Here is a 57,671-nt window from a genome sequence, read left to right as displayed (position 1 = left end):
TCTAGTTATTGATAAAGCAGATTTACTTATTGAAGAAGGTCAATGTAATAAAATAATTGCAGAACTAATCAAATTCATTGATAAGAATAACAATAAAATTATTATAGTTTTATCAGGTAATAAGGCGAAAATGAGAAAATTAGTATTATCCAATCAATCTTTAAATTATAGATTCCCAACATGGGTTGATTTTGAGAATTATGATGAAAGAGGGTTATTTAATATTGCATTAAGCACCTTAAATAGAAAAGGGTACACCTTAGATGAAGAGGGAGAAAAAGCATTAAATAGTGCAATTATTGATATGAAGAAAAGTTTACATTTAGTTCTTAAGAATGGATTAATGATAAAACAGTACCTAGATAATATTATAAGAGTTCAAAGTATTAGAGTTTATGACGAGAGACTAACTCAAAGTAATATTAATTTTATAAATGCTGAGGATATATTAATTAGTAAGGAAGAATTTTTCAATAAAAATACAGTTAATTAGTAAGAATAAACCGATGATACAAAGGTATCATCGGTTTATATTAAATAAATGATGTATTTTAAGTAAATGTTGATAAGGACTTGATATTATAATGGTTTAACAATAGACTAAAACATAAGTCAAATAAAATAGTGTTGACAAGCAATACATTAACATGGTAACATTTATTAAAATATACAACTTAGGAGAATTAAAATGAGTAAAGAAATTAACTTTCAATTATTAAAAGTTAATAATGCATATTATCTTAACTATTATAGATAGGCTTTGTATTTATAAAATAATTATAGATGCAAGCCAGCAACAACTTTGGTTTGTATCTGTGATGGTTAGGTAACTTTGCTATACTCAAAACTTTAGCAATTGAGCCACATAGGTATATCTATGTGGTTTTTATATTTTTAAGATCTTTTGATTTTAAACCACATAGTATTAATCTATGTGGTTTTATTTATTTTAATGAACTTAAGAAAATAATGGAGGATTGTAGGATATGAAGGAAAGAGAAAATTTCACAAGTAGGACAGGATTTATTATATCTTGTATAGGAGCAGCAGTAGGACTTGGGAACATATGGATGTTTCCATATAGATTAGGACAAAATGGGGGTTCAGTATTTTTAATACCATATTTTATTTTTGTACTTATTTTAGGGTCAACAGGATTAATAACTGAGTTCACCTTTGGTAGATCAGCACAAGGTGGAGCTTTAACTGCAATTAAGAAAGGCTTTAAAAGCAAAGGATTAAAAGGTGGAGCACTAGTTGGATGTATACCGGCAATAGGACTTGCAGGAGTATTCATGTTTTATAATGTAGTAGTAGGCTGGATAATTAAGTACTTAACTTTAAGTATAAATGGAGATATTAATAAAATAGACACTGCAAACTACTTTGATAGCTTTGCAGGAAGCTCTCAAACAATATTTTGGAACATATTAGCTATAGCATTAGCAATAATAATTGTGTGTATAGGAGTTTCTAAAGGTATAGAAAAAATAAATAAAATTATAATGCCATTACTTTTTGGAATATTTATATTACTAGCAATTAGATCATTAACATTACCAGGAGCAATGGATGGAGTTAAATATTTATTAACACCACAATGGGAATACTTATTTAAAGTAAACACTTGGGTAATGGCACTTGGGCAAGCTTTTTTCACAGTATCATTAAATGGATGTGGAATGGTTGTTTATGGTAGCTACATTAAAAAAGATATAGATATACCGAAATCGGCAGTGAGCACAGCTCTCTTTGATACTGGAGCATCATTACTTGCATCATTTGTTATAATGCCAGCAGTGTTCGCTTTTGGGTTAGATCCAGCAGCAGGTCCACCACTATTATTTATAACAATACCAACTATATTTAAAGCAATACCAGGTGGACAAATACTCATGATACTATTCTTTGTAAGTATGTTATGTGCAGCAATAAGCTCATCAATAAATATGTTGGAGGGACCTGTAGAATCATTTATGGCACAAACAAAAATGAACAGAAAAAAATCTACTATATTAATAGGGATAGTGACAGCTGTACTTTCAATACCAATAAATCTAAATATGAATTTATTTAATGGATTTGCAGATTTTATTACAATTGTAGTATCACCAGCAGCAGCATTAATTGTGTTTATAGTATTCTACTACATGTATGATAAAAATAAAGTATTAGAAGAAATAAATATGGGATCAAAGATTAAACTGGGAAATAGATTTTTTCTATTCGCCAAGTATGGATTTACAATCATAACTATTTTAGTCATAGTGCTAGGAATAGTGTATGGTGGAATATAAACAGAATTCTAACCTTCAAGTGGAGTTTTGATTCCATATGAAGGTTAGAAATTGTATCTAGGGGTGTATCTAACATTTTAATAATTACAATGTTCGATTAATCCACAAGCCAATTTAGCACCAGAATTTCCTGCTGGTTGAGTAGTAAAATCATCGGGACCTTCATGAAGTATAAATGATTTACCTATAACGTCTTCTAGATAGAAGTTACTTGTAAAAACACACATTACTGCCACACCATTTGCAGATAATAGAGGGGGAAGATCGCCAGCGTGGAAAGGGTGAGGGCAGTTTGTTGGGTTCCAATGGCCTCCAGCTGATGAAAATGGATTATTTGAATCATCTATTATACATTTTCCAAATTCATGAATGTGAAATCCATGGAAAGCGCTAGGGTTACCATCAGATGTAACGTTAGGAATTCCAGATACATAAACTCTGATATAAACTCCATCTGTTAATTGATATAATAAAGCTTCGCCTTTAATATCAGGTGCTAATGGACCACCTTTGATTATTGCACATGCATCAGCCTTTTCATAATCAAAGGTAGAAAAAACTTCCTTAATATTATGTTTAGGATATATCATACTCATTTTAAAAACTCCTTTTATAGTGTGATAACACATTTGATATACATAATACTATATGATTCATGTATATCAAATGTGTTATTACTTGGAATAAATTCTATTATTAACAATCCTTGCAATGGAATTTAGTTTAGCAGTAGTAACACTTTATGCTGTATTTCAAAGGATGTTCGGTATAAACCTATATAGCTCAATTGAACAATCAAAGGAAATATCTTTCCATGATAAAATCATTTTTGATTTCATCCATTCTTTCCATAGCCATATTATATCCATGGTTATAGGCATGTTTAATCTTATTAAGATCTTTTTCAAAGCTATCTATACCATCTTCTTCAGTAGGTCTTAAAATTATAGCTTTACCATCTCTTTCAAGTTGTTCACAGTATTTAACTCTATCATTGTAAAGCTCGTGACGAGTAAGAAGAGATTTCACTAAATTAGGATATTTCTTTTTTAGAATTTTAGCAGCAAAAATATTGCCCTTGCCTAACTCTTTAACATAACCCTTAGGTCTAGTAAGAATAATTAGATGCTTTTCATTTCCATCTTCTATGGCTTTTAATATAGGAATGGGATCGCATATTCCTCCATCAAAATACTCATTACCATTAATTATAGCTGGAGGAAAGAACAGGGGTATAGCACAGCTAGCCCTTAATATGCTACATTTTTCATCTAAGTCTTTACCATTTAAATATTCAGTAGCTCCAGTTTTAGCATTGGTTACACCAACTAAAATTTTGCCTTGATAACTTTGAAAGGTATCCATATCAAAGGGATAAACCTTATTAGGTAATTCATCAAAGGCAAAATCTAAACCAAATAAACTTTTACATTTTAAAAAGTTTCTAAAGCCTATGTATCTTTTATCGTGTCTATGGTTTATTAGAATATCATAGTTTCTTTTCTTTTGTCTTGATATATATGAAAATCCATTGGTAATACCAGCAGAAACACCAATACAATAAGGAAACATAATATCATTATCTAAAAGGGCATCCATTATACCGGCGCTAAAAATAGGTCTAAAGGTCCCACCTTCAAGAATTAAACTACTCATGATTCCAACTCCTTAAAAATAATTTTGTAAATTTACTATTATCATATATACCAATTAGTAAGGCCAATATAGTTAAAATTCCTTAGAATAAACTCCACTTTTTATTATAGCTATATCACCATAAAAAGTTAAGTCATCATTCTCTATTACTATACCTTGTCCATCTTCTAATAGTATCTAGGTTTATTTCAGATGTTAATTTACTATATAGAACTAAATTCATGTTAATACAGTTCCTTTATTTTAAATTATACATTTAATACATATTATATCATGTTTTAAAATATACATGATATAATATAGAGATTTAACATGTTTCAATAAAACATATTTTAAATTTATATAAGATTAACAAATAGCATTTAAAATGGTATAATTTGCTTAGAGATTATATGTTAAATTTCACTTTAAGGATGGGGGGAAAAGAATGAAAAAATTTAGTTTTTTCCAAGTTTTTGAGAAGAGTATTTTTGAATTAAAAAATCTTCCTAAGAAGGTTTGGATAGTAGGACTAATAATTGCACTACTTTCAGGGTCATTATTTTCAATTAACTTCACAGAGAATTTTGGAGATGATTATATGAACTATAGCCAGGAAGATGGCTATAACGCGCAAGATGAAACTTTTTGGGGTGATAATGAACTTGCATCATTTGACAAGTATATAGATGATTTGGAATATGGTGGTTCTATTATACCTTTTATAGCCATGGGAATTGGTATCATATTGATAGCATCGGTTATATTAGCAGTAGTTGGTTTTTTTGCTGCTGTAATATATGGAACATTAAATTATTATTTGTATTACAGTGCTTATGAAAGTGTATTATCAGAAGAGCAAGTTATAAGAAGGCCTATGGGTACTATAGTTAAAGCAAATGCATTAGTTATGTTAAGAGTATTTTTAGGTTTAATATGCTTTATTATTCCAGGAATAGTAATTGGAATTAAGTATTCTCCATTAACTTATGTTTTATGTAAGTATCCTGAACTGTCAGTTGATGAAGCTTTAGCCAAAACTAGAGAAGTTAGTAAGAATTTTAGATGGACTATTTTTGGATATGTTTTATTAGTGGGTGCTATATCTGGTTTTGTAACTTCTATGGTAAGTATAAAACATTTACCATTTGAATTATTAACTAGCTCTTCACTATTAGTAATCCTTGCAATGGCAATTAGTTTAGCGGTAGTAACACTTTCCGCTGTGTTTCAAGTGGTGTTCGGCATAAACCTATATAGCTCAATTGAACAATCAAAGGAATAATGAAATAATTTAAATAACATTTATAACCCAATGGATAATTTCGTTGGGTTATCTTATTTTTTATATAATAGTATTCTGAAGGTTACTCAGATTATATGAGTGGTAGCTTTAAAGAATTTAAAGAAGAATATTTTTAATAAATAAAGCAATGAAGAACAATATATTCTACTGGGGCATACCTAAAATATTTCAATATGGAAAAAATGTTTCTGCTATGGGGTGTGAAGGTGTTAATGAAAAAAAGAAAGCACAAATTGAAAAAGAGGTTTCTGCTATGTCTAGAAAAATCTTGAGGTACGACTTAATGTAGGGTTTGTTCAAGGTAAAGTAGATTATAAAATATAAATTAAAATAAGTGAGCAAAAGGTAAATAAAAATATGAAAATAGATAGATTAGTCTCAATTATAATGATATTGAATAATAAAGATAGGGTAACAGCTAAGGAACTTAGTGAAAAGTTTGAGGTTTCAACTAAAACTATTCAACGAGATATAGAGATAATAGAAAGAGCGGGAATCCCGATAGTTTCTTACAAAGGGCATGATGGAGGATATGGCATTATTGATGGTTATAAGGTTAATAAGTCTTTTATGACAAGTGAAGAAGTTATTTTACTTAAAAAGCTTTTAACTGGAATTAATAAATCGTATGAAAATAAAGAAGCTGAAGCTTTAATTAATAAGCTAGATGTTATAAAGGCAGAAAAACATAGTAGCTTAAATGATAGATTAGTCATTGATTTCTCAAGGTGGGGAAACCGGGAAGCGTTGAATAATAAAATAAGTATCATAGATGAATCAATTATAAATAGTAATCTAGTAGAATTTACCTATACAAATGGAAGTGGAGAAAATACGTCTAGAATAGTAGAGCCTTACAAAATTCTTTTTAAATCATTAACCTGGTATGTATATGGTTTTTGCACTCTGAAAAATGAAATGAGGATTTTTAAAGTTAATAGAATGGAAAATATTCAGGTTAAGGAAGAAAAGTTTATTTACAGAGAAAATATAATAGAAGAATTATTTGTGGAAAAAGAAGTTGAGAAAAATGATATTACAATTAAGTTATCAAGTAAAGTTAAAGAAATAATAAGAGATAGCTTTGAGGAGTATGATGTAATAGAAGAGGATGAAAATTTTATAATAGCTAATATAAGGATACCCTATAGTAATTGGGTTGAAGGAATGATTTTAAGCTTCGGAGAGAGCATTGAAGTTTTGAGTCCAGCATTCTTAAGAGAAAATATTAAAGATAAAATAAACAATATGAGCAATTTATACAAATAGACAACAGTATGATTGTATATACAATAGCAGTAGAAACTATTCAATACTTTACAGCTATAAATATTACAAATGTGGATGATATAAATTTTTTATAAAAAGGATTGTTTTCATAGGGAAGTGTAAAATAAAGGTGTCTTAAATAGGCATCTTTATTTTTATTTAAATAGAATCCTTTAAGTTTAAAGTTAATGTAGGTGATGAAGATAAGGTGTATCTTATTTTAAATGGAGTAGATATCACTTGTTTGAGCAGTGCACCTATTTATGTTATGAATGCTAAAAAGTCTATAATTTCTGTAGCTGATGGTACTGAAAATAATATAACAGATGGAAAAAATTATGTATTTGAAGATACATGTACAGATGAACCTAATGCAGCAATTTTTAGTAAAGGCGATCTTATCTTTATAGATAATGGTTTACTTACTGTGAATGCAAACTACAATAATGGTATTATTAGTAAGGATGATTTGAAAAAATGTGAGTGGGTTTATTTTAATAAAGAAGTATCAATCTAAATAAAAGGTTGAAAAATTAGTTGTGATGATGTATGATTTAAAGATATAATAGTTGATGCGTAAAATTTTAAATATAAAAATTCTATGAAAAGAAGAGTACTTATTTATTAATATCTAACAGCGAGTAGGGGTAGAGTGGAAGCCTTATAAGATATAAAATGAGGAAGAGGGACTTTGAGAAACTGCCTGAGCATTGTAAGGGCATGTCGTTAACTGCGTTAAAGTTTCGAGTGACTAATTTTTTTTAGTTAAATTGAGTGGTACCGTGGAAATACTCCGCCTCTTTGCATGATAAGAGGCGGATTTTTTTATATAAATTTATAGGAGGTAAGGTTATGAAAATATTTATTGATGAAATAAGTGATTTAGTTAAAAGCATTTTTGAAGAGTGTGGATACGATAGAGAAACTGGTAAGGTAAATGTATCAAATAGACCTGATTTATGTCAGTATCAATGTAATGGGGCTTTAGCTAATGCAAAAAAATATAAGAAGGCACCAATGATAATAGCTACGGAGGTTGTTGAAAAATTAAAGGATAATAAGATATTTTCAAAGTTACAAGCTGTAGCACCTGGATTTATTAATATGAACATTAATGATGAGTTCTTAATAGACTATGTTAATAAGGTGAATAAGGATGAGAACTTTGGATTATCAAAGGCTACAGAAGTTAAAAAGATAATTGTTGATTATGGTGGAGCTAATGTTGCTAAACCACTGCATATAGGACATTTAAGATCAGCAATAATTGGAGAAAGTATAAAAAGAATAGCTAAATTTATAGGTCATGATGTAATTGGAGATGTTCATTTAGGAGATTGGGGTCTTCAAATGGGAATGGTTATATCAGAGGTTGAGAGAAGAAATCCTTCTTTACCATATTTTGATGAAAACTTCACAGGAGAATATCCATTGGAAGCTCCATTTACAATAGATGAGTTAGAAGAAATATATCCATATGCAAGTAGTCTTGCTAAAAGTGATGAAAAAGTTATGGAGGCAGCAAAACAAGCTACAGTTGAACTTCAACAAGGTAGAAAAGGATATTTTGCTCTTTGGAATCATATTTTAAATGTATCTGTTAAAGACTTAAAGAAAAACTATGGTGCATTAGATGTTGACTTTGAATTATGGAATGGTGAAAGTGATGCACAGAAGTTTATTTCACCAATGATTGAATCCTTAAAAGAAGGCGGATATGCAAAAGAAAGTGAAGGAGCTTTAGTTTTTGATGTAAGCGAAGAAACAGATAAGAGTCCAATTCCACCACTTTTATTATTAAAATCAGATGGAGCATCTTTATATGGAACTACTGACTTAGCTACAGTAGTAGAGAGAGTAAGAGATTTAAAGGCTGATGAGATAATATATTTAGCTGATAAAAGACAAGGACTTCACTATGAGCAATTCTTTAGAGCTGCTAAAAAATCAGGAATTGCAAGCGAAAATGTATCATTAGACTTTGTAGGCTTTGGTACAATGAATGGTAAGGATGGAAAACCATTTAAAACTCGTGAAGGTGGAGTGATGAGACTAGCAGATTTAATTAATATAATTAAAGAAGTAGGTAAAGAAAAGCTTAAAGATAATAAAAATATAGGGGCTGAAGATGTTGAAGAGATTTCTTCAAAGGTTGGTTTAGCTGCATTAAAGTATGGGGATTTGTCAAACCAAGCTTCCAAGGATTATATGTTTGATATAGATAGATTTGCATCTTTTGAAGGAAATACAGGTCCTTATATTCTATATACTATAGTAAGAATTAAATCAATTCTAAAGAAAGCTAATAATGTAAATAAAGATGTTAATATATTAGTACCGAAAAGTGATGCTGAAAGAGATTTAATGTTACAATTAGCTAAATTTAATGAAGTCATTGAACTAAGCTTTAGAGACAGAGCACCACACAAGGTTTGTGAATTTATTTATGAATTATCTAATAACTTTAACAAATTCTATAATGATACAAAAATCTTATCAGAAGAAGATGAAAGTAAAAAACAATCTTGGTTAACCCTAATTAATCTTGTGAAAGATGTATTAGAGCAAGGATTAGATTTATTGGGTATGGAAAGTGTTGAAAGAATGTAATATGGGAATTTAATTGCTACCATTATCTTTTTAATGAGATTTGAGATGGGGTAGTATCAATAATACTCCATTCTATTGATGGGAACCAAAATTAAAAGATTAAGTATAAGCCAATGATATTAAAAGTGTCATTGTATTAGAAATGCAAATAAAAGAATAGTCTTTGCATATGAAGTATATTAGGACATTTACACAATATGTATGTTATCAGTCTGTGGGAGTATCTATAAAGGATACTCCTTTCTCTTTTATATTGAGAACATAGGGATAGAGGCATTATATTTTAGAATAGGCAACAATCAAAAGAGAATAAATTAGATGTAGTGCACGTTAGAAATAGAGTGTTTGGAAATATATCTTAGGTGATATATAACTTAATGAAAATATGCAACCCGTGGATAAAACTTGAAAAGAATCTAATAATAGACGAACATGGTGCTATTGTAAAAATATTGTTTATATTGTATAATTAAGTAAACGTTTGTTAAGTAAGAGGGTAATATAATGTATTCAAAAATGAAAGAAAAATCAATAGAACTATTCTTTAAAAAGGGATATGCAGCTACATCTGTAAGAGATATCACAAATTCATTAAACATCACGCCAGCAGCATTATATGCACATTTTTCTTCAAAAGCAGATTTGTTTCTTCAGGTTTTAGAAGACGGTTGGGATGATGTTGCTAAAGGGTTAGAGGAGGTTATTGAAGGGTGCAATAACAATCTTTTAGAAAATCCATTATATGATATATATAAATATTATTTAAACTTTTATATGAATGAGAGTTCTAGGACTATATTTTTAATACGTAGCGTAATGTTTCCTCCAGATGAATTAAGGGATAAGGTATTTAATATCCTTGAAAGTAAAACTAATGAATTGAATAAGAAAATAGAAGAGATTCTTTTGAAACTCATCAGAGAAAATATAATAAAAGATCTTCCAACTAAGGAGCATTTAAGCATTTTCTATAGACTTATAAATAGCTTTATATTTGAAATTACGGCTTTGAATAGGAAAATTAAAATAGTTGAAATGGATCATCAGTGGGAAAGATACTGGTCAAGCATAGCTAAATAGTTAAATTAATGCAAAGTAAGTTGAAAACTGTGCTGAAGGTAGTTATTTAACGAAGGTTTTAATGGCTATACGAAAAAATAAATTATCAATTAAACACTTATGATAAAACAATTTTAATATGGAGGAATACAAATGATTGCAAGAAATGTAAGGTTAAATTTAAAGAACAAGATACTAGTTATTAACATCTCATTACTATTATTTCTAAGCATAACGGTACTATCTGTTGTTTTTTATAAAACAACAAAAACTATTGATAATAGCATATACAGCCAATTAAATTCTAATATTAATTTAGGATATAGTATGCTTGATAAAAAATACCCTGGTGAATGGAAAGTTGATGGTGATAAACTTTTTAAAGGTGATAAGCTCATAAATGGAGATATTGAATTTGTTGATGAATTTAAATCTGCAACTAACTCACCTGCTACTATTTTTATGAAGGATACAAGAGTAGCTACAAACGTATTAAAAGATGGAGACCGTGCTACTGGAACAAAAGTCTCAAGTGAGGTTGGTGATGTAGTAATAAATCAAGGAAAAGATTTTGTTGGTGAAGCTATTGTTGTTAATAAAAAATATATGGCAAAGTATATACCCATTAAAGATATAAGTGGACAGGTTATAGGTATGTGGTTTACAGGGGTAGAAAAAGATAGCGCCAATTCTAAGATAAAGAATTTAATGTATATAACCGCTGCAATAACAGTTGCAACTATTATAATAGCCATTATCATATCCTTTATTTTTGCAAGTACTATAAACAAAAATATAAAGAAGATACTAGAAACATTAAAGTCAGTGTCTTTAGGCGATTTAAGTAAAGAATGTTATGTAACCTCTAAAGATGAAATAAAAGAAATTGCAGATAATATAAACGAAATGACGTCTAGTATGAGAAATCTTATCCAGGATATGAAGAATAAATCTGAACAATTACATAATAGTTCTATAAATCTGGCTTCTGTTTCTAAGGAGATGTCAACTTCTTCTGAAAGTGTTGCAAGTGCAATACAAGATGTTGCTAGTGGGACAAGCATACAAGCAGAAGATTTGTCAGATATTTTAGGAATATTAAATGATTTTGGAAAGCAATTAGATGATATTGTGAGTTCAATAGAGGATATAGATAAAAACTCTAATAGTATAAGCAGTATGGCTACTGAAAACAATAGTAATATGGAGAGTCTAATAATGTCTGTTAATGAGATGAAAAATTCTTTTGATAGCTTTAAGTCAAAAATTCATAATCTTGGAGAGAACATAAATCAAATTAGCGAAATAACTACTGTTATAAATAGCGTTGCAGATCAAACAAATCTACTAGCACTTAATGCAGCTATTGAGGCAGCAAGAGCAGGAGAAGCAGGCAGAGGGTTTTCAGTTGTAGCTGATGAGATTCGAAAACTTGCTGAGCAATCAAGAGTTTCTTCTGGGACTATAAGCACTTTAATAGGGAATATTTCACAAGAAACTACCATAATGGTAGATAGTTCTGAAACTATGAGTAGTAAGCTTAGTAATCAACTTGACAATATTAATACAGCAATAAACTCATTTAAAAAGATTATTATTTCTGTCGATGAGATAATACCACAGATACAAAGCGCAAGCGCAACATCAAGAAGTGTGAATGACCAAAAGAACATAATTTTAGAAAAAATAGAAACTGCATCATCAGTATCTCAGGAAGTTTCAGCTTCCACGGAGGAGATATCAGCATCAACGGAGGAAATGAGCGCTTCATCACAAGAGGTTGCTGCAACTGCAGATGAATTAAGCAATATGACAATTGATATGCTTAATCAAACAAATAAATTTAAGCTTTAATTGAAGTTAAATAAAAAATAGGAAAGAGTACTTGTATTGATATAGGTAGGTGTGCTCTTTCCTATTTGTATATTAAATATTATTGAAAATTAACATACATTAAAGTACAAAGCAATAAAAGATAAAATAATATAATTAAGACATAATTAATAAAAAAACATTAGTAGTTTATACAAATAGGACAGGATGATGTCCTATTTGTTTTGTTATATTATAGAAAAGTAAGAAATAGAGGTGTTTAATAATGGTAAAAACAAAATTAGATTTAAAGAAGGAACAAAAGGAAATATTTAATGTAAAGCAGCATCAATATAAAAAGGTAACTTGCCCAAAATCCTATTATATTGCAATAGATGGTAAAGGAAATCCTAATGGTAATGAGGAATATATGAATAAGATAGGAGCACTATACAAGGTTGCATATGGATTGAAAATGAAATATAAGAAGTATGATTTAGACTTTGTAGTAATGCCTTTAAGTGGATTATGGTGGACTGAAAATATGAAAAACTTTGAGAATGAGCCTAAGGAAAATTGGCTTTGGACAATGATGATTCAGATACCTAAATATCTTGAAAAAGATGAATTTAATAAGATGAAAATTTCTCTTAAAGATGAAGAAATGTATAAATATGTAAGCAAAATTTATTTTGCTGAGTTTGAGGAAGAGGAAGCTTTTGAAACCTTATATATTGGTGCTTACAAAGATGAAGGTAGCACAATTAAGAAGTTACATGAGACTATATTAGAAGAAGGCTATAAACTTTGTGGTAAACACCATGAAATATATCTTAGTGATCCAAGAAAAGTAGAGGAAAGTAAGTTAAAGACTATAATAAGACAGTCAGCCGCAAGGATTTAGATATTAAAATTTTAAATTGATAAAATATAATTGCAATTAAGCAAAGCTGTGGGAGGGTATATGAATATATTTAAGGCAACAAGTAATAATGTTAATTGTGTAAGTGAACTTGCACTTAGGTTATGGGAGAATAATACCATTAAAGATTTAGAAGAAGAGTTTGGAGAGATACTAAGTAACTCTAGAGCAGCTATCTTTATATGTGAGGATAATAATGAGGCTGTTGGTTTTGCACAGTTTTCTTTAAGAACTGATTACGTGGAGGGAACTGATAATAGTCCTGTTGGATATTTAGAAGGAATATATTTAAAGCCTAAATGTAGAGGCAAGGGGTTTGCAAAGGAACTTATATTAGTCGGAGAGCAATGGAGTAGTGAAATGGGTTGTACTCAGATTGCATCTGACTGTGAACTTACAAATACTGAAAGCTTAAATTTTCATTTGAAGTCTGGGTTTAGTGAAGCTAATAGAATTATATGTTTTGTGAAGAATATAGAGGGTGTTAAGTAAGGTGTTAAGATGGAATATATAAAAGCAAAAAAGTTAATATCTCAATATGCTTATGATAACTCTTGGTTTGATATTAATTATAACATGAACATTTATAAGGGGTGTTGTCATGGATGCATCTATTGTGACTCTAGAAGTGAGTGTTATCAAATAGAAGATTTTGATAGAGTTAGAGCAAAAGAAAATGCAATTGAGTCAATAGGAAAAGAATTAAAGGGCAAGCGAAGAAAGGGCGTTATAGGCACAGGGGCTATGAGTGATCCCTATAACCCTTTAGAAAAGGATTATAAGTTAACTAGGGGAGCTTTAGAAGAAGTTAATAAATATAACTTTGGGATTTCTATTGCTACAAAAAGTCCTCTTATTACAAGAGATATTGACATATTAAAAAAAATAAGTTGTCATTCACCGGTGCTAATAAAAATGACTATAACTACCTTTGATGATGATTTATGCAAGAGAATAGAACCTAATGTGCCATGCTCTAGTGAAAGGTTTAAAGCTATAAAACAACTTGCGGATAATGGGATATATACAGGGATATTACTTATGCCTATACTTCCTTTTATCAATGACACAGAGGAGAATATAAGAAATATAGTTAGGGAAGCTCATAAGGTTGGAGCAAAGTTTATTTTTGCCTATGGAATGGGACTTACCCTTAGAGGAAATCAAAGAGTATATTATTATGATAAGGTAAGAAGATTATTTCCTAAAGAAAATTTGGTTAATAAGTATATTGAGAACTATGGGGATAGATATGAATATGAATCTCTTAATTCTAAAAAATTATGGGTATTATTTAAAGCTGAATGTGAAAAGTATGGTATCAAATATCTTATGAAAGATATTATCGAGGAGTATAGAAGTCCATATAAAGAAGAACAAATTAGCTTATTTTAAGTGAGAATCTAAATCTATGATTTAGCTCTTCGAACTTACTCCTTAGAGTAAATACGATAAGGAGTTTCCAAAAATGAAAAAAATTAATATAAATGAGGGGATGAAAGATATGTATTTTGATGAGAAATCAAAACAATGGGATACAGATTATAGAGCACAAAGAGCAAAGAAAGTAGGAATTGAAATAGAAAGTTACATAGGAAAAGACAAGAAGTTAAGGGCTTTAGAGTTTGGGTGTGGAACAGGTCTTGTATCTTCAAATTTAACTCATAGGTTTTCAGAGATACTAATGATGGATTTATCTGAAGGTATGATAGAACAGCTGAAAATAAAGATACAAGAAAACCATATAGATAATATGAAAACTTGGTGTGGTGATGTATTTAACTTTAATGATGAAGAGAAGTTTGATGTAATATATACATCTATGGCACTACATCATATAACTGAGGTATCAGGAGTAGTGAAGAAACTATATACCTTGCTAAAAAATAATGGAAAGTTAGTAGTTGTTGATTTATGTCCAGATGGAGGAAGTTTTCATGATGAAGTATCAGACTTTCATGGTCATAATGGATTTGAACTTAGTTATATGGAAGAATTACTAAGGGAAGCAGAGTTCGAAAAAATATCTTCAAATGTATTTTATACAGGTAATAAGATAGTTGAGGATAAACCACATCCATATCAGTTATTTAGCATGTGTGGAATTAAAAAATAATAAGGCATCTTCAAAAAATAAATAAGTCAATCTCCTAGACTATTTTGAGTGATACGTCGTCAGCAGAACCCTTAGATAGTTCTACTATCTGCGGAACCTACTTCCTTGTCTAACTCAAAATATCCTTCGCATCTTTGACTTATTATTTATTTTCAGATGCCTAAAATGCAAGAAGTCTCAAATTTGCAATAGTTAGTTTGTGGAAAAACTTACAAATAAGAGACTTCTTATAATTGCATAGTAATCTTATACTGTGTAATTACAGGATTTTATTGATAGGTACAAGAGATTGATGGAATAAAAGCATCCGGCAGTTTAAAAATCTCAGTTACTTCTTTTTCTTCAAAATTATATTTATATAAAGCATTAGTATGAGTTGATATTCCAGAGAAAGTTATCTCTTTAGTATCTGCAGGAACAGCTACAAAATAAATATTCTTTTCATCACTACTAAGACAACCTTTATATGGCTGAGAAAAATTATTTATTTTACTATCTTTTTTTAGTTCTTCCTCAGTTAGTAAAGGATTTATATTTTTTTCTTGTAAATTGAATTTATAAAATCCAACTTCATTATTTATTAGACCTTTTCCTCCTAAAATCATATCATCTCCTGAAGCAGAAAAAGAAATTGAATGTAAATTAATAGCATGTATACTTAATAATTCATTGACGTTTTCTCCATTTTCATCCATTTCTATAATAGAATATTTGATTTTTGAAGAATTATCTTGTTCTTTAAATCGTTTTGTTATAAATTTGCTATAAGAAAATTTTATTGCAACAATCTTATTATTGCCCACATCAAAATCTTGTATAGCTACATCAGTATCAGGAATAAGAAATTCTCCTTCATTTTTAGTAATATCTATTTTTGCAATTTGGGGATTAGGTGAAGATTTACCTCCACTTTTAGCAAAAATTATATTCCCTTTTTCATCACCAAAATGTAAATTAAATTGACCTAAGTAATCATTAGTAATTTGAGCGGTTTCTTTAGTTTTTATATCAAGTTTAAATACATCCCATGGATTGGTTCCAATAGCATCAGAGTAAATTAATGTATCACCTGTTGAATTAACCACGCCACTTACTAAAACATCTTTTTTATCTAATAACTTTTCTTTTGATTCTGTATAAGTATTTATTAACCATAGATCACTTTTATCATTAGTAACAGTAACTGTAATCCATTCTCCCTTGTTTGTAGAAAAACAATTTGCAGATTTTTCACTTTCTATTTTATAAAAAGTAAACATAGTGGTTGTAATAATTAATGTTAATAAGAGATATAAAACAATTTTATTTTTGAGTTTATCCAATAACAAAATTTAACACATCCAATCTGTAGTTTTGTAGTTTCAATTTATTTTATATTATCTCCTAAAGATAATTAATTTATTTTTAACCTCTTCGAATTAAATTTTTTCATATTTATGGAAATAAGTATTGACATGATTAATTGTAAGTTGTATTATTGTATTAAGGAGTTAATACAATAATACAACGGAGGTGATTAAATGGCATGGGAATTTAAGGATCAAAGGCCTATATATATTCAATTAATAGAGCAGATAAAACTGAAAATAATATCAGGAGAATACAAGCCAGGCCAAAAGTTTCCAACTGTAAGAGAGTTGGCAGAAGAGGCATCGGTAAACCCTAATACTATACAAAAAGCTTTAGCAGAGTTAGAACGGATAGGTTTTGTTTATAGTCAAAGAACTAGTGGAAGATTTATTACGGAGGATGTAGATATGATAAAAGATATTAAGCTAGACATAGCTAAAGAGCAAGCGGTAAATTTTCTTGAAAGTATGAAAAGTTTAGGACTTAGCAGTGGGGAAATCATGGAGTTTGTAGAAAAAATGGCAAAGGAGATGGAGTAATGAGTGAACCTATTTTAGAATGTAAGGGACTAGTAAAAAAGTATGGCAATAAGGAAGCACTTAAAGGTATTGATTTAACTTTAGAAAAGGGTAAAATAATTGGACTTTTAGGCCCTAATGGTAGTGGGAAAACAACTTTAATAAAGCTAGCGAATGGGTTATTGAAGCCAACAGCTGGAGAAGTAAAAATTGCAGGCTTTACACAAGGTATAGAAACTCAAAAAATAGTTTCCTATCTTCCAGAAAGAACTTATCTTAATGAATGGATGAAGGTATCTGATATTATAGCTTTTTTCAAAGATTTCTATGAGGATTTTGATGAAAAGAGAGCCTATGATATGTTAAATAAATTAAACATTGAATCAGATGTTAAACTTAAGACATTATCTAAAGGAACTAAAGAGAAGGTTCAACTTATTTTAGTTATGAGTAGGCAAGCACAACTATACTTATTAGATGAGCCTATTGCAGGAGTAGATCCAGCAGCAAGGGATTATATTTTAAACACTATAATAAGCAATTATAATGAAAATGCAACTGTAATAATTTCAACTCATCTAATAGCAGATATAGAGAAAATTTTAGACGATGTTATCTTTATATCTAATGGAGAAATAATGCTACAAAAAAGTGTAGATGAAATAAGGGAAAGTAGCGGAAAGACAGTGGATGAGCTATTTAGGGAGGTATTTAAATGCTAAGAAAATTAATGAAATATGAATTTAAGGCTACAGGCAGAATAATGCTACCTCTTTATGCAGCATTACTAGGCTTTACAATTATTAATAAACTATTTATTGGAACTAACTTAGATAAAGTCAATATGGATTTCTTAGGGGGAATTCCTGCTATTATAACAATGCTAGGATATACTGCAACTATGATAGCAATTTTTGTAGGAACACTTTTTATAACTGTACAAAGATTTTATAAAAACCTATTTGGAGATGAAGGATATTTAATGAATACCATCCCAGTAAAAAGTTCACAAAATATAGTTAATAAATTGATAGTATCTATAGTATGGACTATAATAAGTGCCATTGTAGCAGCAATTTCTATATTTATAATGGCATATGATCCAGATGTACTTAAACAAATAATTAGAGAACTTAGAAATGTTTATTCTGAAATTGGATCAAATATCATTGGTATTATAGAATTTATAATCCTTGGAATTGTATCTTTAGCTCATCAAATTATGATGCTTTATGCAGCTCTGTCTATAGGCCAGTTGTTTAAATCAAAAAAATTATTAGGAGCATTTGCTGGATTTATGATAATAAGTATTGTTCAACAAGCAATAGTAGGGATAGGTGCAACTATATTATTTTCAAACGCGAATTATGTTAATATATCTCCACAATATGCATTACTTTGTGTGATAATTGCTTCGTTATTTTTCTTCACAATTTTATTTTATATAACTAATTACATTTTAAAGAACAAACTTAATTTAGAATAACAATGAAAAATTTTAAGCTCCAGTTTTAGTAATAAACTTAAACTGGAGCTTATTTTTTTGTTAAACTATATATTAGACTTATGTAAATTAAAACTATCCTTTACAAATAATTAGAATTACAATGAATGAGAATAATATATAAAGATATGCACACGCTAAATAAAAGTGAGGTGCTATAATGGATAAAAAACTAAGCCTTATAATGTTTAGTGGAGAGTATGATAAAGCTTTAGCCGGATTAATACTGGCAAATTCAGCTAAAGAATTAGGAATGGAAGTATCTATGTTTTTTGCATTTTGGGGTCTACTTCTATTGAGAGACCCTAATACATCTATAAACGAAGGCAAGTCTTCGCTAGAGAAAATTATGGGAACAATGACTACAAAAGGTCCAGATGAATTACCCATTTCTAACATGAATTTTAACGGTTTGGGGAAAAAATGCTTGAAGCTATGATGAAGGAAGATGGAACACCAGCCCTTTCAAAATTCCTAGAAGGCGCTGTAAAAAAAGGTGTTAAATTCTATGGTTGTAAGCTTTCAATGGAAGTTATGGGTTTTAAAGAAGAAGAACTCATTCCTGAACTAGAGGTAATTGAAGCTACAGATTATCTAAAGGATGCACTTCAATCAGATATACAATTATTTATATAATGGTAATCTTAGGGATAATATTCTATGAGTATTTCAAAAATGAGCTATACATAATAACACAAGTATGTTCTTTGGAAGTAATATAAACTCTGTATTCAATTCTAGCTTTTGGTTTAACATAACATTTATTCAATATATAATTCTAACTGTTGCAGCTATTTATATCATAAGCATAATAGTAGTAGTTGTAAGCATGTTTATATCAAGTAAAGTAAACAGTTATATAGCGGGAATTGGAGTTCAGGTGCCAATCTTATTTGTAATTGGTAGATTGACATCAGGGATTTTAGTAAATAAATTATTTGTATTATATACACCTAAATATTTAGCATTAGCTATATACTTAGGTGTAATAGCAATTACACTAGCAATCACCATACTATCAATCAGAAAAGGAGAAGTATAGATATTATTAATTAACGTAATAAATTAATTAGTATCATCTATTAAAAATCCAGTGAAAATAAATACTTTCACTGGATTTTTTTCATGCTATTTTATTGATTTACACCTTAAAATTCTAACAATACATATAGTTTAATTTATAAAAGTTTTATTTTTACAAAAATCAAATATATATATATGTATAAAAACTACGTTTTGCTCTAGGAGGTTTAATTCTAGTTATACCAAGGGCTTGAATGCCCAAGAACATAAAAACATAAAAACATGGGAAGGAGAAATGAAAAATGGCAAACCCAAAATTAATTTTTAGTGAGGATGGAATCATTGAAACTATTTATAATTATGTTTTATTAATAGAAGAAGAGGAACCTTCAAATCATATTGAAAAATATGAGGAAGATGTAGAAGATGCTTATGCTTACATGAATATAGAGGATATTAAGAAGTTAGAAGCGGAGAAAAAGAAACTTAAGAATATATCTAAATCTAAGATTCATAAGAAGCCACACTTAGATAGCAATTTCTATGGACTACCCAAATAATAGCACAGAATCACGCAAAAATAAAAACCTGAATTTCGAAGAGTGCATGACTATTCAGCTGCGTCTCAAAGATTGGCATTCACCAAATAGAATAGCTAAAGAGTTAAAGCGGACCAGGAATACTGTTCTCAATGAAATGCACCGTAGCACTACTACCCAGATTAAACAAGGGAAATATATTGATACTTACCTTGCAGATACAGGTGAAGCCATTTATAAAAAGTATTGTTTAAATTCTTGTCGTACATTTAAACGTCTAGAATGCTATGACTTTATTAACTATGCTGTATCTAAGATAAAGAATGATTCATGGTCACCAGATGCTTGCGTAGGAAAAAACCTTGAAACGGGCAAATTTGAACAATCTCAAATAGTTTTCACTAAAATCTTATATAACTATATTGATCTTGGGTTGATACTTGTTAAAAATATAGACTTACCAATGAAGCTACGCAGAAATACTAAGCCAGCAATTATAAGAAAACATAAGAAGAAACTTGGCAAAAGTATCGCGAAGCGCCCAAGTGACATAAATAGTCGTGAGGAATTTGGCTATTGGGAGATAGATACAGTTATTGGTGAAAAATCTTGTGATGATTGTGTTCTTTTAACCATTCTTGAGCATATGACCAGAAATGTCATTGTCCGTAAAATCGAGTCCAATAGTGCTAATGCAGTCATGAATGAGATTAGCAGTATCAGAAAGCTATATGGCCATGAATTCAGCCAAGTTTTCAAAACAATAACTGGTGACAATGGCTCTGAATTTACCGAATTATCCACACTTGAAATTGATATAATATACGTAGCATAAGTAATCACAAGAATTTAGGCCATATATAGAAATTAGTTCAATTTGTTATTGCAATTTGCCTGATGGAAATGTAGATACAACTTTATTATTTTCTATTGTCTGCATAAGTTTTTGACAATATTCAATCTCATCTTCAAGAAGCCCATTATTTATTATATTTTCATATAGACTGCATATAAATATTGTAAACATACTGTAAAGTTTAACTAAATATGTTGAAATATGTGACAATACTGTATATGATTGTCACATATGCAGGATTCAAACTATAAATTGAACTGTATATAAAAAAATTTAGGGGGAGATACTATGAAAAAAATTATTACTATAATATTATCTTTTTGCTTAATGTTATCAGGAACTGTTGTTTTTGCAGATGAGCCTGAAAATAATTTAGAAAAAGATAATGTAACAAACTATTGGGCAGAAAGGTTTCCATCTTTTAAAGAATCTGTAGATAATAATTCTTTAGGTAAATTAGTTGGAAGTAATGAAATGTATGTTAAATATACACCTAAAGATACTTCTGATGTAAAATCTTTTAACTCAAAGTCAGAAAATGAGTTCACATCAGAGTTATTTACTAAAGAAGAGTATGATTGTGAAATCATTAAAGAAAATATTAAAACAAGAAGTATTGGAGGTTTTGAACCTAATGGAAGTTGTAGTTGGCTTAGGCTAGATTTACAAGTCTATGATACTCCTACCTATGGGGAATACTCTGCAACTAGTTTTTGGGAATGGAAGACAAATCCACAATTCAGACTTAATGATTTAAATGGTATTTATGTATCATCGGAAATGATCATTGGTAAAAATACACCTACAAATTCAATGAGTGCTGAATTTAGGTATAAAGAGCAAAATTCTAATGTTTGGTCTATATCTCGTCCTGGAACTACTTTAAGCCAATTTGGAAATGGAATTGCAGTTGCAATCAACCTTCCTGGTGATTCTGAATTATTTACCCATAATTCATTTAGAGGAATGTTAACAACTCCAATTAAATTTAGTAATAATAGTAGTAATAGTGCTCGTGTATTTACATCTTATGGACACTCTTATATATCAATAGGTTCACCTTCATTTGGTTCAGATGGTAAACCTAGCTTTGGATTTACAAATGCAAGAAATGAACATAGTGGTTCAGTTCTTATAGAAAGATAATGAGTTCTTTTACAAAAAAAATCATTACCTCTCTTGTTATATCAATAATAATTTTAGCTGTATTTATATATGGTCTAGGTTTATTATTTACTGGTACAGGTGGTGACATAATTATAATAGCACTTTCCATACATTTTACGATAATTTTATGTACATTAGTTATAATAGAAAAATTGGGCGAAAAATAATATATCAAAATATAATCCTTGTGATTTAATTGAGTATTATTTAATCATAAAAATACACAAATAGACATAACTCCATGATTAATTATGGATGTTATGTCTATTTGTGTATTATAATATTAAACATAATTGTTGTTCGATAATTAATTTATGAAGAAACTTATTGATGATGATTAACTTTTATTTTAGGCATTAAAAAAGACAGTTCAAAACTGCATTACTTAGGGGTAGGGCTAACATTTCCAATTTAAAATGTAGCAGTATATGGCTAGATATTTTATTGAAGAGAAGGGGGTAAAATATGTATTATTAGGAATTCCAGTTTCAGTGGCAGAGCTTTTAAATATATATTTAGAAACAGGAGACGAAAACGCTTTAAAAAATGTAATTAATAAATTTGAGGGCACATTTGCCCATAACCAAGATACTTATAATTTATATAAGTTTTATTATGAATATAATAAGCATCTACCAGAGGATAAAAAAATCTCTTTTGTTGGAGTTGATATTGAGCATAATCCTGTAGTAACTGGGGTGTATATAAATAATTTAATCAAAGATTTAGGAGAGCCTGATGAGAAAATAAAAGATATGGTGGAAAGTATTATGGACAACTTGGAAGCGCTCATGTATATAAGATAATGAGAAGTGAATATACTGACGGAGAAGATCCTATTAATACCTTTGCTAATAGTATTAATAATGATTATGAACCACTTAAAGGTAAGGTATACTCAATGATGTATAAGTATATAAATTCTTATTGTAGTATAAGTGGTAATGAATATAGTTTATCAGATATAAATATACCGTACACTGGGAAGGGGTCTGTAAGATTATATACGCAAGAAAATGATAAAAGAACTTATAAGATATTTCAAGACCGTGGACTTAAACCAGAAGAATTAGGAGATATATTTTTCATAATTAAAGATTCCAAGGCCTCACCTAGATTTACTGGAGAATAGATATAGGGCTATTGCAACATTGCAATGGCTATTTTAAATTATGCATTAATGAATTAATTAACGAATAATTTATTGGTTTTATAAGGAGAAATTACTATGTATGCTTTTCTTTGTGGTAAAATAAACCTAATAAAAGTAGAAAACAAAAGGGGAAATGTATCATGAAGAAGACCATTGGGATATTTGCGCATGTAGATGCTGGGAAGACCACATTTTCAGAGCAATTGCTTTATCATACAAATAGCATTAGAACTAGAGGGAGAGTTGATCATAAGGAGGCTTTCTTAGATAGTCACAAGATAGAAAAGGAACGAGGCATAACGGTTTTTTCAGATATAGGGATTTTTAATTATAAGGATGATAATTATTATTTAATAGATACCCCTGGTCATATAGATTTTTCTCCTGAGATGGAGAGAGCTATTGGTGTTTTGGACTATGCTATAGTTTTAATAAGTGCAGTAGAAGGAGTACAGGGACATACAGAGACGGTATGGAATCTACTTCAAAAGAACAGTATTCCCACCTTCATATTTATAAATAAGATAGATAGAGAAGGTTCACGAGTAGATGCGGTACTTGATGAGATGAGAAATACATTGAATAGTAATGTATGTTTATTACCTGAGAGAAGTTTACAAGGTTTAAAGGAAGAAACTATTGAATTTATAGCAGATAGAGATGAAGAATTATTAGAGATTTATTTAGAAAATGGATATAATGAAGAACTTTGGATAACTAAGCTTAAAAATCTTATTAAAGAAAATAAGGTTTTTATTGGAATTACTGGAGCGGCTCTTTTAGATGAAGGAGTTGAGGAGTTTTTAGAAATATTTCATTGCCTTACATATACTAGTTACAGTGAAAATCTAAAAGAAGCTATTAATATAAAAAGTTTAGGCGAAGATAAAGAGATCTTTAAGGCTAGAGTATTTAAAGTAATATATGATGAAAAGGGTAATAGAATAACTTTTTTAAAGGGTATTGAGGGTGAACTAAGAGTTAAGGATCAGATTACTTATAAGGCTAAAGGGCAAGAGTTAAGTGAAAAGATAAATGAAATTAGAAGTTACAATGGAAGTAGGTATGAAGGAAGAGATAATCTAGTTCCAGGAGAAATTTTAGGAGTAGTTGGACTTAGTTCTCTTAATCCTGGTATGGGTATAGGGGTATCAGATATAGTGAATTATGAAATGGTACCAACTTTAAGAGCTAAGGTAATTTTTGAGGAAAAGCTAAATCAACGAGATGTACTAAAGTTTTTCAAGATACTAGAAAGTGAAGAAAGTAGTTTAAATGTAATTTGGAGTGAAGAGTTTCAACAGATTCATATAAGCATAATGGGAAGTATTCAACTAGAGGTTCTAAAAGAAGTGTTAAAGGATAGATTTGATTTGAAGGTTGAATTCGGTACTCCAGAAATATTATATAAGGAAACAATTAGAGGTGAAGGAGATGGATGTGGACACTTTGAGCCCCTCCGTCATTATGCAGAAGTTTATTTAAAATTGGAAGAGGGACCAAGAGGTTCCGGTATAACCTTTGAAAATAAATGTCATAGTGATTTTTTAACCACAGGAAATCAAAACTTAATTAGAACTCATATCTTCGAAAAGGAACATAGAGGAATACTTACAGGGTCAACTATTACAGATATAAAGGTAACTTTAGTTACAGGAAGAGCCCATAATAAGCATACTGAGGGCGGAGATTTTAGAGAAGCTACAAAACGTGCTTTAAGACAGGGGTTAGAGAAGGTAGAAAACATATTGTTAGAACCCTACTATAAATTTAAAATAGATGTTGATATTAATCTTATGGGAAGAGTTCTTAGTGATATACAAAAAATGAGTGGAGAATTTGAAGAGCCAAGAAGTTATAGTAATAGAGTAATAATTACAGGGAGAGGTCCTGTTGCGACTTTCATGAATTATTCCCTAGATTTTCAAGCTTTTACACGAGGAAAAGGAAGTCTTAGTCTAGTTTTCTTAAGATATGATATTTGTCATAATACAGAGGAGATTATAGAAAAGAAGGGCTACAATAAAGATGCAGATCCGGAATATACTTCATCTTCAATATTTTGTGCAAAGGGAGTGGGTTACTCCGTTCCTTGGGATCAGGTCAGGGAGCATATGCACTGTTTAAAATAAAAGCGTAATAAAAATGTAGTGAATTTTGAAATAGGATATAGAGACCTAAATACAAAGTAGTATATAATGAAAAAAGAGTTAAAGATAATTTACACTAAAGGAGAGAAATTACAATGGAAAAAATTTATTATAAAGATCAATATATAAAAGATTTTGTGGCAGAACTTGAGAGAGTTGAAGAAAAGGATGGTAGGTTCCATGTTGTACTAGATAAAACAGCATTCTTCCCAGGTGGAGGAGGACAGTTTTGTGATTTAGGTACTATAGAAAATGAAAAGGTAATAGACGTATACGAAGAAGATGGTGTAATCTATCATGTTTTAGAAAAGAAGCCTATAAAGATACACAAATTAAAATGTTCTATAGACTGGGATCGAAGAAGAGATGGTATGGATCAGCATCTAGGACAACACGTATTATCTGGTTGTTTTTATAAGATATTTAATGCTAACACAGTTGCTTTTCATATGGGAAGAGAAATATGTACTGTGGATATAGAGGGAATCTTAGAAGAAGATAAGATAAGAGAAGCTGAAAAAGCAGCAAATCTTATCATTGGAGATAATTTAAAGGTTGAATTTTTAATTCCTGATAAAAGAGAATTAAAGAAAATGGGACTTAGAAGAGCACTTCCTAATACTAATGAAGAGATAAGAGTTGTTAAAATTGATGATTTAGATATAAATGCTTGCTGTGGTGTACATCCAAGTTCAACACTAGAGCTTAGAATGATTAAGGTAAGAAGATGGGAAAAACATAAGGGGGCAACAAGAATAGAATATGTTGCAGGAAGAAGAGCTGTTGAGGATTCTTTTAAGAAGGATAGATTTACAACAAGTGTATGTAGATACTTAAATGCCAGTGAAGATGAAGCTATAAATGGAATAAAGAATTTAAATGAAAAGCTTAAAGAAGCTTTAGACAAAAATAAGAAAATAAGCGAAGACGTAGCTGTTTATCAAGTAAAGGAAATGATAGAGCTAGGGGAAAAAGTTGGAGATGTTACTGTAGTTAAAAGGATATATGATAAGGAAGATGTAAAACATGTAGGTAAGGTTGCATCAAAAATTGTAGAGAGCATTAATACTATAGTATTAATGGCAGTAAAGAGTGAGGATAGAGCTAATTTAATCTTTGCGGCGTCAAAGGATTTCAAGGGAGTGTCCATGAATGAACTTCTAAAAGATGCAATTACTTTGATTGATGGAAAGGGTGGCGGAAGCAGTCATCAAGCTCAAGGAGCAGGGAAAAACAACAATAATCTTGATTCTACTTTAGATTACGCTGTTAATAAAATTAAACAAAAACTATAATTAATTAGTAATTTTAGTTAATTATAAAAGAATAAAATATATGTAGTAAATAGCTGTGAATCTTTAAGGTTTACAGCTGTTTTTTACAATAAAAGTATTTCTGACAGCACAGATATATTGCGAGAACTTAATGCATTTACAAGAAGAACGTCATATAACTATTTTGAGCCAAATGATAAATATGCATTAGAGGAACTAAAAAAATACATAAAATACAAGTATAGAATATTAGTTGTGGAAGTCTATATTTTGTTGAAACTGTTGTAAAAATATTCTTAATAACTCATTGAAATTTTGTTATAGTTGTTATATTATATATATAACAACTATAACAAAAGGGGTGTGGGTTTAATGTTAACAGTAAAAAACTTATCAAAGTCTTATAGTAAGGGTAAAAAGGTTGTAGACAACGTTTCAATAGATGTAAAGCCAGGAGAAATTTTTGGTTTTATTGGACATAATGGTGCAGGAAAAACTACAACTATTAAAGCCGTAGTAGGAATCCTAGATTTCGAAGAAGGAACTATTTTAATCAATGGTAATGACATAAAGAAAGAGCCAATGAAATGTAAGAGGGAGATAGCGTACATTCCAGATAATCCTGATTTATATAATTCATTAACTGGAATACAGTATTTAAACTTCATTGGAGATATTTTTGAAGTGTCTAAGGAACAGAGGGAGAAGCTTATAAAGAAATATAGCGACGCATTTGAACTTACTAAGTCTCTTGGAGATTTAATTTCATCCTACTCTCATGGTATGAAGCAGAAGCTAGCTTTAATATCTGCATTAATTCATAACCCAAAGTTATTAATCTTAGACGAGCCTTTTGTAGGACTAGACCCAAAGGCAACTCATATTTTAAAAGGATTTATGAGAGAATTGTGTGATGGCGGTGGAGCAATATTTTTCTCAACTCACGTTTTAGAGGTAGCAGAGAAACTATGTGATAATATTGCAATTATTAAGGGTGGAAAAATTGTGGCTTTAGGAACTACAGATCAGGTTAAGGGTGATGGAAGTCTTGAAGAAATATTTATGGAGTTGATTGATAATGAGTAAACTAGGGATTTTATTAAAAACAAATATTATAAATTCATTAGGTATAAACAATATCAAAAATGCAAAAAGAAATGGAGCTAAAAATACCTTTGTTGGAGCAAGTATTTTAATAGGAATTGTAGCTATTGGAGCGTTGATTATTTTCTACGCTTCTGGACTTGCAATGATGTTAAAGCAATTTGGGATGGTAGATTTAATATTAATTAGCGCAGTTGCTATGACTGTTATGTTTACCTTCTTTACTTCGGTTTATAAAGCCCAAGGAGTTCTATTTGGATCAAGAGATTTTGAAAATTTAATGAGTTTACCAATAAAACCGGGTGTAATTCTTACCAGTAAAATGTTAGAATTGCTATTATTAAATTATTTGTTCACAGCACTTATAATAATTCCAACATCTATAGTGTATTTTAGAAATGTAAATGTAAGTCCAGTATTCTTTGTATTTATGGTAGTTGCAATTATATTTATACCACTTATACCAATAGTTTTGGCATCAGTTTTTGCCTTTGGACTTAGCTATCTTTCTTCTAAGACGAGATATAAAAATGCAGTTTTAACTATATTAAGCATTGTACTATTAATTGGAGTAATGGCTGCATCCTTTAAAATGAATGATATCATGAACTATGTTATGGTTAACAGCACATCTATATCAGAAGCTATAAATAAGATATATCCACCTGGATTTTATTATGCTGATGCATTAGCAAATTTGAATATAGTATCATTAGGAAAGCTAATTATATGGTCTTTAGTTCCATTTATTGTGTTTGTTGCTGTTTTTGCTAGAAGCTTTAAAGAGATAAACTTGAGACTTGGAGAAACCTATAAGAGGTCAAATTATAAGATGACTTCTTTAAAAACATCATCACAGGTAGAGGCTTTATTAAAAAAGGAACTGAAGAGATATTTGTCTTCTTCCATTTATGTTATGAACACTTCTGTAGGAGTAATCCTAGTTATTGTAGCAGCGGTTATGGCATTATTTGTTGGGGGGGAGGGATTAGTTAAATTCATGGTTCAATCTAGTGATGTGGATATCTCAATGATGATGCCTGTAATGATGGACTTACTTCAATTTATACCTCTAATAATAATTTCTTTTGGAGTAGGACTAAGTTGTACAACGGGTTCATCTATCTCACTGGAAGGAAAAAATCTTTGGATTTTAAAATCTTCCCCAGTTAGTGCCATGAATATATTTAAAGGAAAAATTTGTGTAAACCTAGTTATTTTGATGCCTTCTATAATATTATGCACAGTTTTATTCTGGATAGGTTTAGATTTAACATTGATTAATGCAATGTGGACACTAATAATACCCACACTGCTTTCAGTACTTGTATCAGTATCAGGAATAATAATTAACTTATACTTTCCAAAGTTAGATTGGAAAAATGAGACACAGGTAGTTAAGCAAAGTTTAAGTTCTATGATGAGCATGTTTATGGGTGTAATTTTAGTAGCAATAGTAATTGGAATATGCTATCTTTCTATTAAGTACCTTAAAATAACTAACATTTATATGTATCTTGGTGGTATAACAGCTTTACTTGTAATCTTAGATACATTATCAATAATAATCTTAAAAACAAAGGGAGAAAAATTATTTAACAAATTAGGTTGTTAGATAGGAGATGAGAATTTGATTTTAAAAATAGACTTTGACTCCGAGATATCTATATATCTTCAAATTAAAAACCAAGTTATAGAAGGAATTGCTAAGGGTCAAATAGAAGAAGGCGAAGAACTTCCATCGGTACGAGGCTTAGCTGAGGACATTGGAGTAAACATGCATACAGTAAACAAAGCCTATTCCCTTTTAAAGGATGATGGATATATAAAGATCGATAGAAGAAAAGGCGCATTTATATCTTTAAATCTAAAAGGGTCCCAGGAAAAATTTGAGGAAAATTTCAGATGTGAACTAGAATATTATATGGCAGAATGCTTTAATAGAGGGATAAGCAAAGATGAAATTAAAGAGGGAATAGATAATATCTTTAATGAATTTATGAAAGGAGATAATTAGTATGGAGAAGTGGATGCCTTTGATTACAGTTAATATATCCATATTAATGATGCTCACCATAACTTATTATATGAACAAATTATCAAATAGTGGTGTATTTTTTGGAGTTAGATTTCCTAAGAAGTACCTAAATGAGCCTGAGTTAAAGGTACTAGAGAAATCCTTTAGGCATATAGTGTTAGTTTTATATATAGCTATTCTTAGTGTGGTAAATATGGGATACTTTCTATTATCTAACTCTAATGAAGGTATTTTAGAAGCTATAGTAGCAGTAGTCATGTTTGCAGTTTTAGCTTCAAATGTTATATTATTTATTCCCTTTCATAAGAAAACTAAAGAATTAAAGAGGGAAAAGGGGTGGACTTACAAAACTAAGAATGTAGTTGTAGTAGATACTACCTTAAGAAAACCAAAGAAAGATGAAAAGATTAGACCTATAAATTCTAAGTGGTTCTTGTTATTATTTATATTTCCTATAGCTATGGGAGCATTGACGCTATATAAATATAATACTTTACCGGGAATTATGGAAATGCCATATTCAAACTTTGGACAGTTTGAAAAAGGAACATTAAGAGGATTGTTTGCATTATATGAACTTCCCCTATCACAGCTATTTTTAGTAATCACATTATCTCTTATCAATGTAATGATAATTAATTCAAAAGTAGATTTAAATAGTGGAAGTATAGAGGAAGCAGTAATAAGAAAAAAGCGGTTTAAGAGATTAGGGTCAATAATGATGATGGTTATGGCAATTATAATGTTAACTTCATTTTCTGTAATACAAGGATCTATGCTCTTTAGATTTGAAGCTGCACCAATGGAATTTTTATTCACCCTAATGTTATTTTTAATGATAATTATTTTCATAGTATTATTCATTAGAATTGGACAAAATGGAAAAATTACTGAAGGTTTAGAGGAAAAAGATGATTTATACAAGGACGATGATAATAATTGGATACTAGGTAGTTTATACTATAATAAAAATGATCCAGCTTGGATGGTAGAAAAGAGAATTGAAATTGGTTGGACATTAAACTTTGGACATCAAAAATCATGGATTGCTATAGGCATAGTTATTATTTTTATAATAGCTTCAATGGTTATAAGTAGGGTAGTTGGTTAAGTTTCAAATATTAAGAAAATAAAAATAAATAGTTATCAGCAATATAACTAAATAACAAAGCCTATATCTTTAATTATTATGTAATAAGATATAGGCTTTGATTTATATGTGAAAAAATAACTAGTAAGTATTCTGGTCTATTTTGCGTAATATCCTTAGAATATTTGACCTAATATTTTATTTCATATGCATTAAATAAATTTCATCTAGAGATTTTTTGCCCATAAAATGTTGAACTAAATACCCCATAATAATAACACCAGGAATATCTATGATAAGCCTTGCTATAGTAAATTTATAGCCTATAGCTGAAACTTCAAATATTAATGTGGAGATTTTAGTAACACACCAAGCATTCATAAATATAATTATATTGCTAAATTTTACACCTTTTTTTAGAAGCACTGCAGTAAATGGAAAGGCTGCATACATAGGTCCAGCAGCGATAGAACCTACTAGCATGGCAAGGGCTACACCCATGAATCCAGAATCATCTCCCATATACTTTATAAGAGTTTCACGAGGAATCCATACATCTATAAGTCCAAGGATTATCATAATAGGTGGAAGTACACTGAGCATTTGCATAAAGCTAGACTGAGCACTTAAAAAACTCTTAGTAGCTAAATGAAAGTCAAAGAAAAATATTATTATAAGCACAAGTAATGAAATAAGAAAGAAGGAGTATCTTTTTAATATTCTATATAGGTTTCTCATAGTAAAAACACAACCTTACCAATAAAGAAAGCAACTACAAATGCAAATAGAAATGCTATAAAATTTCTAAGAAAGGCAGCCTTTTTTCCCATATATCTTGATTCAAGAGAAAAAGTCATAATACCAACCATGGTAAGGGTAGAAATCAAAGCTCCAACTTGAGGATATCCAGCACCGCTTTGAAGTAGAGAATTACCAGTAGAGAAAGCTACAAAGGTAGGCATCATGGTTATTGAACCAATGATTGAAGAGGTAAGTATTCCGAAAAATCCAGAATTTGAACCTATTAATTTAGAGATAGTATTTGGTTCTATTAGGGATAAAAGTATACCAACAGTAATAATAATACCTAAGAACTGAGGCATTATATTTTCAAAGGATTTAAAGGCAATTTTGATAGCTTTTATAGTTTTATCTTTACTTTTAATAAAAGAAATTATAAGTAATATAAAAGCTAAGGTATATAAAATAACTCCTGTCATAATATCACTTCCAATAAGGTTATTTATTATAATATGAATATTACAAGTTGATGGTGATTTTTAATAAGTGTAATATTAAGATTATAAGGTGGTAATGATATTAGACTATAAGGGTTTAGTTAACAGATTTTATAAGATTAGGAGATGACAGCATGGAGATATTTACAATTGGACATTCAAATTATACTGTAGAGAAGTTAATAGATATGCTAAGACATTATCATATAAATTGTGTTGTAGATATAAGAGGGATCCCATATTCAAAATATAATATTCAGTTTGATAAGGAAACTATAAGAGAAACTCTAACAAAAGAGGGTTTTATATATATTTATATGGCAAAGGAATTTGCAGCTAATAGGGAAAATAAAATATCTTATTTTGATGAGGGATATTCAGATTTTCAAAGAGTAATTTATGAAGAGGATTTTAAAAGTGGAATTGAAAGATTAGGTAGTGGATGTGAAAAAGGTTATAGGATAGCACTAATGGGAGCAATGCAAGATCCTATAAGGTGTCATAGAAGTATTCTAGTTGGAAGAGCATTAAGAAATAGTAAATTCCAGGTTAAACATATTTTAGATGATTACTCTTTAGCATCACAAGAAGAAATTGAAGAGAATCTGCTGGAAAAATATTTTAGCAATAGAGGGCAGATGACTATAGATAGTCTTTTGGGAAATGAGCCTACAGAGCAGGAATTGATAGAAGAAGGATATAGAATTGCAAATAAAGAGATCGGATATAGAGTAGAACACTTAAGTAATAAACAAAATTCTTAGCATCTATGATACTTGGCGTTATTATTTATAAAAAATACAGTTTTAATCTAGGCGGTTTAACCCTAGTCATATGAGGGGTTTAACCGTGGAAGAACATAAAAACATAAAAAGCTAAAATGTGAAAAAATAAGAAGTGAAGTTTCCTTAAACAAGAAACTCCATTTCTTGTTTTTATTATTCATTTTATGATGAAGTTGCTGATTTCTTATCAAGTATAAGGTTATAAGTTAGTCCAGTTACAACTAATAAACCACCTAAAACTTTACCTATGGATAATTCACCTAAGGTTATAAAATCTAAAAATATTCCTACAAATAATTGTCCTACAAATAGAAATAAAGTTAGATAAAATACAGATATTTTAGGAGTTAGGTAACTAGATAAACCAACTACGATAACTCCCATAAGACCACCAAGATATGCCATAGGTGGAATGCTTTGTCGGATACTAGCAGGTATGAAAATAGATTCACTACTAAATATTAAGAATATGATAGATAAAATCAATCCTACCACATAGTTGAAGAATGTACTTTGAAAAATTCCAATTTCATTTGCTAGGTTAGAATTTATAATTCTTGATATAACATTAGATACTCCAGCTAGGATTGAAACTATAATTACAATATAAAACATTTATTATCTTTAGTGAAAATATAAAGAAATTTCACTAAAGTTCACCTCCTTTTATATAGGGCTATATTTTATGATAATGTTGATTGGCAATTTAATATTAAGAAATACTACTTAAAATATAGTTATCTATTATCCGATTGTCATTATGACGATTCCTAAAACTATAATAATCAAACCTAGGATTTTTTTATTTTCGAATTTAACTACTTTCATTCCAAGTAATCCATAGTGGTCAATTACCATAGATGAAATAGCTTGACCTAATAATGATAAACAAATTGTTAATGAAGCACCAAGTATAGAAAAACTAAGATTTGTGAATAGTACTGTGAATACACCTATAGCACCTGCACTATATAAAAAAATAGGAAGTTTTTGCTTAAATGATATTTTTGATTTTGTAATTATTAGTACTAAAAGCATTGCTATAAGACCTACTGCATGAATAATTACACTGGAGGTATAGTTTCCAATACGGTTAGATAACATACCATTAACGCTAATCATCAGTGCAATTAAACCACCTAAAAATATAGAAATAAAATTATACATATTAACCTCCTTCAATTACGAAGTGATTCTTAGCTTAAGATGAAGTTTAATTAAGGAAAGTGACTAAATCTATAACTTAGAATAACTTATCCAGGGTCGTAATAGTTCTTATCTCCCAAGCAAATAAATGGGAGTAGTACAACTAACAGACACTTGATAAACTAAATTTATCATAATTTAGTTGAGAAGTACTATGACATATGTCATAGTTAAGTGAGAATTTGAATTTTAAGTTTAATTCTTGTAATTCAAGGGAACATATGGAGTTTATATTTAGATTGAAGAAGTCACCTCATATAATAAAGCTAAAGGAGTTGTCTATACTTAAGTGTATATGTGAAGGCGATTTATATAAAATAAAGATAGGATGATATTATGAATAAGGTAAATAATCGTAAACTTATGGATAAGTACATTGATAAATATAATATTAATGAAATTTTCAGTAAGGATATGAGTAAACACATGGAGTTATTTTTATTTAAACCAAACGAATATTTGTGCAAGGCAGATGAAACAATAGATTACCTTTTCTTTTTTGTGGAAGGAAAAGCTAAGGTGTATGTAGGATTAGAAAATGGAAAGTCATTGTTATTATGTTTCTACTATCCTTTTATGATGTTAGGGGATTTAGAACTAATTAATTCCGCTAAGGCCACAACAAATACTCAAGTTATAGAAGAAACTTATTGCATTGGGCTGAGTTTAGATAAAGTAAGGGATGAATTATTAAATGATGCAAAGTTTTTAAGAGTTATATGTGATTCTTTAGGAAGTAAGTTAGAAAGAGCATCAAAGAATAGCTCTATTAATTTGTTGTATCCTTTAGAAAATAGATTAGCAAGTTATATAATGGTTACTAAAGAAGAAGATATTAAAGGTGGAGAAAAAATTTGGATGTTTAATGAAAATTTAACAGAGATCAGTGAACTACTAGGAACTAGCTATAGACATCTTCTCAGAACATTAAATAAATTAATTAACAGTGGAGTTTTAAAAAAAGATGGAGTTAATTATGAAGTAGTAGATGAGCGTGTATTAAGCGAACTTGCTGTAGATTTATATAGATAAAAATAATAAAAAGAAAATATTTACAAATAAGTTTTATTATGATATTATAGTATTATATTAAAATAAAAGTTAAATTAAATTTGAAGGGAGTTGTTGTATTATGATGAAAAGAAAAGAAGTAAGAAAAAATGAAATATTATATACGGCTGCTCCAAATATGAATTTTTAATATGATTTTTATCTAGAATAATCCAAAATAATTAAGAGATATTAGTATGATAAGAATAAATTTACTACTAATTGATTTTTAATAATATTATTAAAAAAGTTCTAGTTTGATAAAAATACTAAATTTAAATTTATTGCCTTGGAGTAGCTATCATTAACTATCCAGGGCTTTTTGGCGCCCAAAAATAAAATTGTGTGGAGGCAGATATATTGAATAAAGAAAATTTAAGTATTAAAGAAGAACTAGAAGGAAATAAAAATATGAAAAGTGAAGGTGAATGTATAATAGAGAGAAAAATAGATATACAAATAGATAGTAAAATAGAAACTAAGGATTATGACATCCTTAGGAAAATGGGATTTAATAAAAAAATAGAAGAGTGTTGGAAAGATAATTTTAGTAAGTATTCATTAGGAAGAGTTGGTACACAGTACAGAAGTTTATATAAAATAATAACTAATAATGGTGAAGTATCTGGAAGTGTATCAGGGAAACTGCAATATGAATTAATTAATAAAAAGGATTATCCAGTAGTTGGAGATTGGGTAGCTTTTGAGGATACAGGAAACGGAGAAGGTATAATACATGGTGTATTGCCTAGAAAAACTTTAATCTGTAGAAAGGTTGCGGGGATAAAAAGTGATGAACAAGTATTAGCTACTAATATAGATAAAGTCTTTATAACCATGTCATTAAATCATGATTTTAATCTTAGGAGATTAGAGAGATATATAAATATTGGATGGGACAGTGGAGCTACACCTATTTTAATACTAACTAAAGCTGATTTATGTGAGGACGTCGAAGAAAAGTTAAAAGACCTTGAGATTGTGACACTGGGAATTGATATAATAACGGTAAGTTCATTAACCGGGGAAGGTGTAGATGTTGTACAAAGCACTATAAACACTAGTGATACTATAGTTTTTATTGGATCTTCAGGGGTAGGAAAATCAACTCTAATTAATAAGCTATTAGGTGAAGAACTTCAAATTACAAAAGAAGTTGGAGAACATGACAAGGGAAGACATACTACTACTCATAGAGAGTTATTCATTATGCCAAGAGGTGGAATAATTATAGATACTCCAGGTATGAGAGAACTACAGTTAAGTCAAGGTGATATAGAAACTACTTTTAAGGATATAGAGGAGTTAGCTGAGAAATGTTGTTTCTCAGATTGTAAGCACAAAAGTGAACCCAAATGCGCAATAAAGGAAGCAATCAAAAATGGTGACTTATCTGAGGCTAGGTTTAAAAGTTATGAAAAGCTAAAGAAAGAATTGCACAATCACGAGCAGAGAATGAAATACAAAGAACGCATAAATGAAAGAAAAGCCAGGAAAAGTAAAAGGTAAAAAGGTTAGATTATATTAGTAGATTGATAAGAATTGATTGATTTGTTGTGAAATATAAAAAACTATATATAAATTTAATATATAAATCAAAATTACTTAAATACCATAAATCTACAAAATGGATTTGTGGTATTTTCTTACTAAGAATATGTTATAATAACTGTACAATATTTGAAAAATTGGAGAGAGTGTAAATATGAGAATAACTAGGGATAGAAAATTTTATAAATTACTTTTTAGTATATCAATACCTATAGCCATACAAAACTTAATTACCTTTGCTGTTAGTATGCTTGATACAATAATGGTTGGATCTTTGGGAGAAGTTCAATTATCATCAGTAGCTATAGCAAACAACTTATTCTTTATACTTATGATATTAATGTTTGGACTAGCAGGTGGTTCTAATATTATGATATCTCAATACTGGGGAAAGAAGGATGTAGACACAATACATAAGATACTTTCAATAATGTATAGAGTATCCATTGCTATAATAATTATATTTATAGGAATAGCAGCAGTATTACCAAAGGAGTTTATGAGTATATTTTCTAATGATATAGCAGTAATTGAAGGTGGTGCTAGTTATCTTAGAATAGTATGCATAGGATATTTATTTTATGGAGTAACAAACTGTACAATAATGATGCTTCGTTCTGTTAAAACTGTAAAAATATCTATGGTGGTATATAGTGTGTCGCTAGTTATAAATGCCTTTTTTAACTGGATATTCATTTTTGGCAAATTTGGAGTTCCTGCTATGGGAATACAGGGTGCAGCAATGGCTACAGTACTAGCTAGAATTGCAGAATTCATAATAATTTTAGTATTCATGAAGTGTTTTGAAAATAAAATAAATTTAAGGCCTAAACATTTACTTAAGGTTGATAAAGTTATATTTAAAGACTTTGCTTCTACATGTACACCAGTATTATTTAATGAACTACTATGGTCTACGGGAGCATCTATGATTGCTGTAATTGTAGCAGAACTAGGGACAAGTACTGTAGCAGCTAATAGTATAAATGGTGTAGCACATCAATTTGTAACAGTATTTATATTTGGATTATCTAATGCAACGGCTGTAATAATTGGAAATACTATTGGTGAAGGTAAAAAACATAAGGCAAGGGAATATGCATTTACTATTGGAGTTTTTAGTATACTCATGGGAGTTATGGCAGGTATAATAGTATATTTAATACGACCATTAATTGTAGAATTTTACAATGTTCCTGAAGCAACTAAATTAATTGCAATGGAAATAATGAGTGTAACTTCCATTGTTGTAGTATTTCAAGCATTAGGAGTTAACATGATGATGGGAGTGCTACGAGGTGGAGGAGATGCTAAGTTTGTGCTTTTAAATGATATTCTATTTATGTGGTGTGTAGCTATACCTGGGGGATTCATAGCTGTAAGAATATTTAATTTACCTATTGTTCCAGTGTTTTTTATCATTAAATCAGATGAAATAATAAAATCATTTGTGGCAATAATAAGGGTATCAAGTGGGAAATGGGTAAGAGATGTAACAAGAGATTTTTCAGTAGAAATAGAAACTTAAGTTAATAAATAGATAAATAGGTAAATAGATAAATAGATAAATAAATAAATAACGTAAATATTAAAAGTAATAAACAAAATAGGGGAATGATTTTATATAAGGACATTTAAATTATATAAAATCTATAAGGGGGACATTAAATCTATGCACAAATATCCAGAGTTTGCAGATGATTTTCATAGGCTTATAATTGATGAAGGGCACATAGAATATTTTAAACAATGGTCTGCTAAAGAAATAATAAGTGATCCTGAACAGGCCAAAGGAGTTATGGAAGAAGTTTTGAGGATATGTGATGAAAAAGATTATTTTCTTGGAAAGGCATGGAGTTTGGGGTTTTTAGGTTGGTACTATAATGACTATGGTATATATGATAAAAGTGTAGAGTATCAACTTCAAGCATATAGAATTTTTTATGACAGAGGAAATGAAAAAGGGCAATTATATACAGCAAATGGATTAATGATAGCTTATTTTCAAATAGGATTTTATGAATTAAGCATACAATATGGTACAACCGCACTGAGACTAGCGCGCAAAGTCAATGATGAAAAATACATAGTCATAATAATTAATAATATATGTTTAAATTATATTAGAGCCAATAAATATGTAGATGCAAAAAATGCTATGGAATATTTATGGAATTTAAATTATGAAAATAATGATATTTGTAGAATACAGATGTATCAAATTAGAGCAGAAATTGAATGTGAAATAGGAAGCTTAGATAAGGCTTTAAAGTTTGTTAATGATTCAATAGAAATTATTGAAAAAAATAGTGATGGGGTAATGGGCTGTGAGAGTTTGAGGATAAGAGGAAAAATTAATTCAAGACTTGGAAATGAAATTCAAGCAGAAGTAGATTTTGAAAAATCCCTAAATATAGCAATGAATGAAAAGTGTAAAGATACTTATGCATATACTTTACTTGATTGGGCTAGATTTCATGGTGGTAAGAAAGATGTAGAAAAGGCTGTAGAAAAGTTATTAAAAGCTCTAGAAATTTCAAAAGAAATAAATGGAATATTATTAATTAAAGAGATATATAATGAGCTTTACACTAGTTATAAGAATATGGAAAGATATAAAGAGGCACTTGAGTGTTACGAAAAATATAATGTTATTGAAAATAAGTTAAATAATAATGATAACAATACAAAATTTCTTAACTTTGAAAATGAACGAAGGAAACATGAAGTAGACTTGTATAAATCTTTATATAATGAAATTAAAATAATTTCTACTATAGGACAAAAGATAACTTCAGACCTTAATTTTGATAATATACTAGAAAATACTCATAGTGAAATATCAATGATTATGAAGGTAGATGTTGTTGGAATTGCAAAATTAAATGAATCGGAAGAACTATTAGAATATGCTCTTTTTATAGATAAGGGAAATAGAATAGCACTGAAAAATGTGAGTATACATGATGAATTGAGTCTTGGAGCATATTGTGTTAGAAATAAAACTACGTTGCTAATTAATGATTTATATAAAGAATATGTAAATTATGTACCTAAAATTAGTGAAGAACACACTCCAAATGATACTCGAGCTACAATGTATTGTCCTCTTATGATTGAAAATAAAGTAAAGGGATTTTTGAATGTGCAAAGCTATAAAAAAGATACTTATACAGAAAATGATTTAAATAAATTAAAGATACTAGCATCATATGTGGTTATAGCCCTTGAAAATTCTTATTTATATAATCAAACTAAATATTTTGCATCACATGATTATTTGACGGGGCTTTTATCTAGAAACGAAGTTTTTGAACAGGGTAAAAAAGCCTTTAAGAAGTGCAGTGAATCAAACACTAAATTAGCATCTATAATGATAGATATTGATAATTTTAAAAATATAAATGATAGATATGGTCATAGCGCTGGAGATGTAGTGTTAAAGTTGATAGGAAGTATAATCAATGATAAAGTTGGAAATTATGGATTTAGTGGAAGATACGGTGGGGAAGAAATTTTAATTATTTTATCTGAAATTAGTAGAAGCAAGGCGTATTCAATTGGTGAAGACATAAGACAAACTATTGAGAAGTGTAATATTTCCGATGAAATTATAGAAAACTTACATGTAACTGCAAGCTTAGGAATTTTTATCTACGATGGGAATGAGGAAAATATTGAACAATGTGTAAGGTTTGCAGATGAAGCTTTATATGTAGCTAAAGCAGAAGGTAAAAATAAAATAGTTGAGTATGAAAATTATATATAAAATAGAGGAAGCTGATGATGTTAAATAACTTCATGGGCTTCCTTTATTTTAAAAGTATGTTTATCTTAAGAAATAAGTTTCTATAAATTTGAAGGTCTCTGTAAGGTCTAATTCATCCACAGCATTCTTTATAAGGGGGACCTTTTCATAATCATCTAGAGAAATTTTATATCTTAGTATAGGATTAATCCTAAAATAATTGTATCCAAGGAGTTCTTTACAGTATAAATCTTCTAGTGGAGTATCATTTAAGAGTATTGAAACCAGCGGAGTTGTTACATTACACGTAGGACTTAACATCCATTGAAGGGCACCCCAAGAAGTTGTATCAGCCTTAACTTGGTTAAGTGTCATACCTGTACCGATAGATAATATTCTAAAGTCCGTAAGTGAATGTTTGGGTTTAAGTGTTTTCATCACAGAAACCATAGAGGCTGCAGTTGGACTATTGACAATAACACCTCCATCTATAAAGTTCTTATAAGAAGGAAAGTAGGTAGGGGCAGCAGAACTTGCCAGAGCAACATCTATAACCCTAGAAGAGTAAGTTGAACCGTGAGAAAGATTGTTAAAAAATACAGATTGCCAGTTGTCAGAAGAAAAACCTTTTACATTAAATGAAGGAACAAATACATATTTTTTTAAATCTCCTAAAACTAAGTCTTCAGGGAATACAGAGCTTATCATATTTTTAAGATTCTTATTATTATACTTAGGTCTAAAGAGATTCAAGTGAGATGGTGTGAAGACACTTTTTATGGTCTCATAATTATAGAGACTATCCACATAGTTTCCATCCTTTCCATAAGCAAGAGCAAGAGCAATTAAAGCTCCTGTGGATGTTCCAGCGAATAAGTCAGTGTAGGTTAATAACTCAGGATATCTAATGCAAATGCGTTTTAAGATACGAGTTGATAGCGCACCTCGAATTCCACCTCCATCAAATGCAATAATTCTAAAGGTAGACATAAAATACCTCCATTTATTGTTATATAATTAATGTATTAATTATAGGATTGAGATGTGATTAGAAATAATTTGAGAATACTTCCTTTTATAGTTTTATTTACATATTGCTATAAAACCAAGTATAATAATCATATAAGATAAAATTATAAGGAAGTATAAGTTAAGATTTATATATAATAAAGAGAAACTATAAAAGGTGGTGTACTTTAGGTGTAGTTTATAGATTAGGCTACTTTAACTAAAGAGTATATGGATAAAAAAAAATTAAACAAGATTTCAACCCCAAAAATTCCAAGTGAATTAAAGGAAGTTCAGTCACTAAACAGAAGAATTGAAAATGAGGATTACTTTAGTGAGATTATGATTTGTAATTGTGATATAGACGAAGAAAGAGCCGAACATGTAAGTATTTCAGAATCTTTATTTAAAAATGTGAATTTTAGAGATGTGTCATTCAGATTTCTAGACTTAACAGATGTAAGATTTGAAAACTGTGACTTATCTAATGCAGACCTTAGTAATGCAATTATCCATAGAGTAGAAATAATAAATTGTAAGATAATAGGCATTAACTTGGCAGATGCTACGCTTCAAAATGTTGCCTTTAAAGATTGTAATGGTGACTATGGAAATATAGCATTTGCAAGTTTGAAAAATGTTAACTTTACGGATTCATCCTTTAATAATGGTAGCTTTGAAAATACTAAGCTTATTAATGTAAGGTTTGAAAATGTGGACATGAGACAAGTAGATATATCAAAGGCGACGGTAAAGGGTATTGATTTTACTAAAAGTGATATAGAAGGCTTAATTGGTGAAGTCAAAGATTTATATGGAATTATAGTATCACCTCTTCAAGCACTATCACTTTCTAGAATTCTAGGAATTGTTATTAAAGAATAGTAAAAATATAAATATTTATTTCAAAATGTATTATAAACTTAATAAATAGGGAATTGCTATAATAGGTAAAATGATAAAAAACTTGTATATAAATACAAGTTTTTTATTTATTAAGAGAACCAAATACTATGGAGCTGAGGTGTAGGTTATGACTATAGTTTTTATAGCAATTTTAATGATTGTAGCACTAATTTTATTTAGAATTACAGCTTGTATATTTAGTTATATGGTTTTAGGTGAGAAACCAAGTGGGGATTATATATTTAATGTCCTTAAAGATATGGGATTTCACACCTTGGATGAATACGGAAAATTAGAGTTTAAAAAGCTAATGATAAAAAGTAAAGAAGGATATGACCTTAGAGGATATTATCTAAGTAGTCATAAATTATCAAATAAAGTGATAATAGTATTACATGGATATACAGCAAATCATTATAGGTCTTGTCAGTACATAGATTTTTTTCTTAAGGAAGAATTTAATATTTTGTTAGTAGATCAACGAGGACATGGAGAAAGTGGAGGTATATATGCTACTTATGGATATTATGAGTGTGAAGATTTGGATTTATGGGTAAATCTTATGAAAAGAGAGCTAGGGTCTAATAGCTTCATAGGTATTCATGGACATTCAATGGGTGCTGCAACAGTACTTATGTATTCATCTATAGGACGGGATAAAGTTAAGTTTATTATAGCAGAAGCACCATATTCCAATGGGGCAGAATTAATTAAGGTTAAGCTAAAAAAATACATGATTCCTGTATTTCCTTTTTATAAATTAGTTACACATGAAGTTAAGAAAAAATGTAAGTTTATTATGGATTCAATAAATCCCATAGAAGTTATTAAGGAAAATAATACTCCAATTATGTTTATACATGGAACAAAAGATGAGCTTGTTCCATATGATATGTCTATAAATATGTATAATGTAAAGAGTGGAGTTAAAAAGTTATATATAATACCAGAAGCTATGCATAATACTTGCTATTCCACTAATATAGCAAGATATGAGAAAGAGGTTAAAGAATTTTTACTAATGATATAATAATAAATTTATAGGGAGTTTATATTTAGTAAGTTTAAAAGTAGATTATAATTTATATGTAGAATTATAATTAAAATTATTCACATAGGGGGATGAAGAAAAAATGAGAGTTGGTTTGGTGTTATCTGGAGGTGGAGGGAAAGGTGCCTATGAACTTGGGGTATGGAAAGCTATTAAAGAGTTAGGTATAGATAAATATATTAAAGCAGTTTCAGGGACTTCCATAGGAGCATTTAATGCAGCTTTATTTGCACAAGATGATTTTGAAGAGGCAGAAAAACTATGGAAAGAAGTTACTATAGAAAAAATGCTTCCAATTAACAATAAAGAATTATTCAAAAAAGGAATAACATTAGCTGTAGGAAGCAGAACTATGGGGTTTGCAAAAAAATATATGTCAAGTAAGTTAGAACAGGGAAATGTACCTAGAGATGGAGCTACAGACATTATAAATAGATATATTGATATAGAAAAGTTAAGGAAAACAGGAATAAATTGCTATGTATCTTGTACCGAAATGCCAGAATTTACAGCAAAGTACTTTAAACTCAACGATCATGAAGATTCTGTAGTAAAAAGTATATTAATGGCAACGGCGTGTATTCCTATGATATATGAAAGTGAAGAGATTTACGGAAAAACCTACTTAGATGGAGGACTTATAGATAATACGCCTATAAAACCAGTTTATGAAGATAGCTGTGACATCATAATAGTAGTGTTACTATCTAAAGATGGAGTTGTAAATAGAGCGGATTTTCCTAATGCTAAAATAATTGAGATAATACCATCAGATATGGAAACAAAAATCTTAGAAGGATTATTAAATCTAGATGATGAAGCGAAAATAAAGAGAATTCAGAGAGGGTATTGGGATACTAAAAATCTTTTAGAACCTATTTTTGAAATTGCTAGATATAAATATATTGAAGAATTAGAAAAGAAAGCTTTGAAGGAAAAATTAAATGATCAAACACAATATAACTGGTGGGAGAAAAAGAAAAAAGAAATAAAAAATATGATACTTAATAAAAAAATTGGGTAGTTGAATAGCTATTCTCTTTTCAGTAAATAAAACAAGTAAAATAGGATTCTTAGTTGAATCCTATTTTATTTCACTAGAAAAGATATATACATAAGTGATATTATTATATATAAACCATGAAATTCATATGGATATAGTAAAATTATATAAGGTTAGGGGTAATAAAAATGAGTGAATTAGAACAATGTAGAAAAGAGATTGATGAAATAGATAGAGAACTTATAACTTTGTTTGAAAGAAGACTAGATGTATCTATAAGAGTTGCCAATTATAAAAAAGAAAATAACATTCCTATATATAATGAGGATAGAGAGTCAGAAGTTATAGAAAAAAATGTAGATAATTTAAAAAATAAGGAGTATGATTTATTAGCAAGAAGATTCTTCCTTAATCTTATGGAATTAAGTAGAAATCTTCAACATACTATAATAAAAAAACATAAATAAAAGATATAATACATGAGCTTGAATTCATAGTTAAAGGGAGTAGTGTAATGGATTTTTACGGATTATTAGGGGAAAAACTATCTCATAGCTTATCTCCAAGAATACATAAGATAATATTTGAAGCTATTGAAGTTGAAGGAGCATATAAACTATTTGAAGTACCAAAAGGTAGTTTGAAGGACTTTACAGATGCCTTTAGGGTTTTAAAAATAAAGGGATCAAGTGTTACAATCCCTTATAAAGAAGAGATTATTCAGTACTTAGATGTTATATCACCAGAAGCACAACGTATAGGTGCTGTTAATACAATATCACTTATAGATAATAAGTTATGCGGATATAATACTGATTATTATGGATTTGGATATATGTTAGAGGTACATAAGGTTAAACTAGAAAATCAAGTTGTAGTTATTTTAGGAAACGGTGGAGCGACAAAGAGTGCTATGTATTATTTATTAGACAATGGAGTAAATAAAGTTTATATAGTAAGTAGAAATCCAGAGAAACCTATGGAAATAAGTGATGAAAGAGTTGAATTAATAGGATATGATGAACTTAAGAATATTAAAGGTGATATCATAATTAATGCAACACCAGTTGGGATGTTTCCAAAGGAAGATGTATCACCAGTAGATGAGGATATTATCAAAAACTTTGATACTATTGTGGATATAATATATAATCCATCAATGACACAATTTTTGTTTAAGGGGCAGGCTCTGGGCAAGAAAACTATTGGCGGTCTTTATATGCTTATAGGTCAAGGTGTAAAGGCTCAAGAGATTTGGCAAAAAAGAGCTATAGATGAAAGAGTAATTAAGGATGTCTATGAGATTTTAAATAGAGAATTTAGTTAATTTGGTAATTAGTTAAAAGTATACGAAATATTAGATTTTTAATATAAAATTAACATAAGGGATAAATAGAGTTTTCGTTTTAAAAATCTTCTGTAAGATATGAGTTTATAAAAAGAACTATAAAATAAAACATAGGAGGTGAAGGTTATGAAGTTTATGGTAATTAATGGACCTAACCTAAATTTCTTAGGAGTAAGAGAAAAAAATATATATGGAACTAAAGATTTTAATGAAATTCAAGACTATATAAAGAAAACAGGAGAAGAACTAGGTCATGAAATAACATTACTTCAAAGTAATATTGAAGGAGAAATTATTAATTTTATTCAAAGAGCTTATTATGAGAAATATGATGGAATAATAATTAATCCAGGAGCATATACCCACTATAGTTATGCTATTTACGATGCAATTAAAAGTGTTAGCATAAATACTGTAGAGATTCATTTATCTAATGTTCATAGTAGAGAAGAATTTAGACATAAATCAGTAACAGCTTCAGCTTGCATAGGGCAGATATGTGGATTTGGAGAATTCGGGTATATTATGGCTATAAGTGCACTAGAAAATGTTATTAGAAATTAGGTAATAATAATCTAAGAAAAGAGGAAAAGATATGATCAGTCTTAGTGATAAAATAATAGAATTATACACAAGACTAACTGAAAGTGGAGTGAGGTTTTATTATAGTGATGATAAAATCTCTTTTGGAGAAGTAACAGAATTAAATCTTTGTGATAGTGAATATATATATATTACTATTGAATATGAGGAAAAGATTAAAGTTTCAATAGAAGATTTTAAAATATATCATTCAAAGGAGAATATTAACTTATATGACTGGAGTGATATAAGAGAATTCGATAGATTAATTGATGTTGCAGAAGATGTAGGATAAATTAATAAATAATATATTGAGGAGTTAGATTAATAAGATATCTAACTTCTTATTTTTTAGTAAGATAACACAGATGATTATATAATTAATCATAAAGTAACTAAGCTGTGGATAAAGTTGATAAAATATTCAGAAAAATGGTGGATAACTTTAAAGTTATCCACTAGCTGTTGATTAAATTGTGGATAGAAGTGTGGAAAATGTTAATAATTACATTAATTTACATAAATCAAATAGATTAAAAATTTAAAGTCATTATAATTAGAAATTTTAAATTATCATAAAAAAAGAAAAGGTGCATAAATAACAAAAAAAATTAGTATTACTAAACATGAGAAATATTAATATAAACCTAAATATCTGAATATAAGTAAAACTCAAAGGTTGATAAAGAAAAAAAATTGATAAAATTTTAAAAATCCATTGATTTATCTATACAAAAAATATAAAATTAGTATTGTTTGTTTAGTAAATGTAAACATTCAGTTTAGATATAATACACAAATTGGAGGTGGAATTATGCAAATTGGTGAAAAGATTAAAAGGCTTAGGATAGAAAAGCAATTAACTCAAGAAGAACTTGCAAATAGATGTGAATTATCTAAGGGATTTATATCTCAAATTGAAAATGATCTTACATCACCGTCTATTGCAACCCTTATGGACATTCTACAGATACTGGGGACAAACTTAAATGAGTTTTTCAGTGAGAAGGTCAATGAGCGAGTTAGTTTCACAGATGATGATATGTTTGAAACCGAAGATGAGGAATTAAAATATAAATTAAAATGGCTTGTTCCAGATGCTCAAAAAAATCAAATGGAGCCCATAATGTTAATTCTAGAACCTTCAGGAAGATATAAAGAGGAAGAACCTCATGAAGGTGAAGAGTTTGGACTTGTACTTTATGGAATTGTAAATCTTCACTTAGGTGACAAGGTTTATAAGATACGTAAGGGTGAAAGCTTTTATTTTAAACCAAAAGCTAATCACTACATTTCAAATGCAGGAAAAACTGAGGCTACGGTAATATGGGTTAGTACTCCGCCGTCCTTTTAAAAGATATAGCTAGTGATATGATGAAATAATTTTATTGATAAGTAAACTGTAATAAGATGAGGATCATATCCACTATGAAAGTATAATAACATTATCATTTTGGAGAAGAGGTGTTTATTTTGGTTGATAATATAATTGAAATTAAAAATATATCTAAGACTTTTGGAGATCTTAGAGTATTGGATAATATTAGTTTAGATATTAAAAAGAATGAGTTTGTAACTTTACTTGGACCCAGTGGTTGTGGTAAAACTACTACACTGAAAATTCTTGCTGGATTTGAAACTTGTGATGAAGGTGAAATTATATTTGAAGATAAAAAGATAAATAGTGTACCACCTTATGAAAGACAGATTAACACAGTATTTCAGAAGTATGCATTATTTCCTCATATGAACGTCTATGAGAATATAGCTTTTGGACTTAAAATTAAAAAGCTTTCTAAAGCTGAAATAGATAAAAAGGTTACAGAGGTTTTAAAGCTTGTGGATCTTAAAGGATTTGAAAAAAGAAAAACTGATTCACTAAGTGGAGGGCAACAGCAAAGGGTAGCGATAGCAAGAGCTATTGTAAATGAGCCAAGAGTATTATTGTTAGATGAGCCACTGGGAGCGTTAGACTTAAAGTTAAGAAAAGAGATGCAAATAGAGCTTAAAAAAATTCAAAAGCAACTAGGAATAACCTTCATATTTGTAACTCACGATCAGGAAGAAGCACTAACTATGTCTGATAGAGTGGTTGTAATGAATAAAGGTGTAATTCAACAAATGGGTACACCTGAGGATATTTATAATGAACCTAGAAATAGATTTGTAGCAAAATTTATTGGTGAAAGCAATATTACTATAGGAGTAATGATTGATGACTTTAAAGTTGAGTTTTGCAACCATATATTTGAATGTGTTGATAAAGGTTTTGAAAAAAATGAAGATATTGATGTGGTAATAAGACCAGAAGATATAAAAATTGTAAATAAAGAAGAAGGACATTTACAAGGAACAGTTAAATCATCTGTATTTAAGGGAGTTCACTATGAATTAGAGGTAGAGGAGAAGAGCATGACCTTCCTTCTACATAATACTAAGAATTTTAATATAGGTACAGAAATTGGAATGGATATATATCCAGAGGATATCCATATTATGAAAAAATCAGGAGAGGAATAAAATGAAGAAAAAATCATATTTAGCTTATCCTTATGTAATATGGAGTTCCTTATTTATAGTTGTTCCCCTTCTTTTAATAGTATTTTTTAGTTTCACAGATAAGACTGGAGGAAGTATTCAGTTTTCTTTAGCTAATTTTCAAAGACTTATGGACCCTTTGTACATTAAAGTATTTATGAGATCTATTAACTTAGCATTGCAATCAACGGTGATATGTCTAATACTTGGATATCCTGTTGCTTATATAATATCAAAGAGGCCAAGCCACAGAAGAGTAATACTTATTATGTTATTCATTCTTCCAATGTGGATGAATTTTCTACTTAGAACTTATGCATGGCTTGCAATACTTGGGAAAAATGGACTTTTTAATAATTTACTTTCAATGATAGGTCTTAACGGAGTAGATATATTATATACAAATACAGCGGTATTACTTGGAATGGTATATAACTTCCTTCCATTTATGGTGCTGCCAATTTATACATCCCTATTAAAGATGGACAAAGACTTAATAAATGCAGCTTATGACTTAGGGGCAGGTAAGGTAAAGGTCTTTACAAAGGTTGTTTTTCCACTAAGTTTGCCAGGAGTTATATCAGGTATAACTATGGTGTTTATGCCAGCTGTATCCACCTTTGTGATTTCACAGCTTTTAGGTGGAGGTAAGTACATGTTAATTGGTAACTTAATTGAACAACAATTTACATCTGTGGGAGATTGGAACTTTGGTTCTGCAGTATCTATACTTATGATGGTATTAATCCTATTATTTATGGGACTTACTTCTAAATTCTCCGATGAGGATGAAAAGGGAGGTGGAGTAATGTGGTAAAATCAAAAAAAATAGTATCTAATATTTATTTAGTTTTAATATTTATATTTTTATACGCCCCTATTTTTGCTCTAGCATTATTTTCTTTTAATGATTCTAAGTCTATGGCAAAATGGGAAGGCTTCACCTTTAAGTGGTATCAGCAGTTATTTCATAACGATAGGATAATTTCTGCACTGACAACTACAGTGGTAGTAGCGGTTATATCATCAGTTATAGCTACCTTTATAGGGACAATAAGCGCAATTGGAATAAGTAAAATGAGAGGTAAAAAGAAAGCTTTGTTTCTTAATATAAATTACTTGCCAGTATTAAATCCAGATATAGTAACAGGAATAGGACTTATGATACTTTTCATATTCTTTAATATGAAATTAGGATTTTTAACTATGTTACTTGCACATATAACCTTTAATATACCTTATGTGGTATTATCTGTATTGCCTAAGTTGAAGCAGCTTCCTGCAAACATTGAAGAAGCAGCCATGGATTTAGGGGCCAGACCTATGTATACCCTTAAAAAAGTTATACTTCCACAGATAAAGCCAGGTATAATTTCAGGTTTTTTAATAGCATTTACTATGTCTATAGATGATTTTATTATAAGTTTCTTTAATACAGGAAATGGTGTAACAAATTTATCTATTGAGGTTTATTCCATGGCAAAGAGAGGAATTAAACCAGAGATTAATGCACTTACAACTTTAATGTTTGTAACAGTTCTAGTACTATTACTATTATCTAATAAGAAGCAATCAATAGTGAGAGGGGAATAATGAATATGAAAAGATTGAAAAAAATTATAGCATTAACATGTACAGGAATTTTAATGGGGACTATGCTTACAGGTTGTGGCGCAAAGCCTTCAAGTGAGGTTTTAAATATATATAATGTTGGTGATTATATAGATGAAAGCTTAATTAAGAAGTTTGAAGATGAAACTGATATAAAAGTAATATATGAAAAGTATGATACAAATGAGATTATGTATCAAAAGGTAAAAAGTGGTGGATCAAAATATGATTTAGTAGTTCCATCAGATTATATGATTGAGAAGATGAAAAATGAAGACTTAATTCAAAAAATAGACTTTAATAACATTCCAAACTATAAAAATATAGATGAAAGCTTTAAAAATCCTTCTTACGATGAGAATGATGAGTATAGTGTACCGTACTTCTGGGGAACTTTTGGAATACTTTATAATAAGACACTAGTTACAGAGCCAGTAGATAGTTGGGATATATTATGGGATGAAAAATACAAAGACCAAATATTAATGTTTGACTCAGTTAGAGACACTATGGGAATTGCACTAATGAAGCTTGGTTATTCTCAAAATAGTGTTAATGAAAAAGAACTTGATGAAGCAAAAGAATTATTAATTGCTCAAAGACCTTTAGTTCTTGCTTATGTTAATGATGAAGGTAAGGATAGACTTTTAGCTGAAGAAGCAGCTATGGGAATAGTTTATTCTGGAGATGCAGTTACACTTATGGAGCAAAATGAAAATCTAGCTTATGCAATACCAAGTACTGGTACAAATAAGTGGATAGATGGAATGTGCATACCAAGTGATGCTGAGAATAAGGATTATGCAGAAAGGTTTATAAACTTTATGTTAGATCCTGAAAATGCAGTTACTAACATAGAATATATAGGGTATTCTACACCAAATAAAGCAGCTCTTGAAATGTTAGACGAAGAGGTAAGAAATAGTCCAGTTGCTTATCCGGAGAAGAGTCTTCTTGATAAGTGTGAATCTTTCATAGATCTTGGAGAAAAAATCAAACTTTATGATGAGAGATGGATTGAAATAAAATCTAAATAATATATAAGTGATTATATTACTTAAGTTTAGATTAAGCACAGTAGTGAGAGATAAATAACCACAGGTGTTATAAAATAATCCACAGAAAAACCTATAATAGAACGAAATCGACTGTTAATTGTGGATAGTTTGAAAATTTAAATGATTTAGTGGATTTCGGTTATAATGAATAGTATAATAATAGTAAATTGAAGAAAGGTAAAGGTAACTTTATAATGAATAGAAAATAATCTAAGTTTCCAATTATGAAAGTATAATAATGAAATTATTACCTAAGGTAGGTTTAATTATTATGCTCAGATTTAAGGACGTAGATTATTGACTATATTTAGGGTGATTTTACCTTTTTACGGTATAGTTATATAATCTCGCCTATATTTTTAGGAGGGATTTTTTTTATGTTATTAGCTAAATTGAACAAGATTAAAAAGTATTATGGAGATAGATTAATTTTAGATATAGATAAGCTTGAAATTCTATATGGAGATAGAATAGGATTAGTGGGGGGAAATGGTTCAGGAAAAAGTACTTTAATTAAGGTATTGATAGGCGAAGTTGAAATTTCAGAGGGACAGATTTTTATAGAGGATAGCTATACTTATATAAGTCAAAGAGAAGATTATATAGGAAGCTGTGAAGATGGGGCAGTTAAAAGTTTATTTAAAGCTCCTCAGGAATATGAGGAGTTTCTCTCAGGGGGAGAAAAGGTTAAATTAAAGGTTGCTAAAGCTTTAAGTGATAATAGTAGATTAATAATAGCTGATGAACCTACTTCAAATTTAGATGGAGGTAGTATTAAAACTCTTACGGATATGCTAAAAACTTATGATGGAGCTTTATTGTTGGTATCTCATGACAGAGGATTTTTAGATGAATTATGTAATGTGATAGTAGAAATAGAGGACGGTAAATTAAAGTTTTATAATGGAAATTACTCTAAATATGTGGAGTTGAAAAAGGAAGAGATAAAAAGGCAAGAGACTGAGTACTTTGATTATACTAGAGAGAAGAAAAGGCTTCAAGGCGCTATTTTAGAGAAACAAGGATTAAGAGATGGTATAAGAAAAGCTCCAAAGAGAATGGGGAATTCTGAGGCTCGACTTCATAAGATGGGTGACCAAAAGGGAAAGAAAAATATGGATGCAAATATAAAAGCTTTAAGAAGTAGAATTGAGCATCTACAGGTTAAGGAAAAGCCAAAAGCTCTTAGGGGAACAAAGATAAGGGTAAGTGAGGGCAGAGAAATAATATCAAAGAATGTGATTCAGGTTAAGGAATTAACTTTGGTTGCAGGAGATAAGAATCTTTTGCAAAATGTATCCTTTAAAATTAAAAGAGGTAAGAGAGTAGCTCTTATTGGTGAAAATGGTTGTGGTAAAAGTACTTTATTAAAAGCTATTATTAATGACCATGATGAAAGTATTCAAATTTCAAATAGAGTAGTTATAGGATATTTTGATCAAGACCAAAATATATTAAAAGAAGATAAAACTATTTTAGACAATGTTAAAGAAGATTCTCATTATGATGAAAGTTTTATAAGGATAAATTTAGATGGTTTTGGATTTAAAGGAGATCAAATTTATAAAAAGGTTCAACTTTTAAGCGGAGGAGAAAGGGTAAAGGTAGCGCTTTGCAAGATACTACTGGGAGATAATAATGTTTTAATACTGGATGAGCCAACAAATTATTTAGATATTAAATCTATGGAAGCTCTTGAAGGTGCATTAATAGGTTCAGATAAGACTGCTATCATTGTATCCCATGATAAAAGGTTTGTAACTAATGTGTGTGATTATATCATTGAGATAGAAAATAAATCAATAAGGGTGTTTAATGGAGGTTATGTGGATTATATTAAGGAAAAGCATAAGCCTGTGGATAATAAAAAAAATAGAGAAGATAAAGAGAGATTGATGGTTTTAGAGAATAGATCCTCCCACTTGATTTCTCTTATATCATTAGAATGTGATGAAAAAAAGAAACAGGAAAAGATAGAGGAATATATGGAGTTGATGAAGGCGATAAAAAGGTTGAAAATATAGTATTATGAGTAATTAGATTAAGAGTAGAAGTCATAGGTAAAACTATGGCTTTTTTATATGGAGAAGAAACTTTTGGTTCGAAATTTTGTTATAATGAGGATATAAGATTAAAAGGTAAGGAGAAAATTATGATACAGGATTTTCATACACATTCAAACAATTCATTTGATTCAAAGGAAACCATAGAAAATATGTGTATTTCAGCTATAGACAAGGGAATAGAGCATTTAGCTTTTACAGAACACTTTTGTGTAAATGATATAAGGAAAACTTACGGATATATAGATTTTGGTAGGTTTCAACAAGATATAGAGGAAGCGAAAGAAAAATTTTCGGACAGGCTTAATATTTATAAAGGAATAGAAATTTGTGAACCTCACATTATGAAGGAAGGTTATGAGGAAGCATTAAAAGATATAAAGGTTGATGTTATCCTTGGATCAGTACATAACATTAATAACATGGGACTTAGGGATTTAGTTAAGAATTATCATTATAAGCAAGCTTATGAATTATACTTTAATGATGTTTATGAAATGGTTAAGAATAGCGATTTTGATATAGCGGCTCACCCAGACTTACTAAATAGATATGCATATAAAACTATGGGAACTTATGACTTTAAATACAATAGGGATATTATAGGAGAGATACTTAAAGAAATTATAAATAGAGGTAAAGGGATAGAAATAAATACCTCTGTATTTAGAAATAAGGATGATAATAGAGCTAATTCCTTGGAAATAACAAAACTATATAAATCTTTAGGTGGAGAGATAATAACTATCGGATCTGATGCTCATAAGGTTGAAGATGTAGGGGAATATTGCGAAGAAGCATTGAAAGCACTAAGAGACTTTGGATTTAAATATGTATTTACGTTTAAGGATAGAAAGGCTGTTGCTCATAAGATACTTTAGAATTAGGTATAGAGAGCCTTATCATAAGTAAATGAGGAAGTCATTGTTAGGTATTTATAATGCAAAGATAAAAGGGAGTTTAGAGACAGGAATACTTTATCATAGATTAATATTGACTTATACTGAGAGGATACAGTAATATTACAATGAAAAGAATACTGGAGAATTTATAAATAAAGGAGTTGTTAAGATATGGAGGCAATAATTATTACAATTACTACAATAGTTACATTAATTATTTTTCTTGTATCATTTTTAATCGATAAAAGAAGACTTATAAATGGGTTTTTATTTAATGTATTTTTAATGTCACTATTTATGACTATAACATATTATGCATTCAAAACTCAAAATCCTGTTTTAATTGGCTTTATACTTATTATAGTTATCATATTAGGAATAGTCCTATTCTTTGCAATTTATGCACTGATAGTTGGATTACTAATTAATGCAAAAATTGTTATAAAGAAAGAAGGACGAAGTATTCCAAATTTGCTAACACTATTTTTAGCAATAGGCTTAATAGGTATAGTAATATGGTCAGCTATTAGGCCAGAAAGATTTTTTTCAGAAGAGGTAAATGCGATATTAAGTTGTGTTTACTTAATAGGGGTCTACTATTGTATTGATATATTTAACTTTTTGGTAGCATCTTTAATATATCAATTTAACAAACCTAAGCTAAATCAAGATTTTGTTATTGTATTAGGATGTGGATTAAATAAAGATAAAGTTACACCGTTACTTGCTAGTCGTATTAACAAAGGAATTGAATTTTACAAAAATCAAGCACGAGTAACTACACCTCCAAAAATAATTTTTTCAGGAGGAAAGGGTAATGATGAGGAGATATCAGAAGCATTAGCTATGTGTAGATATGCAATTTCTAATGGAGTTCCAGAGGAAGATTGTATTATGGAGGACAAATCAGTAAATACATTACAAAATATGAGATTCTCTAAAAATATTATGGAAGAAATAAAAGGAAGTAGTGCATATAATAGTATATTTGTTACAAATAACTTTCATATATTTAGAGCAGGAATTTATGCTAAAAAGGCAGAATTGAAATCTCAAGGAATAGGTTCTAAGACTGCAAAGTTTTTCGTCCCAAATGCATTAATTAGAGAATATATCGCAATAGCAGTTATGTATAAAAAAAGACATTTAATTGTAGTAAGCATTATGGTAGCAATAGGTATTGCATTAGCCTTTGTTGAACATTTTGCTATAGTAGGTTAAATACATATAAAACAACATTCCATTAAAGATGGGTGTTGTTTTTTGCTGTTAGAGAATACATATTAGGTGAGTTAAAGGAACTAGGTCTTGAACCTGAGATGTTTACTTATGAAGGGGTTCCAGATAAATACAAAGACCTACAAACTATAAATAATATCTATGCAAAAATAGATGGAAAAAATGGTGAAGAAGTGGGCTTACTTGGGTCTAAGATGGAGAGGAATAATAAATTTTCACTTTATGAAAATGTTAATGATAGAAGTATTCAGCATTATGGTGAACAGGCATTACCGGTAGTAAAGGAATTTGTATATTCAGATAAATATTTAGTTGGATCATCAGCATTGGTGTTATTATTAACTATATTTGCAGTTTCATTACTAATTCCATTAGAAATGAATATATGTAAGAATAAATAAATATGGTTTATTAGACCATTTAATAGAAAAATAGGTATCAACTTAATTTAAAGCTGATACCTACTATCTATTTTATAGTACATTTTTCATTAATTTTTTCTAGAGCCATTTGTGGAACATTTTGCTTTTCAATTGCATTTGAACCTAATTCAATTGTTTTACTTACATCTACTTTAATATAAGTTCCTGCTTTATAATAATCTTCAGCAGTACCTCGTTGGGTAAAATGAACTTCTCTTTCTTTTCCATCTTTATTAAATCCAATTAAATTATATTCTTTTCCTTTTTCTTGTTTTACACCTTTATCATCAACTAACCATGAATCCTCATTTACTTCATTTAATGGTACTTGAGTGTAATATGTATCTGATGTAATATACCTATCATTGTAGTATCCTTTTGCCCAAAATGCTATAGCTCCAATTATTATGATAGTAGCGATTATTCCTATTGTTTTTTTCATAGTGATTCCTCCTAAAATTCTAATTCTTTTTTCTTAAATATTGCCATTGCAATAATGGTAGGCAATATAATATATACTAAAATTCCAACTATGTTTAAAAAGTTAAAACTTCCTGTTTCTATGAAAGATATTTTTTCATTATATAAAATTATTGTATACATGAATTCATTCAAGTTTCCTATGGAATTTACAATAAAATCTTGTCCTAAAATAGTAGAGACAATTATCATAATAGTGTTAGATGATAGCAGAACGTAAAATATAGTACCCATCATTGCATTTTGTGAATAATAAACTAATATAGTTGACATACTGATATATCCAATAATTCTTAATGTTTCTGAACCAACTCCTAAAATGATTTCAGATATTTGAGAACCTGATAAAGACATTTTTAAAGATATTGGAATAACTAAAATTACAATCCCTAACAATAGGCCAGACAATAGTGAAAGTATAACTACTTCCATAATTTTTGTAAAAACAACTTTACTTCTTGAAATTCCATATCCAATAGCAACTTGCATAGCCTTGCTTTTAAAATCATCATAATAAACTGATGAAAAAATAGGAAGTCCTAAGACTAATGGAAAGAAACCTAAAAACGTATTTGTTCTTTCAAGGTATTCATTCTCATTAAATGTTGGATTATAAAGTATAAAAATCATTAAGAGAAACAATCCAATAAATCCAGCCAGTGTATAAATAAATGATTGTTTACGACTAATTCTACGAATATCAGCTAAAATATAATTAATCATTTTATCTTCCCTCCCACAAGTTCAAAGTAATAATCTTCTAAAGTTTTGGTGGAAGATTTTTCATCTAAAATTTTAATGTTATTTGACTTTAAAATTTCTCTAGTTTTACATAAATCACTTACACTTATTTGAATAGTATCTGATTCACTTTTCAAATCATCCAGAGTAATTTCACGTAATACTTTTCCTTCATGCACAATACCAAACCTATTTGCAGTATGTTCAAGCTCCCCCAATATATGTGAGGAAACAATGATTGTCATTCCATATTTGTGATTTAGTTTTTTTACTAGATTTCTAATATCTGCAATACCCTGAGTACGCCAAGCAAGGGCGTAACGGGATATGAAAGCGAAGCTTTCATATC

Annotated in this window: 59 protein-coding genes, 2 pseudogenes and 1 other annotated feature (1 of these 62 running past the window's edge); of the genes and pseudogenes, 50 read left to right on the top strand and 11 right to left on the bottom strand. The window is 29.3% G+C overall.

Annotation, left to right across the window (positions count from 1 at the left end; all coding sequences use genetic code 11):
• On the top strand, positions 1–493 hold the end of the coding sequence (locus tag RSD37_RS08275; RefSeq protein ID WP_346946249.1) for an AAA family ATPase. The gene continues 2,879 nt to the left of window position 1, outside the view; the window shows 493 of its 3,372 coding nt (coding positions 2,880–3,372); its start codon lies beyond the left edge, outside the window; the stop codon is at positions 491–493.
• A 493-nt stretch (positions 494–986) separates the two neighbouring features.
• Complete coding sequence (locus tag RSD37_RS08270; protein WP_346946248.1) at positions 987–2,297, top strand: sodium-dependent transporter; 1,311 nt, start codon at positions 987–989, stop codon at positions 2,295–2,297.
• Positions 2,298–2,374: 77 nt separating this feature from the next.
• Here RSD37_RS08270 and RSD37_RS08265 read toward each other — a convergent pair whose 3' ends face one another.
• Together RSD37_RS08265 and RSD37_RS08260 are read right to left on the bottom strand one after the other, a co-directional pair.
• On the bottom strand, positions 2,375–2,893 hold the full coding sequence (locus tag RSD37_RS08265; protein WP_346946247.1) for a superoxide dismutase family protein: 519 nt from the start codon (positions 2,891–2,893) through the stop codon (positions 2,375–2,377).
• A gap of 199 nt (positions 2,894–3,092) precedes the next feature.
• Positions 3,093–3,953: a patatin family protein gene (locus RSD37_RS08260; protein ID WP_346946246.1), complete on the bottom strand. Its 861-nt coding sequence runs from the start codon at positions 3,951–3,953 to the stop codon at positions 3,093–3,095.
• A gap of 427 nt (positions 3,954–4,380) precedes the next feature.
• On the opposite strand from RSD37_RS08260, the gene RSD37_RS08255 reads away from it, so the two are divergent.
• From RSD37_RS08255 to RSD37_RS08205, 11 genes are all read left to right on the top strand, one after another.
• Positions 4,381–5,217: a hypothetical protein gene (locus RSD37_RS08255; RefSeq protein WP_346946245.1), complete on the top strand. Its 837-nt coding sequence runs from the start codon at positions 4,381–4,383 to the stop codon at positions 5,215–5,217.
• Positions 5,218–5,365: 148 nt separating this feature from the next.
• Complete coding sequence (locus tag RSD37_RS08250) at positions 5,366–5,527, top strand: hypothetical protein (RefSeq protein WP_346946244.1); 162 nt, start codon at positions 5,366–5,368, stop codon at positions 5,525–5,527.
• Positions 5,528–5,595: 68 nt separating this feature from the next.
• The gene (locus tag RSD37_RS08245) at positions 5,596–6,507 is read left to right on the top strand and encodes a YafY family protein (protein ID WP_346946243.1); all 912 of its coding nucleotides are present in this window, start codon (positions 5,596–5,598) and stop codon (positions 6,505–6,507) included.
• Between the two features lie 163 nt (positions 6,508–6,670).
• Positions 6,671–7,024 (top strand): carbohydrate-binding domain-containing protein, encoded by a 354-nt coding sequence (locus RSD37_RS08240; RefSeq protein ID WP_346946301.1) that lies wholly within the window; start codon positions 6,671–6,673, stop codon positions 7,022–7,024.
• A 75-nt stretch (positions 7,025–7,099) separates the two neighbouring features.
• Positions 7,100–7,311, top strand: a binding site (T-box leader).
• 48 nt (positions 7,312–7,359) lie between these two features.
• On the top strand, positions 7,360–9,117 hold the full coding sequence (gene argS, locus RSD37_RS08235) for an arginine--tRNA ligase (protein ID WP_346946242.1): 1,758 nt from the start codon (positions 7,360–7,362) through the stop codon (positions 9,115–9,117).
• Positions 9,118–9,621: 504 nt separating this feature from the next.
• The gene (locus RSD37_RS08230) at positions 9,622–10,197 is read left to right on the top strand and encodes a TetR/AcrR family transcriptional regulator (RefSeq protein WP_346946241.1); all 576 of its coding nucleotides are present in this window, start codon (positions 9,622–9,624) and stop codon (positions 10,195–10,197) included.
• 132 nt (positions 10,198–10,329) lie between these two features.
• On the top strand, positions 10,330–12,030 hold the full coding sequence (locus tag RSD37_RS08225; protein WP_346946240.1) for a methyl-accepting chemotaxis protein: 1,701 nt from the start codon (positions 10,330–10,332) through the stop codon (positions 12,028–12,030).
• Between the two features lie 244 nt (positions 12,031–12,274).
• Positions 12,275–12,892 carry a GyrI-like domain-containing protein gene (locus RSD37_RS08220; protein ID WP_346946239.1) on the top strand — a complete coding sequence of 206 codons (618 nt, stop codon included), beginning with the start codon at positions 12,275–12,277 and terminating at the stop codon, positions 12,890–12,892.
• A gap of 60 nt (positions 12,893–12,952) precedes the next feature.
• Positions 12,953–13,402: an aminoglycoside 6'-N-acetyltransferase gene (aac(6'), locus tag RSD37_RS08215; RefSeq protein WP_346946238.1), complete on the top strand. Its 450-nt coding sequence runs from the start codon at positions 12,953–12,955 to the stop codon at positions 13,400–13,402.
• Between the two features lie 9 nt (positions 13,403–13,411).
• Positions 13,412–14,305, top strand: a complete 894-nt coding sequence (locus tag RSD37_RS08210; RefSeq protein ID WP_346946237.1) for a radical SAM protein — start codon at positions 13,412–13,414, stop codon at positions 14,303–14,305.
• A 73-nt stretch (positions 14,306–14,378) separates the two neighbouring features.
• The gene (locus tag RSD37_RS08205) at positions 14,379–15,026 is read left to right on the top strand and encodes a class I SAM-dependent methyltransferase (RefSeq protein ID WP_346946236.1); all 648 of its coding nucleotides are present in this window, start codon (positions 14,379–14,381) and stop codon (positions 15,024–15,026) included.
• A 269-nt stretch (positions 15,027–15,295) separates the two neighbouring features.
• Here the strand turns inward: RSD37_RS08205 and RSD37_RS08200 are convergent, their stop codons facing one another.
• Entirely contained in the window at positions 15,296–16,354 is a 1,059-nt protein-coding gene (locus tag RSD37_RS08200) for a hypothetical protein (RefSeq protein WP_346946235.1), read from the bottom strand.
• 192 nt (positions 16,355–16,546) lie between these two features.
• Here RSD37_RS08200 and RSD37_RS08195 point away from each other — a divergent pair, with 192 nt between their 5' ends.
• The 16 genes and pseudogenes from RSD37_RS08195 (at position 16,547) to RSD37_RS08120 (ending at position 30,813) form a co-directional block, all read left to right on the top strand.
• Positions 16,547–16,915 carry a GntR family transcriptional regulator gene (locus RSD37_RS08195; protein ID WP_346946234.1) on the top strand — a complete coding sequence of 123 codons (369 nt, stop codon included), beginning with the start codon at positions 16,547–16,549 and terminating at the stop codon, positions 16,913–16,915.
• A complete protein-coding gene (locus RSD37_RS08190) occupies positions 16,915–17,616 on the top strand; it encodes an ABC transporter ATP-binding protein (protein WP_346946233.1) in 702 nt (233 codons plus the stop codon). Before RSD37_RS08195 ends, RSD37_RS08190 begins: the two co-directional genes overlap by 1 nt.
• Positions 17,610–18,380 carry an ABC transporter permease gene (locus RSD37_RS08185; RefSeq protein ID WP_346946232.1) on the top strand — a complete coding sequence of 257 codons (771 nt, stop codon included), beginning with the start codon at positions 17,610–17,612 and terminating at the stop codon, positions 18,378–18,380. Before RSD37_RS08190 ends, RSD37_RS08185 begins: the two co-directional genes overlap by 7 nt.
• Before the next feature lie 178 nt (positions 18,381–18,558).
• Positions 18,559–19,034 (top strand): annotated as a pseudogene (locus tag RSD37_RS08180) (DsrE/DsrF/DrsH-like family protein).
• A gap of 193 nt (positions 19,035–19,227) precedes the next feature.
• Positions 19,228–19,440: a hypothetical protein gene (locus RSD37_RS08175; RefSeq protein WP_346946231.1), complete on the top strand. Its 213-nt coding sequence runs from the start codon at positions 19,228–19,230 to the stop codon at positions 19,438–19,440.
• Positions 19,441–19,723: 283 nt separating this feature from the next.
• Complete coding sequence (locus RSD37_RS08170; protein ID WP_346946230.1) at positions 19,724–19,981, top strand: hypothetical protein; 258 nt, start codon at positions 19,724–19,726, stop codon at positions 19,979–19,981.
• On the top strand, positions 19,965–20,795 hold the full coding sequence (locus RSD37_RS08165; RefSeq protein ID WP_346946229.1) for an IS30 family transposase: 831 nt from the start codon (positions 19,965–19,967) through the stop codon (positions 20,793–20,795). Before RSD37_RS08170 ends, RSD37_RS08165 begins: the two co-directional genes overlap by 17 nt.
• A 309-nt stretch (positions 20,796–21,104) precedes the next feature.
• Positions 21,105–21,962 carry a hypothetical protein gene (locus RSD37_RS08160; protein WP_346946228.1) on the top strand — a complete coding sequence of 286 codons (858 nt, stop codon included), beginning with the start codon at positions 21,105–21,107 and terminating at the stop codon, positions 21,960–21,962.
• 449 nt (positions 21,963–22,411) lie between these two features.
• Positions 22,412–22,789, top strand: coding sequence for a hypothetical protein (locus RSD37_RS08155; protein WP_346946227.1), 378 nt, complete (start codon positions 22,412–22,414; stop codon positions 22,787–22,789).
• Positions 22,789–23,115, top strand: a complete 327-nt coding sequence (locus RSD37_RS08150; RefSeq protein WP_346946226.1) for a hypothetical protein — start codon at positions 22,789–22,791, stop codon at positions 23,113–23,115. The genes RSD37_RS08155 and RSD37_RS08150 overlap by 1 nt, the downstream gene beginning before the upstream one ends.
• A 161-nt stretch (positions 23,116–23,276) precedes the next feature.
• Complete coding sequence (locus tag RSD37_RS08145) at positions 23,277–25,268, top strand: translation factor GTPase family protein (protein WP_346946225.1); 1,992 nt, start codon at positions 23,277–23,279, stop codon at positions 25,266–25,268.
• A gap of 113 nt (positions 25,269–25,381) precedes the next feature.
• Positions 25,382–26,581, top strand: coding sequence for a DHHA1 domain-containing protein (locus RSD37_RS08140; RefSeq protein WP_346946224.1), 1,200 nt, complete (start codon positions 25,382–25,384; stop codon positions 26,579–26,581).
• A 351-nt stretch (positions 26,582–26,932) separates the two neighbouring features.
• Positions 26,933–27,646, top strand: a complete 714-nt coding sequence (locus RSD37_RS08135; RefSeq protein WP_346946223.1) for an ABC transporter ATP-binding protein — start codon at positions 26,933–26,935, stop codon at positions 27,644–27,646.
• On the top strand, positions 27,639–29,279 hold the full coding sequence (locus RSD37_RS08130; RefSeq protein WP_346946222.1) for an ABC transporter permease: 1,641 nt from the start codon (positions 27,639–27,641) through the stop codon (positions 29,277–29,279). Before RSD37_RS08135 ends, RSD37_RS08130 begins: the two co-directional genes overlap by 8 nt.
• Before the next feature lie 15 nt (positions 29,280–29,294).
• Positions 29,295–29,681 (top strand): GntR family transcriptional regulator, encoded by a 387-nt coding sequence (locus RSD37_RS08125; RefSeq protein WP_346946221.1) that lies wholly within the window; start codon positions 29,295–29,297, stop codon positions 29,679–29,681.
• Position 29,682: 1 nt separating this feature from the next.
• Positions 29,683–30,813, top strand: coding sequence for a DUF5808 domain-containing protein (locus RSD37_RS08120; RefSeq protein WP_346946220.1), 1,131 nt, complete (start codon positions 29,683–29,685; stop codon positions 30,811–30,813).
• Between the two features lie 177 nt (positions 30,814–30,990).
• Here the strand turns inward: RSD37_RS08120 and RSD37_RS08115 are convergent, their stop codons facing one another.
• Together RSD37_RS08115 and RSD37_RS08110 are read right to left on the bottom strand one after the other, a co-directional pair.
• A complete protein-coding gene (locus tag RSD37_RS08115; protein ID WP_346946219.1) occupies positions 30,991–31,530 on the bottom strand; it encodes a permease in 540 nt (179 codons plus the stop codon).
• A complete protein-coding gene (locus RSD37_RS08110) occupies positions 31,527–32,012 on the bottom strand; it encodes a permease (protein ID WP_346946218.1) in 486 nt (161 codons plus the stop codon). The genes RSD37_RS08115 and RSD37_RS08110 overlap by 4 nt, the downstream gene beginning before the upstream one ends.
• Positions 32,013–32,164: 152 nt before the next feature.
• Between RSD37_RS08110 and RSD37_RS08105 the strand changes: the two genes are divergently transcribed.
• Positions 32,165–32,794, top strand: a complete 630-nt coding sequence (locus RSD37_RS08105; protein ID WP_346946217.1) for a DUF488 domain-containing protein — start codon at positions 32,165–32,167, stop codon at positions 32,792–32,794.
• A 183-nt stretch (positions 32,795–32,977) separates the two neighbouring features.
• Here the strand turns inward: RSD37_RS08105 and RSD37_RS08100 are convergent, their stop codons facing one another.
• Together RSD37_RS08100 and RSD37_RS08095 are read right to left on the bottom strand one after the other, a co-directional pair.
• Positions 32,978–33,430, bottom strand: coding sequence for a DMT family transporter (locus tag RSD37_RS08100; protein ID WP_346946216.1), 453 nt, complete (start codon positions 33,428–33,430; stop codon positions 32,978–32,980).
• A gap of 129 nt (positions 33,431–33,559) precedes the next feature.
• The gene (locus RSD37_RS08095) at positions 33,560–33,982 is read right to left on the bottom strand and encodes a DMT family transporter (protein WP_346946215.1); all 423 of its coding nucleotides are present in this window, start codon (positions 33,980–33,982) and stop codon (positions 33,560–33,562) included.
• 375 nt (positions 33,983–34,357) lie between these two features.
• Here RSD37_RS08095 and yeiL point away from each other — a divergent pair, with 375 nt between their 5' ends.
• The 4 genes from yeiL (at position 34,358) to RSD37_RS08075 (ending at position 40,391) form a co-directional block, all read left to right on the top strand.
• A complete protein-coding gene (gene yeiL / locus RSD37_RS08090) occupies positions 34,358–35,053 on the top strand; it encodes a transcriptional regulator YeiL (protein ID WP_346946214.1) in 696 nt (231 codons plus the stop codon).
• A 378-nt stretch (positions 35,054–35,431) separates the two neighbouring features.
• A complete protein-coding gene (rsgA, locus tag RSD37_RS08085) occupies positions 35,432–36,580 on the top strand; it encodes a ribosome small subunit-dependent GTPase A (protein WP_346946213.1) in 1,149 nt (382 codons plus the stop codon).
• Between the two features lie 196 nt (positions 36,581–36,776).
• Positions 36,777–38,150, top strand: a complete 1,374-nt coding sequence (locus RSD37_RS08080) for an MATE family efflux transporter (RefSeq protein WP_346946212.1) — start codon at positions 36,777–36,779, stop codon at positions 38,148–38,150.
• Between the two features lie 144 nt (positions 38,151–38,294).
• Entirely contained in the window at positions 38,295–40,391 is a 2,097-nt protein-coding gene (locus RSD37_RS08075) for a GGDEF domain-containing protein (protein ID WP_346946211.1), read from the top strand.
• Between the two features lie 60 nt (positions 40,392–40,451).
• On the opposite strand, the gene RSD37_RS08070 is transcribed toward RSD37_RS08075, so the two are convergent.
• Positions 40,452–41,360: a patatin-like phospholipase family protein gene (locus RSD37_RS08070; protein WP_346946210.1), complete on the bottom strand. Its 909-nt coding sequence runs from the start codon at positions 41,358–41,360 to the stop codon at positions 40,452–40,454.
• A 249-nt stretch (positions 41,361–41,609) separates the two neighbouring features.
• Between RSD37_RS08070 and RSD37_RS08065 the strand changes: the two genes are divergently transcribed.
• The 16 genes from RSD37_RS08065 to RSD37_RS07990 all read left to right on the top strand — a co-directional run bounded on the left by RSD37_RS08065 (position 41,610) and on the right by RSD37_RS07990 (position 56,080).
• Entirely contained in the window at positions 41,610–42,263 is a 654-nt protein-coding gene (locus tag RSD37_RS08065; RefSeq protein WP_346946209.1) for a pentapeptide repeat-containing protein, read from the top strand.
• 148 nt (positions 42,264–42,411) lie between these two features.
• Positions 42,412–43,314 (top strand): alpha/beta fold hydrolase, encoded by a 903-nt coding sequence (locus tag RSD37_RS08060; RefSeq protein WP_346946208.1) that lies wholly within the window; start codon positions 42,412–42,414, stop codon positions 43,312–43,314.
• Positions 43,315–43,417: 103 nt separating this feature from the next.
• Entirely contained in the window at positions 43,418–44,359 is a 942-nt protein-coding gene (locus RSD37_RS08055; protein ID WP_346946207.1) for a patatin-like phospholipase family protein, read from the top strand.
• Between the two features lie 167 nt (positions 44,360–44,526).
• Positions 44,527–44,805, top strand: a complete 279-nt coding sequence (locus tag RSD37_RS08050) for a chorismate mutase (protein ID WP_346946206.1) — start codon at positions 44,527–44,529, stop codon at positions 44,803–44,805.
• 47 nt (positions 44,806–44,852) lie between these two features.
• Entirely contained in the window at positions 44,853–45,665 is an 813-nt protein-coding gene (aroE, locus tag RSD37_RS08045) for a shikimate dehydrogenase (protein WP_346946205.1), read from the top strand.
• A gap of 147 nt (positions 45,666–45,812) precedes the next feature.
• Complete coding sequence (aroQ, locus tag RSD37_RS08040) at positions 45,813–46,250, top strand: type II 3-dehydroquinate dehydratase (RefSeq protein WP_346946204.1); 438 nt, start codon at positions 45,813–45,815, stop codon at positions 46,248–46,250.
• 31 nt (positions 46,251–46,281) lie between these two features.
• Positions 46,282–46,563: a hypothetical protein gene (locus RSD37_RS08035; RefSeq protein WP_346946203.1), complete on the top strand. Its 282-nt coding sequence runs from the start codon at positions 46,282–46,284 to the stop codon at positions 46,561–46,563.
• Between the two features lie 519 nt (positions 46,564–47,082).
• Positions 47,083–47,622 (top strand): XRE family transcriptional regulator, encoded by a 540-nt coding sequence (locus RSD37_RS08030; RefSeq protein WP_346946202.1) that lies wholly within the window; start codon positions 47,083–47,085, stop codon positions 47,620–47,622.
• Positions 47,623–47,738: 116 nt separating this feature from the next.
• Positions 47,739–48,788: a spermidine/putrescine ABC transporter ATP-binding protein gene (gene potA, locus RSD37_RS08025; protein ID WP_346946300.1), complete on the top strand. Its 1,050-nt coding sequence runs from the start codon at positions 47,739–47,741 to the stop codon at positions 48,786–48,788.
• Position 48,789: 1 nt separating this feature from the next.
• Entirely contained in the window at positions 48,790–49,623 is an 834-nt protein-coding gene (locus RSD37_RS08020) for an ABC transporter permease (RefSeq protein ID WP_346946201.1), read from the top strand.
• Positions 49,617–50,399 carry an ABC transporter permease gene (locus tag RSD37_RS08015; RefSeq protein WP_346946200.1) on the top strand — a complete coding sequence of 261 codons (783 nt, stop codon included), beginning with the start codon at positions 49,617–49,619 and terminating at the stop codon, positions 50,397–50,399. The genes RSD37_RS08020 and RSD37_RS08015 overlap by 7 nt, the downstream gene beginning before the upstream one ends.
• A gap of 5 nt (positions 50,400–50,404) precedes the next feature.
• Entirely contained in the window at positions 50,405–51,454 is a 1,050-nt protein-coding gene (locus RSD37_RS08010; protein WP_346946199.1) for a spermidine/putrescine ABC transporter substrate-binding protein, read from the top strand.
• A 398-nt stretch (positions 51,455–51,852) separates the two neighbouring features.
• Positions 51,853–53,499 (top strand): ABC-F type ribosomal protection protein CplR, encoded by a 1,647-nt coding sequence (cplR, locus tag RSD37_RS08005; RefSeq protein ID WP_346946198.1) that lies wholly within the window; start codon positions 51,853–51,855, stop codon positions 53,497–53,499.
• A 128-nt stretch (positions 53,500–53,627) separates the two neighbouring features.
• Positions 53,628–54,419 (top strand): histidinol-phosphatase HisJ family protein, encoded by a 792-nt coding sequence (locus RSD37_RS08000; protein WP_346946197.1) that lies wholly within the window; start codon positions 53,628–53,630, stop codon positions 54,417–54,419.
• A 192-nt stretch (positions 54,420–54,611) separates the two neighbouring features.
• The gene (locus RSD37_RS07995; RefSeq protein ID WP_346946196.1) at positions 54,612–55,661 is read left to right on the top strand and encodes a YdcF family protein; all 1,050 of its coding nucleotides are present in this window, start codon (positions 54,612–54,614) and stop codon (positions 55,659–55,661) included.
• 35 nt (positions 55,662–55,696) lie between these two features.
• Positions 55,697–56,080, top strand: coding sequence for a hypothetical protein (locus tag RSD37_RS07990; protein ID WP_346946195.1), 384 nt, complete (start codon positions 55,697–55,699; stop codon positions 56,078–56,080).
• 67 nt (positions 56,081–56,147) lie between these two features.
• Here the strand turns inward: RSD37_RS07990 and RSD37_RS07985 are convergent, their stop codons facing one another.
• The 3 genes and pseudogenes from RSD37_RS07985 to RSD37_RS07975 form a co-directional block, all read right to left on the bottom strand.
• Entirely contained in the window at positions 56,148–56,543 is a 396-nt protein-coding gene (locus RSD37_RS07985; RefSeq protein ID WP_346946194.1) for a YxeA family protein, read from the bottom strand.
• An 11-nt stretch (positions 56,544–56,554) separates the two neighbouring features.
• Entirely contained in the window at positions 56,555–57,304 is a 750-nt protein-coding gene (locus RSD37_RS07980) for a hypothetical protein (protein WP_346946193.1), read from the bottom strand.
• Positions 57,301–57,671: pseudogene (locus RSD37_RS07975) on the bottom strand (hypothetical protein); the annotation flags it as partial. The gene RSD37_RS07980 and the pseudogene RSD37_RS07975, both read right to left, overlap by 4 nt.

It is taken from the genome of Clostridium sp. (genome assembly GCF_036646415.1).
Lineage (GTDB): Bacteria > Bacillota > Clostridia > Clostridiales > Clostridiaceae > Clostridium_J.
Note: the sequence above shows the minus strand (reverse complement) of the source record. Positions and strands in the feature narration are given on the sequence as shown.

Excerpts from the sequence above, each read along its gene's own strand:
- RSD37_RS08230 (WP_346946241.1), top strand. The coding sequence starts at position 9,622 with ATGTATTCAAAAATGAAAGAAAAATCAATAGAACTATTCTTTAAAAAG.
- RSD37_RS08095 (WP_346946215.1), bottom strand. The coding sequence starts at position 33,982 with ATGTATAATTTTATTTCTATATTTTTAGGTGGTTTAATTGCACTGATG.
- RSD37_RS08175 (WP_346946231.1), top strand. The coding sequence starts at position 19,228 with ATGTTTATATCAAGTAAAGTAAACAGTTATATAGCGGGAATTGGAGTT.
- RSD37_RS07995 (WP_346946196.1), top strand. The coding sequence starts at position 54,612 with ATGGAGGCAATAATTATTACAATTACTACAATAGTTACATTAATTATT.
- RSD37_RS08225 (WP_346946240.1), top strand. The coding sequence starts at position 10,330 with ATGATTGCAAGAAATGTAAGGTTAAATTTAAAGAACAAGATACTAGTT.
- RSD37_RS08130 (WP_346946222.1), top strand. The coding sequence starts at position 27,639 with ATGAGTAAACTAGGGATTTTATTAAAAACAAATATTATAAATTCATTA.
- RSD37_RS08245 (WP_346946243.1), top strand. The coding sequence starts at position 5,596 with ATGAAAATAGATAGATTAGTCTCAATTATAATGATATTGAATAATAAA.
- RSD37_RS08060 (WP_346946208.1), top strand. The coding sequence starts at position 42,412 with ATGACTATAGTTTTTATAGCAATTTTAATGATTGTAGCACTAATTTTA.
- RSD37_RS08000 (WP_346946197.1), top strand. The coding sequence starts at position 53,628 with ATGATACAGGATTTTCATACACATTCAAACAATTCATTTGATTCAAAG.
- RSD37_RS08260 (WP_346946246.1), bottom strand. The coding sequence starts at position 3,953 with ATGAGTAGTTTAATTCTTGAAGGTGGGACCTTTAGACCTATTTTTAGC.
- RSD37_RS08145 (WP_346946225.1), top strand. The coding sequence starts at position 23,277 with ATGAAGAAGACCATTGGGATATTTGCGCATGTAGATGCTGGGAAGACC.
- RSD37_RS08140 (WP_346946224.1), top strand. The coding sequence starts at position 25,382 with ATGGAAAAAATTTATTATAAAGATCAATATATAAAAGATTTTGTGGCA.
- RSD37_RS08220 (WP_346946239.1), top strand. The coding sequence starts at position 12,275 with ATGGTAAAAACAAAATTAGATTTAAAGAAGGAACAAAAGGAAATATTT.
- RSD37_RS08110 (WP_346946218.1), bottom strand. The coding sequence starts at position 32,012 with ATGACAGGAGTTATTTTATATACCTTAGCTTTTATATTACTTATAATT.
- RSD37_RS08265 (WP_346946247.1), bottom strand. The coding sequence starts at position 2,893 with ATGAGTATGATATATCCTAAACATAATATTAAGGAAGTTTTTTCTACC.
- RSD37_RS08155 (WP_346946227.1), top strand. The coding sequence starts at position 22,412 with ATGGCTAGATATTTTATTGAAGAGAAGGGGGTAAAATATGTATTATTA.
- RSD37_RS08035 (WP_346946203.1), top strand. The coding sequence starts at position 46,282 with ATGATCAGTCTTAGTGATAAAATAATAGAATTATACACAAGACTAACT.
- RSD37_RS08075 (WP_346946211.1), top strand. The coding sequence starts at position 38,295 with ATGCACAAATATCCAGAGTTTGCAGATGATTTTCATAGGCTTATAATT.
- argS (WP_346946242.1), top strand. The coding sequence starts at position 7,360 with ATGAAAATATTTATTGATGAAATAAGTGATTTAGTTAAAAGCATTTTT.
- RSD37_RS08170 (WP_346946230.1), top strand. The coding sequence starts at position 19,724 with ATGGCAAACCCAAAATTAATTTTTAGTGAGGATGGAATCATTGAAACT.
- RSD37_RS08210 (WP_346946237.1), top strand. The coding sequence starts at position 13,412 with ATGGAATATATAAAAGCAAAAAAGTTAATATCTCAATATGCTTATGAT.
- RSD37_RS08195 (WP_346946234.1), top strand. The coding sequence starts at position 16,547 with ATGGCATGGGAATTTAAGGATCAAAGGCCTATATATATTCAATTAATA.
- RSD37_RS08020 (WP_346946201.1), top strand. The coding sequence starts at position 48,790 with ATGAAGAAAAAATCATATTTAGCTTATCCTTATGTAATATGGAGTTCC.
- RSD37_RS08270 (WP_346946248.1), top strand. The coding sequence starts at position 987 with ATGAAGGAAAGAGAAAATTTCACAAGTAGGACAGGATTTATTATATCT.
- aroE (WP_346946205.1), top strand. The coding sequence starts at position 44,853 with ATGGATTTTTACGGATTATTAGGGGAAAAACTATCTCATAGCTTATCT.
- RSD37_RS08150 (WP_346946226.1), top strand. The coding sequence starts at position 22,789 with ATGAGAAGTGAATATACTGACGGAGAAGATCCTATTAATACCTTTGCT.
- RSD37_RS08070 (WP_346946210.1), bottom strand. The coding sequence starts at position 41,360 with ATGTCTACCTTTAGAATTATTGCATTTGATGGAGGTGGAATTCGAGGT.
- RSD37_RS08100 (WP_346946216.1), bottom strand. The coding sequence starts at position 33,430 with ATGTTTTATATTGTAATTATAGTTTCAATCCTAGCTGGAGTATCTAAT.
- RSD37_RS08190 (WP_346946233.1), top strand. The coding sequence starts at position 16,915 with ATGAGTGAACCTATTTTAGAATGTAAGGGACTAGTAAAAAAGTATGGC.
- RSD37_RS08255 (WP_346946245.1), top strand. The coding sequence starts at position 4,381 with ATGAAAAAATTTAGTTTTTTCCAAGTTTTTGAGAAGAGTATTTTTGAA.
- RSD37_RS08080 (WP_346946212.1), top strand. The coding sequence starts at position 36,777 with ATGAGAATAACTAGGGATAGAAAATTTTATAAATTACTTTTTAGTATA.
- RSD37_RS07980 (WP_346946193.1), bottom strand. The coding sequence starts at position 57,304 with ATGATTAATTATATTTTAGCTGATATTCGTAGAATTAGTCGTAAACAA.
- yeiL (WP_346946214.1), top strand. The coding sequence starts at position 34,358 with ATGAATAAGGTAAATAATCGTAAACTTATGGATAAGTACATTGATAAA.
- RSD37_RS08205 (WP_346946236.1), top strand. The coding sequence starts at position 14,379 with ATGAAAAAAATTAATATAAATGAGGGGATGAAAGATATGTATTTTGAT.
- RSD37_RS08250 (WP_346946244.1), top strand. The coding sequence starts at position 5,366 with ATGAAGAACAATATATTCTACTGGGGCATACCTAAAATATTTCAATAT.
- RSD37_RS08185 (WP_346946232.1), top strand. The coding sequence starts at position 17,610 with ATGCTAAGAAAATTAATGAAATATGAATTTAAGGCTACAGGCAGAATA.
- RSD37_RS08105 (WP_346946217.1), top strand. The coding sequence starts at position 32,165 with ATGGAGATATTTACAATTGGACATTCAAATTATACTGTAGAGAAGTTA.
- RSD37_RS08030 (WP_346946202.1), top strand. The coding sequence starts at position 47,083 with ATGCAAATTGGTGAAAAGATTAAAAGGCTTAGGATAGAAAAGCAATTA.
- RSD37_RS07985 (WP_346946194.1), bottom strand. The coding sequence starts at position 56,543 with ATGAAAAAAACAATAGGAATAATCGCTACTATCATAATAATTGGAGCT.
- cplR (WP_346946198.1), top strand. The coding sequence starts at position 51,853 with ATGTTATTAGCTAAATTGAACAAGATTAAAAAGTATTATGGAGATAGA.
- RSD37_RS08065 (WP_346946209.1), top strand. The coding sequence starts at position 41,610 with ATGGATAAAAAAAAATTAAACAAGATTTCAACCCCAAAAATTCCAAGT.
- RSD37_RS08055 (WP_346946207.1), top strand. The coding sequence starts at position 43,418 with ATGAGAGTTGGTTTGGTGTTATCTGGAGGTGGAGGGAAAGGTGCCTAT.
- RSD37_RS08010 (WP_346946199.1), top strand. The coding sequence starts at position 50,405 with ATGAAAAGATTGAAAAAAATTATAGCATTAACATGTACAGGAATTTTA.
- RSD37_RS08120 (WP_346946220.1), top strand. The coding sequence starts at position 29,683 with ATGGAGAAGTGGATGCCTTTGATTACAGTTAATATATCCATATTAATG.
- RSD37_RS08050 (WP_346946206.1), top strand. The coding sequence starts at position 44,527 with ATGAGTGAATTAGAACAATGTAGAAAAGAGATTGATGAAATAGATAGA.
- RSD37_RS08160 (WP_346946228.1), top strand. The coding sequence starts at position 21,105 with ATGAAAAAAATTATTACTATAATATTATCTTTTTGCTTAATGTTATCA.
- RSD37_RS08115 (WP_346946219.1), bottom strand. The coding sequence starts at position 31,530 with ATGAGAAACCTATATAGAATATTAAAAAGATACTCCTTCTTTCTTATT.
- aroQ (WP_346946204.1), top strand. The coding sequence starts at position 45,813 with ATGAAGTTTATGGTAATTAATGGACCTAACCTAAATTTCTTAGGAGTA.
- RSD37_RS08165 (WP_346946229.1), top strand. The coding sequence starts at position 19,965 with ATGGACTACCCAAATAATAGCACAGAATCACGCAAAAATAAAAACCTG.
- RSD37_RS08135 (WP_346946223.1), top strand. The coding sequence starts at position 26,933 with ATGTTAACAGTAAAAAACTTATCAAAGTCTTATAGTAAGGGTAAAAAG.